The following is a 55176-nucleotide window of genomic DNA, read 5'->3' as shown; positions in this document are numbered from 1 at the left end:
CGACGCACTGGACGACTCGACCGACTTCGGCAAGGATGACGGCCAATCCATCTGGGGACGCGCGTGATCAAGGTCATCCTCTGCGACGACCACGGCCTGATCCGCCGCGGCATCCGTGACACGTTGGCGGATGCCCAGGACATCGAGGTCATTGGCGAGGCCGGCGACTACACCGAGCTGCGCGGCCTGCTGCACACCCTGGGCAAGGACAACCCCTGCGACGTGCTGGTGCTGGACATCAACATGCCCGGCCGCTCCGGCCTGGACGTGCTGCATGTGCTCAAGGACGAGGGCAACCCGGTACGCACGCTGATCGTGTCCATGTATCCCGAGGACCAGTACGCCATCCGCGCGCTCAAGGCCGGCGCCTATGGCTATGTCAACAAGGGCGGCGACCCCGCCACGCTGGTGCAGGCCGTGCGCACCGTGGCCCAGGGCCGAAAATATGTAACGCCCGAGATCGCGCAGATGCTGGTCGAAAGCCTGACCGCGCCCGTCACCGAGCAGGCCCACCACAAGCTCTCCGACCGCGAGCTGCAGACCCTGGTCATGATCGCCTCGGGCAAGCGGCTGTCCGACATCGCCGAGGAGCTGATGCTCAGCCCCAAGACCGTCAGCGTCTACCGTGCCCGCATGCTGGAGAAACTGGGCCTGAGCAACAACTCCGAATTGACGGTCTATGCCATCCGCAACGGACTCGTCGCCAGCTGAATGACGCCGGCACGCCAGGCCTGACGGCCGCCGTTCATCGCCCCTGGCTGTCGATTCGCCACCGCCAGCCGCCGTCCATCGATTGATGACATGCTGTGGCAGCAGCCACTGCACAATCCGCCCCGGTTCCAAATGGGTGGTCGAAAGACCGGTGCTGCTGCGGGCCTGAGGGTCCGCCCAAGCCAACTGTTCAAGGGGGCGTGTCATCGATACCGGATTGCTGAAAGAGTTGCGCATCGACGGTGCGCATCGCGAGGACCATGGCGACGGCGGGCCGCCCAAGTGGGTCTGGGCCCTGGTGGTGGCCGTCGTGCTGCTGGCCGCGGGCGGCGCCTGGGCCTGGTGGTGGCTGTCGGGGAACAAGCCGATCCCGGTGCAGACGGTCACGGTTCGCGCCAACGGTCAGGGCGCCAGCGCCGATGCGGTCCTGCAGGCGACGGGTTATGTGACGGCGCGCCGCATGGCGACCGTCTCGGCCCAGATGACCGGCACGCTGACTGAGGTGCTCATCGACGAGGGCTTCAAGGTCAAGAAGGGGCAGGTCCTGGCCCGGCTCGATGACACCGGCTTGAAGGCCGGCCTCGCCGCGGCCGAGGCGCAGATCCGCACGGCCGAAGCCAATCTCGGCCAGGTGCGCGCCCAGCTCGCCCAGGCCCAGGCCGACGAGCGCCGCCAGGCCGAGCTGAACGCCAGCGGCATGACGACGCGCCAGTCGCGCGAGCAGGCGGCCACGGCGGTGAAGACCGTGTCCGCGCAGATGGAAGCGTCTCAGCGCCAGATCGAGGCCGCCCAGGCCCAGGCGCGGCAGGCGCGCGTCAACTTCGACTACGCCACCGTGCGGGCGCCGTTTGACGGCGTCGTCACGGCCCGCGCGGCGCAGGTGGGCGAGATCATCTCGCCGCTGTCCGCCGGCGGGGGTTTTACCCGTACCGGCGTGGGCACCATCGTCGACATGGACTCGCTGGAGGTGAACGTCGACGTCAACGAGGCCTACATCGCCCAGGTCAAGCCCGACATGCCCTGCGAAGCCGTTCTCGACGCCTACCCGGACTGGAAGATCCCGGCCCATGTCGTTGCCGTCATCCCGAGCGCCGATCGTGGCAAGGCCACGGTCAAGGTGCGTGTGGCACTGGAAAAGAAGGACGAACGTCTGGTGCCCGACATGGGCGTGCGCGTGAGTTTCCTGGCGGCCAAGCCCAAGACCGAAGCCAAACCGGTACCCGGCGTGCTGCTGCCGCCGGAGGCCCTGGTGCAGCGCGACGGCGGCGACGCCGTGTTCGTCGCCCATGACGATCGCGCGGAGCAGCGCGCCGTGAAGCTCGGCGCCGACGCGGGCAAGTTCAAGCTGGTCACCAGCGGATTGAAGGCGGGCGAGACGGTCGTGCTGTCGCCGCCCACCGAACTGAAGCAGGGTTCCAACATCGTGAAGAAGGACTGAAGAGATGAGCGCACTGATCGAGATCCGTGACCTGTCCAAGGTCTACACCCGTGGCAAGCAGAAGGTGGAAGTGCTCCACCACATCGAGCTGGATGTGCAGCAGGGCGACTTCCTTGCTTTGATGGGCCCCTCGGGCTCCGGCAAGACCACGCTGCTCAACCTCATTGGCGGCCTGGACGCTCCCAGCGGCGGCGCCATCAGCGTTGGCGGTGAACGTATCGACAAGCTGTCCGGCGCGGCGCTGGCCAAGTGGCGCGCCTCGCGCGTCGGCTTCGTGTTCCAGTTCTACAACCTGATGCCCACGCTGTCGGCGCAGAAGAATGTCGAGCTGCCGCTGCTGCTGACCAAGCTGTCGGCCGGCGAGCGCAAGAAGCGCGCGGCGATTGCGCTGCAGCTCGTTGGCCTGGCGGACCGCGCCTCGCACAAGCCGACCGAGCTGTCGGGCGGCCAGCAGCAGCGCGTGTCCATCGCGCGGGCCATCGTGTCGGACCCAACGCTGCTGGTCTGCGACGAACCCACCGGCGACCTGGACCGGCAATCCGCCGAGGATGTGCTGACGCTGCTGCAGGCCCTCAACCGCGATCATGGCAAGACCATCGTCATGGTCACCCACGACCCGCGCGCCGCGGCCCGAGCGAGCCACACGCTGCATCTGGACAAGGGCACGCTGGTAACCGAAGCCACCGCTTGAAGGAGCAGATGATGCCCCCACGCTCACTTTGTTCGCTGCCCCCCGAGGGGGCGTCCAGCCTCTTTGAGACGGCTCTGCGGAGGCTGGCATGAAATACCTTCATCTCATCTGGGCGGCGCTGTTCCGGCGCAAGGGCCGGACCTTCCTGACCCTGGTGTCCATCATCACGGCCTTCCTGCTGTTCGGCTTGCTGGACGCGGTGCGTGTCGGCTTCGACCAGGCCGGCAAGAGTGCCAACGGCGCCCAACGGTTGCAGACGGGCTCCAAGCTCAGCTTCATCCAGTTGCTGCCGATGTCGCTGGGCGCACGCATCTCGCAGATCGACGGCGTCAAGGATGTGGCCTTCGCCAACTGGTTCGGCGGCGCCTACCAAAAGCCCGAGAACGCGGTCTTCAGTTTCGCCGTCGCACCCAACTACCTCGACATCTACCCCGAGATGGAAGTCTCGGCCGAGCACCGCAAGGCCTTTGCCGAGACCAAGAATGGCGCCCTCGTCGGCGAAGGCCTGGCGCGCAAATTTGGCTGGAAGGTCGGCGACCAGGTGCCCATGCAGTCCACCATCTTCCCGGACCGCAACGGCAGCCAGAACTGGCCCTTCCAGATCGTCGGCATCATCCACGTGGCGGACAGGAAGGCGGCCGGCTGGTGGGACCAGATGTTCCTGCTGAACTGGAAATACTTCGACGACACCACGCCCTGGAACCAGGGCCAGGTGGGCTGGTATGTGACACGCGTCAAGGATGTGAACCAGGCTGACCGCGTGCTCAAGGCCATCGACGAGATCTCGGCCAACTCCGACCACGAGACGCGCACCCAGACCGAGGCAGCCGCCATGTCCAGCTGGATGAAGCAGGTGGCCGACATCAACCTCATCGTCACCTCCATCATGGGTGCGGTGTTCTTCACGCTGCTGCTGCTGGCCGGCAACACCATGATGCAGGCCGTGCGTGAACGCACCGGCGAGATCGCGGTGCTGAAGACCCTGGGCTTCTCGGGTGAGAGCGTGCTTTCGATGGTGTTGGCTGAGTCGGTGCTGCTGCTGCTGATCGGCGGCACGGCCGGCCTGGGGCTGGCCAGCGTCATCGGCCCCATCGTCAGTCAGGGTAGCGGCGGCGCACTCAACCTGCCGGCGGCAGGGGTGGACAGCTGGATGATCGGCGTGGGCCTGGCCCTGCTGTTCGGCTTGGCCGTCGGCGCGTTGCCGGCGTTGCGCGCCATGCGTATCAACATCACCGATGCACTGGCCGGGAGGGCATGAGCATGAAATTCCTGAAGAACTTCGGCCTCATCCTCCTCACCGTCCTGATGCTGGCCGCGTGGATCCTCATGCCTTGGTATGGCGCCCTCGCGCTGGCCGCGCTGCTGGCGCTGTGGATGCTGCTCTTTCGCAGCGGCGCGCAGGCGCTCTCGGTCACTTCGGTGGGTATCAGCACACTGACGCAGCGGCTGGGCTCCTCGGCCGTCATCGTCGTCGGCATTGCCGGCGTGGTGGGTGTGCTCGTGTCGCTGCTGGCCATGGCCGAGGGCTATGCGCAGACCCTGCGCAACTCGGGCAGCCTGGACACCGCCATCGTCATGCGCGGCGCATCCGCCAACGAGGTGTCGTCGTCGCTGACGCGGGAGGACGTCGTGCAGATCGGGCAGGCGCCGGGCGTGTCCCGCAATGCCAAGGGCGAGCCCATTCTGTCGGCCGAAACCGTGGTGGCGGCCAACCTGCCGGTCAAGGGCGGCAAGGCCGGCGACCAGGGCAGCGCCCAGGTGCGCGGCATCAGCGAAGCCGCCTTCACCGTGCGGCCCAATGTCAAGATCGTCGAGGGCAAGGTTTTCCAGCCGGGCCTGCGGGAACTGGTCGTCGGCAAGGGCGCGGTGCGGCAGTTCGACGGGCTCACGGTGGGCGCCACGTTGAAGCTCGGCAACCAGCCCTGGACCGTCGTCGGCGTCTTCGCCTCAGGCGACGCGATGGAGTCCGAACTGTGGGGCGACGCGACGATGGTCAACGACGCCTACCGGCGTGGCAACGGGGCCAACTCAGCCACGGTGAAACTGGACAGCCCGGCAGCGATCAAGGCCTTCAGCGAATCGCTGGAGAACAACCCGCAGCTCAAGGTCAAGGCGACCACGACGGTGGAGTTCTTCGCCAAGCAGAGCGAGCAGATGACCAAGATCCTGCGCATCATCGGCATCGTGGTCGGCTCCATCATGGCCGTGGGGGCGGTGTTCGGCGCGCTGAACACCATGTTCGCCGCCGTTGCCGCGCGGGCCCGCGAGATCGCCACGCTGCGCGCCATCGGCTTTCGCGGCCTCCCGGTCGTTGTCGCCGTGATGCTGGAGACAACGCTGCTGGCCTTGATCGGCGGCCTCATCGGCGGCGGCATCGCCTGGCTGATCTTCAACGGCTACGAGGCCTCCACGATGGCGGCCGGCTCGGTCGGCAAGCTCAGCTTCAACCTGGCCGTGTCGCCGGGCCTGCTGTGGGAGGGTATCAAGTGGGCCTTGGCCATCGGCTTCGTGGGTGGCCTGTTCCCTGCGGTGCGGGCGGCTTCGCTGCCTGTGACGACGGCGTTGCGCGAGGCCTAACTGAATGCTGACAGCAGACGCTCCAGCGCCACCATGAACGGCGTCTGCATCAGCGGCAGGGTGGCCACCATGCCGATCAGGCCGATGCTGACGGTCAGCGGGAAGCCGACCGAGAAGACACCGATCTGAGGCGCGACGCGCGAGATGACGCCGAGCACGAGGTTGACGAACATCAGCATCGTGATCAGCGGCAGCGCGATCCACAGCCCGATGCTGAAGATCTCGGCCCCCCATTGCTGGGGCGTGGCCACGCGCAGGAAGGCGAAGGGTTCGCCGCCGACCGGGAAGGCGTGGAAGCTCTGGATCAGCGCGTTGATCAGCAGCAGATGGCCGTTGATGGCGATGAACAGGAAGGCCACCATGCTGCCGAAGAAGCGCGCGCTGGCCGTGCCCTGGGCGCCGGTGCTGGGGTCGAAGAAGCCGGCGAAGTTCAGGCCCATCTGCAGGCCGATGATTTCGCCGGCGAACTCCAGTGCCGCGAACACGATGCGCACCGCAAAGCCCATGGACAGGCCGATCAGCAGCTGCTGGGCGACCAGCAGCGTCAGCGCGGGCAGCGAGTCCAGCGGCGTGACCGGCATCGCCGGCAGTGAGGGCTGGGAGGCGACCGAGATGAAGAGGGCCAGGCCCACGCGCAGGCGCAGCGGCACATTGCGCTGGCTGAAGGTGGGCATGCCGGCGAACAGGGCCAGCGTGCGGATGAAGGGCCACAGGAGTGGGTTCAGCCAGGCGAGGAGTTGGGCTTCGGTGACGGAGAACATTTGGTATTTGTTGCTCCGGTTATTGCCTGTCGCCTGAGGACGTGCTGCGTTCGGTGCTTTGGGTTGGCGCCACGTTGCCGGGAGTCCGTCCCCGCCGCCGGGCGGGACTCCCGGCAACGTGGCGACAAGCCAAAGCAGCGAACAGCCCCGCGCTCATCGCAGCAACCCGCTACCCCACCACATTCGGAATGGTCATCAACGTCCTTTGGATGTACTCGACCAACGTCGTCATCATCCAAGGCCCCGCGACCGCCAGCGTCAGCACTGTGGCGATGACCTTGGGCACGAAGGACAGCGTCGCCTCGTTGATCTGCGTGGCCGCCTGGATCACGCTGACGACGACGCCGACGAGCAGCACGACGATGAGCACCGGTGCGGCCACCAGCATCATCATGTACAGGCCCTGCTGGCCAAAGGTGAAGACTTGTTGTGCGTCCATCTGTTTCCTTTGCGGGACTGACCTGGAGGCGTACTCGCCGACAGCTCTGTCCCCAACTGACTAAGTCACAAAGCTCGCGGCAAGAGAACCGAGAAGCAAATTCCATCCATCCGCAAGAACGAACAGCATCAGCTTGAAGGGCAGGGCGACGAGCACCGGCGACAGCATCATCATGCCCAGGCTCATCAGCACGCTCGCCACGATCATGTCGATGACGAGGAAGGGGATGAAGATCAGGAAGGCGATCTGGAAGGCGCTCTTCAGCTCGCTGGTCACGAAGGCCGGCACCAGCACCTTGAACGGCACGTCCTCGGCCTTGACGCTGGCATCCAGCTTGGCCAGGCGCGAGAACAGGGCCACGTCGGCCTGGCGCGTCTGCTTGAGCATGAAGCCGCGCATCGGCACCTCGGCGCGCTTCAAGGCCTCGTCGAACTGGATGGTGCCGGCGCTGTAGGGCTGCCAGGCCTCGGCGTAGACCTTGTCCAGCGTCGGGCTCATGACGAAGAAAGTCAGGAAGAGCGACAGGCCGACGATGACCTGGTTGGGCGGCGCGGCCTGCGTGCCCAGCGCCTGGCGCATCAGGCTCAGCACGATGGCGATGCGCGTGAAGGCCGTCATCATCAGGATGACTGCGGGCAGGAAGCCCAGGGCGGTGAAGAACAGCAGCGTCTGGATCGGCACCGAGTAGCTGCCGCCCGCACCCTGCCCAATCAGCAGCGGCACGGTGGCCGGCGGCGTCTGGGCTTGGGCAAAGGCGGCACCGGCTGCGAGCAGCAACGTGGCGCCAAGCAGGGGCTTAAGACGCATCTTGGCGCTCCTTGCTCAGCAGCTTGGCAAAGCTGGCTGGCGGGACGGGCTCGGCCTGCGGCGGCATCACATGCAGCGTCGTGATGTTCTGGGCCGTGGCCCCAAGCACCAGCCAGCGGCGGTCATCGCCCTGGCCGACCTCGACGACGAGGATGCGCTGGTTCGGCGCCGTGGGCAGTTGCGCCACGACACGCAGCACGCCGACAGCCGCCGCGCCACCCAGCGGCGTGCGCTTGAGCAGCCACAGCGCGACCGGGATCAGCGCGACGATGCCGAGGAACCAGAGAAAGGGGAGCAGGCCGGAAGCATTCATGCCTCGGCATTCTGCGGACGGACTTGAGCTGCCGAACCCCCTAAATGGCCCGGCAAACCCTTGGTTGTCCGAAGACCATGCCTCGGGCGTGGTCTCAAGCGGCCTTGGACAGGCGGCGCATGCGCTCGGAAGGCGTGACGATGTCTGTCAGCCGGATGCCGAACTTGTCGTTCACGACCACCACCTCGCCCTGGGCGATCAGGTAGCCGTTGACCAGCACGTCCATCGGCTCGCCGGCCAGCGCGTCCAGCTCCACGACCGAGCCCTGAGCCAGTTGCAGGATGTTCTTGATCGGGATGCGGGTGCGGCCCAGTTCAACGGTCAGCTGGACGGGGATGTCCAGGATCATGTTGATGTCATTGCCCGGACCCGCGCCGCTGGTCGGCGTGAAGTTGGCGAAGCTGGGCGTGGAAACCTGCTCCGGCACCTCGGTAACGACCTCGGTCGCGGTGGAGGGGGCGGGCGCGGCCTCGGCCAGCGCCGCGGCCCACTCGGCCGCCATCGCGTCTTGTTCTTCTTGGCTGGGTGAATCAGGGCTCATGTTTGGCTCCCAACCAGCTCTCTTGAGGGCCGGTCAGCATCTTGTCGATCTTGAGGGCATAACGCCCGTTGGACGTGCCGTAGTGGCAGTCGAAGACGGGCACGCCGTCCACCTTGGTCTGGATCATGGGGTCCAGGTCCAGTTCGATGAAATCGCCCGGCTTGAAGGCCAGCAATTGCTCGACGGTGGCCGGCGCCGTGCCCAGCTCCGCCACCAGTTCAACTTCGGCCGATTGGATCTGGGTCTTGAGCAGATTGATCCAGCGCCGGTCCGGCTCGGAGGAGTCGCCGACCGTCGTCGAATACAGCACGTCGCGGATGGGTTCCAGCGTCGAGTAGGGGATGCAGAAATAAATGGTGCCGCTGGTCTCGCCGATTTCCAGCGTGAACGAGGTCGACACGACGATCTCGCTGGGCGTGGCGATGGTGGCGAACTGGGGCTGCATCTCCGAGCGCTGGTATTCCAGCTCGAGCGGATAGATGCCCTTCCAGGCCTTGTGGTACTCGGCGAGGATGACCTCGACGATGCGGGTGATGACGCGCTGCTCGGTGGGCGAGAAGTCGCGGCCCTCGATGCGGGCGTGGAACTTGCCGATGCCGCCGAACAGGGAATCGATGACGGCGAACACCAGCGTCGGGTCGCAGACGATCAGCCCGCTGCCGCGCAGCGGCTTCACCGACACGATGTTGAAGTTGGTCGGGACGACGATCTCGCGCAGGAAGGCGCTGTACTTCTGCACCTTGATGCCGCCGATGGCGACTTCCGGGCTCTTGCGGATGAAGTTGAACAGGCCGACACGGATGTTGCGCGCGAACCGTTCGTTGATGATTTCCATCGTGGGCATGCGCCCACGAACGATGCGTTCCTGGCTGGCGAGGTTGTACTCGCGTATGCCGCCGACCTGCTCCTCTTCCTGCTCGAGCTTTTGGCTCTCGCCGGTGATGCCCTGGAGCAGTGCATCGACTTCGTCTTGGGAAAGGATCTGCTGATTCATTGCTGACCCAGGCTTACTGGACGATGAAGTTGGAGAACAGGACTTGCGTCACCGGGCTTTCGACGTGGGCCTTTTTCTTCTTTTTCTTCTTGGGCGCGTCGGCGGCTTCGTGCTCGTCGTCCTCATCGAGCTCGATCCCCATGGGGCGCACCGACTCGCGCATGATGTCCTTGGCGAGCTTGTCCTTGCCCTCGCGGGTCAAAAGCTCGGCGGCGGTCTTGTGCGCCAGCACCATCAGCACATTGCTGCGGATGGCGGGCATGTAGGCCTTGATCTGGTCGGCGAACTTCGGGTCTTCGACCTGCAGCGTGATGCCGATCTGGGCGAAGCGGTCCACGTCCTTGTCCGCCAGGTTGACCGTGAAGGGGTCCAGCGGCACGAAGGTGGGCGGGTGGTCGCTCTTGGCGTGGGCCTTGGGCTTGGCCGGGCTCTCGGTGGTGGCTTCGGCGCCGTCTTCACCGTCCTCGGCAACGGGCTTCTTCTTGAGCAGCATGACGGCCGCGCCGCCGCCCACCAGCACCAGCACCAGCACGGCGGCGAGGATGATGATGAGCTTCTTGCTGCCGCCCCCCTTGGGCGCGGCAGTTTCCGCAGCAGCCGGCGCAGTCGCCATGAGCACTCCTTGAGACGTCCATCGCCCAGGCCAGCCACTGCAGGCCGTGGGCACATGCGCTGGATTATTGACCCCGGGCCCGCCGGGCAAGCGCCGATTAGCTGGAGCGAGGTGTGCCTATTTCCGCTTCAGCTTCAGGCAAATGTGTCGAGCAGGCCGACGGCGCGCCGGGTGGGGGCCGCCGCGGTGCCGGCGGCGATGCGCCCGCCGCCGGTCGTTGTGCGCGAACTGCGGTCGTCACCGCTGTTGCCGGCGTCGGCATCGCTGCCCCTGGGATCCTTCTGATCCTGCTGGGTTTGCTGGAAGACGCCCCCTCCCGACAAGGTCAGTCCCTGGCTCTGCAGCGCGGCTGCCAGGTCGGGCAGGCTCTGCTCCAGCGCCTGGCGGGTTTCGGCCTGGGCGGCATGGAAGGAGACCTGCGCCTGGGAGCCGTCGATGACGATCTGCACCGCCACCGGGCCCATGTCGGCCGGGTTGAGCTGCAACTCGGCCTGCTGCACACCGTCCACCGCCAGCAGGCTGACGCGCGCGCCAAGCTCGGGCGCGAAGGCATTGCTGTGAACGGCGGCCTGCACCTGGCCACTGGCGCTGACCGGTGCGGTGTCGGCCGCGGCTGCCAGGGCCGGCATGGCCTGGGCGAGCACCGCGGCGAAGCTGGTGGGGAGGGCATCAGGCGAGGTGGCCGCGTGAGCCGTGCTGGCATCGCCGGAGGAGGCGGCTTGCAGGGCGTCACTGTGGATGGCCGCGCGTGCCGCCACCTTGTCGGCGGCAATGGCTTGTTCCACGCCCTTGGCGCGAGGCGCGACGTCCTGTGAGGTGGCGTCCGCCGGGCGGCGCTCGAAAGCTCCAGCCGAAGCGGCATCAGCGCCGGTACCGGCGCGGGCGGTTGATGGGCTGTCGTCGTCGGCCAGCCGGTTGATGCGCCCGCGGGCGACATGCTTGCCGCCAGGCGTGTCGTCTGCCGTGGCCTCGGCGCCCGGCTGAGCGGCCACGATGGCCTGGGCGGGCAAGGCCGGCGGCGTCAGGCCGATGAGCTGGGTGAACTCGGCCAGGCCGGAGGTTTCAAGGTCTTGCGCGCCGTCGCCGTCGGTCGTGGCGACGGTGCTGTCATCGCCTGCCTCGCCGCTGACGGCTCCCTGCTCGGGTTTGGCCGAAGCTGCAGCATCGGGCGTGCGGCCCTGCGCCGGTTTGGCGGGTGCAGGCACAGCAGGGCGGCGGGTTGCGGCTGTGGCGGCAGCTGGCGCGGGCTCGTGGGTCGGGGACTCAGGCTCGCGCGGCACCGGATCGGCGTGGGCCGGCGGCGTCGGCAACCCAGGCTGGTCGTTCAGGAATTGCGCAAAGCTCGGCCCGCCGGCCGAACCGCTGCCGGGCAGGGCGGGGTGGGCGGGCTGAGAAGCTTGAACGGAGGGCAGGGCGGCCGGCTTGGGAGCGATGGTCTGCGAGGAGGCGAGCATGGTGGCGGCCTCCTCAGGCGTGCGCCATGCGCCGCAGGTGGGCGCGGGCGGCAAATTCGTCGGTGGCGCGCTGTTCGCTGCGCTGCACCGCTTTGGCGGCTTCGGCCTGGCGGCGGGCGATCAGCTGGCGCAAGGCGGCGACGCGCATCTCGGCCTGGCCGAGGGCCTCGCGGGCGCGCACCTGGCGCTGGTCGGCGTGGCTGGCGACGTGGCCCTGCGTGTCCACGGCCTGGTCGATGCGGCGGCCAAAGCTCTGGTAGCAGCCGACGATGTCCATGGTCGTGGCCTGGGCGAAGGATTGCGTCCAACGCTGCTGGTAGTCCTGACGGTAGCCGGACAGCTCGCCATGCTGGGCACGGGCGGCCTGGGCCTGGGTGCTGGCGGCATGCAAGGCCTGAGCGGCGGCGTCGCGCTCGTTCTCGGCGCGTTCCAGCAGCAGGCTCAGTGTGTCTTTGGCGGGTGCACTCATCTCAAACTCCAGCACAGCGCCCGGCGACCCCGACAGGGGGCCCGGCGCTCAGTCGATATCGGCGGCCCGACCCGAAAGGTTAGGCGCCTTGGACCACGGCCTGCAATTGGCTGACGCTGGCGTGAAGAAGTGCCGGGCTGTGCATGTCCTGCTGCAGCAGCCGCGTCATGTCGGCATGCAGGCGTACGGCCAGGTCCAGCTCGGGGTCGCTGCCCGGGGCATAGGCGCCAAGCTGGATCAGGTCGCGGGCCTTGTTGTATTTCGCCAGAAGCTGGCGGAATCGACGCGCGGAATCGACCTGGTTTTGGGGTGCAACACTGGTCATCACCCGGGAAATGGAGCGCTCGATGTCGATGGCCGGGTAGTGGCCGGCCTCGGCCAGGTCGCGCGACAGCACGATGTGGCCGTCCAGGATGCCCCGCGCCGCGTCGGCGATGGGGTCCTGCGGGTCGTCGCCCTCGGTCAGCACCGTGTAGAAGGCGGTGATGGAACCCTCGCCCGGCAACCCATTGCCGCTGCGCTCCACCAGCTGCGGCAGCTTGGCGAAGCAGCTCGGCGGATAGCCCTTGGTGGCCGGCGGCTCGCCGATGGCCAGGGCAATCTCGCGCTGGGCCATCGCATAGCGGGTCAGCGAATCCATCAGCAGCAGCACATGGCGGCCCTGATCGCGGAAATGTTCCGCAATCGCCGTGGCGTAGTGCGCGCCCTGCATGCGCATCAGCGGCGGCGAATCGGCGGGTGCGGCGACGACGACGCTGCGCTGGCGGCCTTCAATGCCGAGGATGTCCTCGATGAATTCCTTGACTTCGCGGCCGCGCTCGCCGATCAGGCCGACGACGATGACATCGGCCTGGGTGTAGCGGGCCATCATGCCCAGCAGCACCGACTTGCCGACGCCAGTGCCGGCGAACAGCCCGAGGCGCTGGCCCCGGCCGACGGTCAGCAGTGCGTTGATGGCGCGAACGCCGGTGTCCAGCGGGATGCGCACCGGGTCGCGGTCCATCGCGTTGATGGGGCGCCGCACCATGGGTTCGTTGTGGATGTCGGCCAGCTCGCCGCCGCGGTCCAGCGGGTGGCCATGCGGGTCGACGACGCGGCCGAGCAGGCCGTCGCCCATCGGCAGGTGCAGGCCGCGGTCCTCGCCGCGGCGCCAGGGGTGCAAGGGCTGGCCGAGTTGGGGAGCGAGCGGCGGCAGGTGGCGCGGCACGACGGTGGCGCCGCTGGACAGGCCCTGGACCTCGTCGGTGGGCATCAGATAGGCGCGGTCCCCCGAGAAGCCGACGACTTCGGCATTCACTGGCGCCGAGCCGCGGCGCGGGCTGTTGCCGCTGCTGGGCATCTGGATGCGGCAGACCGAGCCCATCGGCACCTTGATGCCGGTGGCTTCCAGCACCAGGCCGGCCACGCGAACCAGCTTGCCGTGGGATTCCAGCGGCGCGGTGTTGGCCGCCAGCGTCTCAAGGTCGGCGAGATAGCGCTGCCAGCGATCGGTGCGCGCCGAAGTCATTCGTCCTCCGTGCGCCGGTCTTCCCAGATCGATTGCTGGCCGATGGCCGAGACGGCCTGTTGCCAGCGCGTGGCAATCGTCGCGTCGACGCTGGCAATGTCGGCATCCACCTTGACGCCGCCGCGCGGCACCTCGGGATCGGGGATGAGCTGCGCCTCGCGGGCCTGCAACTCGTTGCCGGCGCCTTCCTGCACCAGGGGGTGGTCATCGGGGTGGACACGCACGCGCACGTGGCGCGCCGACAACTGCAGGGCCTCGACGGCGTCGTGGGCCACACGGGCGATCAGCTCGGGGCGTTGCTCAAGCTCGCTGCGCACGACCTGGCGGGCCAGCTCGACGGCGATACGGGCGATGGACTGGGCCATCTCGTCTTCCAGCGAGCGCATCTCGGTATCAAAGCCCGTCACTAGCGTGCCGAGCTGCTTGCTCATCTGCTGGGCAAAGCTCTGCTTGAAGGCGTCCAGCGCGGCCATGCCATCGCGGTAGCCGTCCTGATAGCCGCTCTGGCGCGCGGCGTGTAGCAGTTCCTGCGCGCTGGGTTCGGGCGGGGGCGGCGGCTCTACCGGTGCGGCGGCGGTGGGTGTGGCCGGCGGGTTGCCGGGGCGCATCGGCGCGAAGGGCGAGGGTGCGGCGTTGCCCAGGTTGTCGAGGTTCCAGGCCTTGGCGCCCTGGAGTTCCTCGCCAGGAATGAAGCGGGCATAGCTGCCACGCCGATCAGTCTCACGGCGATCGGGCGGCGGGACTTGCCGCGGGGGTTGGCGACCGGTGGCCATGTCAGTTGCTCCAATGTGCGTCGTTGCGCACCAGGGATTCTGCGGGCCGGGCGCCGGGCCGCTCCCTAGCCGGCCCGCGCTGGCGATGTGCTTGCCGGTCGAACTGGCAAGCATCGCCGTCCCCTCGGGGGCTGAGGCCGGACACATTGCGCCCAGTGGGCGCGATGTGCCTGCCGAAGAGCTGCGGCACATGCCGCAGCGCGGTCTGCAAGACCGGCCAAGGTAAGCCTTGGACGAGGGGCTTCATGTTCTAGACGAATTGGTCGTCGCCGCCGCCGACCAGCACGATCTGGCCCTCGTCGACGAGGCGGCGCACGATCTTGAGCATTTCCTTCTGCTCGGCCTCGACCTCGGACAGCCGCACCGGCCCGCGGGTCTCGAGGTCCTCGCGCAGCGTCTCGGCGGCGCGGGTGGACATGTTGCGGAAGATCTTTTCTCGCAGCTCAGCGCCGGCGCCCTTGAGTGCGACGATGAGTGCCTCGCTCTGCACTTCCTTGAGCACGGCCTGGATGCCCTTGTCCTCGATCTTGTTCAGATCGTCGAAGGTGAACATGTTGTCCATGATCTTCTGCGCCAGGTCGGAGTCGGCCTCGCGGATGTAGTCCAGCACCGAGGCCTCGACGCTGGAGCCCATCATGTTGATGATCTCAGCGGCCGTCTTGGCGCCGCCCAGCGAGCTCTTCTTCATGCGCTCGCCGCCGGCCAGGATCTGGCTCATCACTTCGTTGAGGTCCTTCAGCGCCGTTGGCTGGATGCCGTCCAGCGTGGCGATGCGGATCAGCACCTCATTGCGGCCGCGTTCGGTGAACATCTTCAGCACCGAGCTGGTCTGGTCGAAATCCAGGTGGGCCAGGATGGCCGCGATGATCTGCGGGTGTTCGTTGCGCAGCAGCTCGGCGACGCTGGCGGCGTCCATCCACTTCAGGCTCTCGATGGAGGAGACGTCGCTGCCCTGCAGGATGCGGTCCAGCAGCAGGTTGGCCTTGTCCTCGCCGAGGGCCTTGCGCAGCACGGCGCGCACGTATTCGTCGGTGTCGGTGACCAGGGTGCTCTGGGTCTCGGCGACGGCATCGAACTTGTCGAGCACGGTCTCGACCTGGGCCCGCTTGATGACCTTGAGCTTGGCGATCTGCTCCCCCAGCGCCTGCACCTCTTTGGGCGACAGATGCTTGAAGACCTCGCTGGCTTCTTCTTCGCCCAGCGACATCAACAGGATTGCAGCGTTCTCTATGCCCTTGTCATCCATGATCAAACCTCATTGCGAGGCGTAGTGCCTTCCGGGCCGCGCGCCGGGCCGCTCCCAAGCCGGCCCGCCATGGCGGTGTGCTTGCGGCTCAACGCCGCAAGCATCGCCGTCCCCTCGGGGGACCGGCCAAGGTACGCCTTGGACGAGGGGTTCATTTTCACGCAGCCGTCTCGCCGGCCATCCAGTCGCGCATGATGTTGGCGACCGCTACCGGATTGTCGCGGGCCAGGGCGCGGGCACGCTCGAGTTTTTCGTTATGAATCGGCGCTTCAAGGCGCGGCATGCCGGCGCCCCCAGGCAGCAGCTCTTCGTCATCGACGACTTCATCCACCGTCTCGGCCTTGTCCTCGGGCGGCTGCGGCGCCGCGGCCTTGATGGCGGGGCGGATCATGCCGAAGACGGCGATCAGCGCGATGGCGACGAAGGCCAGCGGCACGATGGCGCTGCGAGCAACGTCCAGCAGCCAGGGTTGCTTCCAGATCGGCACATCGGCCGGTTCGGTCTTGTCGACGACGAAGGGCGCGCTGATGACCTTGACCGAGTCGCCGCGCTCGGTGTTGAAGCCCATGGCTTCCTTGACGAGGTCGGTCAGGCGCGTGATCTCTTCAGCCGGCACGGGCTGCTGTGTCGTCTTGCCCTTGGCATCGGTCACCGAGCGGTGGTTGACGACGATGGCCGCGTTCAGGCGCTTGACGTTGCCGACCGCGCCGCGCGTGACGCGTACGGTCTTGTCGACCTCGTAGTTGGTGACCTGTTCGCGACGGCTGTTGCCGCCAGCTCCCGCTCCTTGAGCGGCCTGCAGCGGGGCGCTGGCGCCGTTGACCGGGGCGGTGGCCGGCACAGGCGGTTGGTTGGTGGCAGCACCGGGTACGCCGGTGGGCGTGGCGTTGCTGGCGTTGTTGCTCTCGTTGCTCTGGCTGGAGCGCACCGCAGCCTGGGCTCCTGCGCCCTGGTTGGGGCGGTACTCCTCGGCGGTGGCCTCGGTCTGTGAGAAGTCCACGTCGGCGGTGACGGAGGAGCGCAGGTTGTCGCGCCCGACAACGGGCTCCAGCAATTCGAAGATGCGCTTGTTGAAGCCGGCTTCGACCTGCTGCTTGTAGAGCAGCTGCTGGCTGTCGAGTCCGGTGGCGGTGTCCGCGCCGGTCTGGGAGATCAGGGCGCCGGTCTGGTCCAGTACGCTGACGGCCTTGGGATTGAGCTCGGGCACGGCACTGGAGACGAGGTGCACGATGCCGGCGATCTGGTTGCGATCCAGCGTGCGGCCGCCGCGCAGGGTCAGCACGACGGAGGCGCTGGGCTTTTGCTGCTCGCGGAAGAAGCCGTTCTGCTGCGGGATGGCCAGGTGCACGCGGGCATCGGCCACGTCCGACATGGCGGTGATGGTGCGTGTCAGCTCGCCTTCCAGACCGCGTTGGAAGTTCAGGCGTTCGTTGAACTGGGTCTGGCCGATGCTGGACTTGTCCATCAGCTCGAAGCCGACGGCGTTGCCGGTGCCGCCCTTGGGCAGGCCCATCGCCGCCAGCTTCATGCGCAGCTCGTAAACCTGGCCGGCGGGCACGAGGATGGTGCCGCCTGCCTCATGCTTGTAGGGCACCTGCAGGGCCGACAGCTGGCCGATGACGGCGCCACCGTCCTTGTCGGCCAGTCCGCTGAACAGCGGGCGGTAGTCGCCCTGGCTGGACCAGAGCGTGATGGCCAGCACGGCGCCGGCCAGCGCGGCCAGGCCGGCGCCCATGGTCAGCTTGCTGCGCAGCGGCAGGCCGTTCAAGCGCTGCACGAAGTTGGGCTGGGCGTTGATCGGGGTGATCATCACCGGGGCAGCAGCAGCAGAGGCGCTCAGGGCGTTGTCCATCGGATGGGCGAGTACAGCGGGGGCCGGGGAATCCGGCGATGGCGCAAATTATTCGTGCCGGGCCCTTAAAGAAAGCGCCGAAGTGGCCGACTGAGCCCGCGCATCTCCGCCCTTAGTGCGCGTGACTTGCTGCCAAAGTCCTGCCCCATGGACATGAAGTTGCGCCCCTTCGACTTTGCACAGGCCGCCGCCCGAGCGGGCCTGGCGGTCAATGGCACGCCGCTTGCGCCCAAGCCGGCCGCCACGTCAGGCGCCAGCTTCGGCGACGCGATGACGCAGGCGCTGAAGAATGTCAGCGCCTCGCAGAACGAGGCCGCCCGCCTGCAGCGCGAGGTGCAACTGGACAACCCGACCGTCAGCCTTGAAGAGACCATGGTCTCGATGCAGAAGGCGCAGATCGGCTTCCAGGCCACGCTGCAGGTCAGGAACCGCCTGGTCTCGGCCTACTCCGAGATCATGAACATGCAGATCTAGCGGCTTTCGGGCCGAGCGCTGGGCCGCTCCCGAGCCGGCCCGGCTTGGCGATGTGCTTGTGGCTCAATGCCGCAAGCATCGCCGTCCCTTCGGGGCTGAGGCCGGACACATGGCGCCCAGTGGGCGGCATGTGCCTGCCGAAGCGTTGCGGCCTTAGCCGCAGCGCGGTCCCGACCAGACTTGCCCGCGTCCAGCGCGGCAAGGCTGGGCGAGGGGCACCACTCAGCAAGCGCCTTTTCGTGCGTCTGCTCCGCAGATCGCTGGCCGGCCCAACGGGTTCAAGTCCAGATACAGCTGCTGGTTGCGGTCGTTGGAGATGCCGATGCGCGTCCATTCCAGCGCCCGGCCCATGCCGGCCTGGAAGGTGACGCTCTGGCCAGACTGCAGCAGCGTGCCTTTGTGCTCGCGGGAGTTGATGGCGCCGAGCTCGCAGCGCGGCACGCCTGTGGCGCAGTCGCAGGGCGCGGTGCGGCTGGTGCCCCAGCACCATTGCGCGCCACTGCTGAAGCTGACATAGATGTTGCGGCCCTCGTCCACGCTCAGGCCGCGGGCGCGGCGCAGGTCCTGCTCCAGCATCTCGGCCACGTGGCGCAGGCGCTGGCGGGCCAGATAACTCGCGTAGCTGGGCACGGCCGCCGACAGGATGATGCCCAGCACGGCCAGCACGAAAACCACCTCGAGAAGCGTGAAACCTTGCCCCTCGGCGCGCGAGTACGCGCACCGGTCCCCCGAGGGAACGCGGGCTGGCTTGGGAGCGGCCCTGCGCTCAGCCCGTCCGCCGGCCGCGTTCATGGATCCAGCTTCAGCAGGCGACGGCGCTTTTGCGTCTGGTCCACATAGACCTGCAGCGAGCGGCCGGCGTTGGCATCGAGGTCGACGAAGGAGCATCCCAGCTGCTGCATGCCGCTCGTATCGCCGGCGATGGGGCTGACATGGTGGGGCAGCAGGGTGACGCGCAGGGCGCTGATGCGATCCAGCTCGAGCACCAGGCCGTCGCTGACCTCGCCCACGGGCAGGGGGCTGAAATCGGGCGGCAGGGCCAGCGCGAGGCCGCCGATGCTGAGGTCCAGCACGCGCAGTGCGCGGCCGGGTTGCTCGGCGCCAGGCAGCACGATGCGCGGATAGGCACTGCCGGCCGGTTGCACGCGGAAGGACTGACGGCGCTGGAAGCGGTACAGGCGGGCGGGCAGCGCGCTGCGCAGCACCGTGCCCTGTTCGCCGCTGACGAGGACGGGGCCCTCGAGTTCGAATTGCAGCTTGATGGCGCCGAGGTAGGCGACGGCGGTGATCTCGCCCTCGGCCACCAGGGCCTGGCTGATGCCGTCGGGATCGGTGCCGATCTCCAGGCCGATGAGGTCGGCGTCGGCGTCCAGCGCGACGATGCGGCTGGACAGGCTCTGGCCCTGGGGGCCGCTCAGCAGCACGCCGGAATTCTCGCGCTGCAGTTGCTGCAGATACGCCGCGATCTCGGCAGTGGAGGCGACGCGCAGTTCCTCGGAGGTGGGTTCAAGAGCGCTCATGCCAGGATGGTAGCTGCGCGGGTTGGTTTTGCGGGCCGAGCGCCGGGCCGCCCCTAGCCGGCCCGCCTTGGGCGATGTGCTTGCGGCTCGACGCCGCAAGCATCGCCGTCCCCTCGGGGGACCGGCTGGACTCGCCCGCGTTCAGCAGGGCGAGACCGGACGAGGGGCTCAATGCACCATCCTGCTCTTGCCCTTCATCACATGATCCAGGTCTTCCAGCCAGGGTTCGGCCAGATGGCGGATCTCGGCGTCATTGAGCAGGATGCGCTGCATGATGCGGGTCTTCAGCGCCGATTCACTCGGGGCCAGCTGGGATTGGTTGGCGGCGGACTTGAGCTGCGAGATCAGCAGCACGCAGGCACCTTCGAGCTTGACGACTTCATCCCAGTTGCCGGTGCGGGCAGCTGACAGCATGTCGGCGCTGGCTTGTTCGATGGCCTCGTAATAGTTGAGCAGTTCGGAATTCATGGGGGCGTACCGGAAAGCGTGAGCAGGGCGGGGCGGAATGGGCGGATCAGGCGGCCCTGGGCGGGCGCACTGCGGGGTTGTCGGCGATGGCTTGCCAGGCGTCACGTACTGGCGCCAGCAGACGCTTGCACTCCTCGATGGCAGCGACGTCGCTGTGCAGGTTGGCTTGGGTCAGCCGCATGCACAGATACGCGTAAAGGTCGCGCAGGTCGTGGGCCAGCGGGGTGGATTCGAGGTTGAGGGCAGCCTTGAGACCTTCGTCCAGGATGCGCACACAGCGGCACAGTGAGTTGTTCTTGACCGGCGTGTTGCCTGCCTGGATCGCGGCCAGGGCCATGTTCATGCCTTCCATGACGCCGTCGAACAGCAGGGCGACGAGGCGGTGCGGGCTGGCGCTGAGGACATCGGTCTCGACGCCGACCTTGCCGTAGGCGGAGCCGGCGCGGTGAGCTCGGGAAGCAAACGGGGAGGAGGATCCGTACATGGGGGCTCTCTGGGCTGGATACCTTCAAATTTCGGCGCCCGGCCGGGGAACTTGAGGCGACCAACCCCCGCTGGCGGCATGAAAAAGGCGCCCTAAGGCGCCTTGTTTGCAATTCTTCACGGGCTCAGCTCGACGAGGTGCTGCCGAACTGCTTGTTGACATAGGACGACAGCGCGCTGAGCTGGCTCATCTTGGTGTCCAGCGCGCTGTACTGCGCGCGCAGGCGCTTTTCGGTCAATGTCAGCGAGTCCTGCATGTGGTCGATCGTGGCGTCGTTGCTGGCGATGCGCTTTTGCAGGCTGCTCTGGCCGTTGGTGATGGCGCCGTCCGTGCCCAGGATCTGGGTGGCAAAGGTGTTCCATTGCAGAGCGAAGCCCCGGTTGCGCGGCGTGGCGGCGTCCGGCGCGGCGAACAGCTTCTTCAAGTCCGTGAGATTGGTCAGCGCCTTGTCGAGCTTCGTCGAGTTGACCGTCAGCGTGCCGTTCTGGCCGGGTTCCAGGCCGATGTCGGCCAGGCGGCCGAAGGCGCCGGCGAGTGTCGTGCTGCCGCCGGTGATGCCGCGCAGCATCTGTTGCACGGAAACTGCCTTGCTGTCGCCCTGAAGCACACCGGCGGTCTTGGTGCCGGCGTCGTACTTGGTCTGGTCGCGCATCAGGTTGAGCAGCTTGTTGTAGGAGTCTGCGAAATCCGTGATCGCCTTCTTGATGCTGGTCGTGTCGTTGCTGGTGCCGATGCTGATGGCGCTGGCCGTCGTCTTGAGCAGGGTCACGCTCATGCCGTCGGTGATGCCGGTCAGCGTGTTGCTTTCGGAGGTCAGGTCCAGCCCGTCCCAGTTGAACTGGGCATTGCTGGCGGCCTGGGTCTGGGCCATGCCTGCGCCGCTGCCGGGATCGTAGGTCAGGTCGGCCAGGGCGGCATCGGGGCTCGTGATCTGGAAGGCCTGGTTCTCGCCGGTGCTCAGCGACCGGATGACCAGGCGCGTGCCGGCCGCGTCGTTCACCAGGCTGGCGTTGACACCGACATTGGCGGCGTTGATCTTGTCGCGGATGCTGGACAGCGTGTCGGTCGCACTGACGGTGATGGCGGCGGGCGTGCCGCTGCCGGCGGTGAAGACCGGCGGGTCACCGGCCCAACGGCCCAGGGCGATGGTCAGGGTGCCGTCACCCAGGGTTTCGCTGCCACCAGTGAAGATGCGGCTGGCCACAGACTGGGCCGAGGCCAGCTGGCTGACCTTGAGCAGATGGTTCTGGCTGCCCGCGCTGCTGGCGCTGACGGTGGCGACCGAGCTGTCCGACACGCTGACCGTGGAAGCGTTCCACAGGCTGGCGTCGGACAGCTTCTGAGCGGCCGTCTGCATGCTGGATACGGCCGACTGCAGCTGGCCGTAAGCGGAGATCTTGGTCTGAAGCCTGGCAGAAGCCTGCTTGATGTTGTTGATCGGCTGCTGCTCGATCGACATCAGCTTGCTGACCAGGCTCTCGACATCAAGACCACTGCCGATACCGAGCGATGAGATGGTGGCCATAGCCCTTTCCTGTTAAGACCCGTTCCGTAACGCCTTCGGCATGCCGGTGGCGAACTTTAGGAAAACTTTCGCGGGGCCGGCGCTGAAATGACAACGCCGGGACTTCCGACACGCGGATCCCGGCGTTTTTGGGTGCGGCGGGCGACTCAGCCCTTGAGCAGTTGCAGCACCTGCTGCGGCAGCTGGTTGGCCTGAGCGACCATGGCGTTGCCAGCCTGTTGCAGGATCTGTGCCCGCGACATGTTGGACGTTTCCTGGGCGTAGTCGGCATCCATGATGCGCGAGCGGGCTGCGGTCTGGTTCTCGACGGCGACCTGCAGGTTGGCGATCACCGAGTCGAAGCGGTTCTGCGTCGCACCGTAGGTGGAGCGGGCCAGATTGACCTGGGCGAGGGCGAAGTCCAGGAACTGGACGGCCACCGACGGGTCACCTTCGTCGCCGTTGGCGCCCGTCAGGGCGGGCGGCGCGCCAGCGGCGGAGAAATCCACCGCCGCGGTCGGCGGTACGCCCCCTGTACCGCTGCCGGAGGCGCCAAGAATGTTGATCTTGGTGCTGTTGATGGCAGCTTCCAGGGCGCCGTCGTTGCCGTTGGGCGTGCCGCTGGTTCCCAGGGTCGTCGTCAGGATGTCGCTTTGGGTGATGACGATCTGGTCATCCACCGTGGCGTTGGCGCCGACCTGGAACGTGAACGAGGTCGCCGCGCCGGTCAGGATCTGCGAACCGTTGAAGTTGGTATTGCGGATCAGCCGCCCCACTTCGGTCTGCAACTGCGTGAACTCGTTGTTCAGCGCCGCGCGGTCCTGCACGTTGTTGGTGCCGTTGGCGGCCTGCACGGCCAGTTCACGCATGCGTTGCAGCATGTCGCCAACCTTGCCGAGCGAGCCTTCAGCCGTCTGCGCCAGCGAGATGCCGTCATTGGCATTGCGCATGGCGACCGACATGCCACGGACCTGGGTGTTCATCCGTTCGGCGATCGCCAGACCGGCGGCGTCGTCCTTGGCGGAATTCACACGCATGCCAGAAGACAGGCGCTGCATCGACACCGCCAGCAGCCCTTGGGAACTGTTCAGGTTCCGCTGCGCGTTCATCGATGCGATGTTGGTATTGATCGTCTGGGGCATTTAAGCACTCCTGCAACAGCCCGGTTGATTCCGGTGTCCGCGCCGCAGAAGTCAGCGACGCGATGGAGTGAATTGTGTTGGTGCCCTGCGCAGGTCAAACCTGCGAACAACGGTCAAAACCACGGCTATTAAGGAAGCGTTGTTCAACGCTTCTCAAGCCCGTGCCGGCGGTGCCCCACCGCCGGCGGCCTTGCTTCTATCAGCCGCCGCGCAGCAGCGTCAGCACCTGCTGGGGCAGTTGGTTGGCCTGCGAGATCATCGCCGTGCCGGCCTGCTGCAGGATCTGCGCACGGCTCAGATTGGCGGTTTCGCTGGCGTAGTCAGCGTCCATGATGCGGCTGCGCGCGGCCGACTGGCTTTCCACCGACACCTGCAGGCTGGAGATGACGGCGTCGAAGCGGTTCTGGGCGGCACCGAAGGTGGAGCGGGCCGTGTTCACCTGGGACAGCGCCTGGTCGATCTTGGCGACCGAGTCCAGCGCACCTTTGGTGCCTGTGCCGGTGTAGAGATCGAAGGTGGCGCCGGTACCGGCCGCGCCGACCAGCAGGATGTCGGTGTTGGTCGTGTTGGTGACCTCGGCCAGGGCGCCCTGGTTGGTGCTGGCAGCGGTGGCGGCATTCAGGATGTCGGCACCGGTGATCGTGATGGTGTCGTTGGCCGTCGCGTTGGCGCCCACCTGGAAGGTGGTGGCTGCGGAGCCCGTCAGGATGGAGTTGCCGTTGAAGTTGGTGTTGCTTGACAGGCGCGTGATTTCGGACTGCAGCAGCGAGAATTCATTGTTCAGCGCAGTGCGGTCGTCGATGTTGTTCGTGCCGTTGGCTGATTGAACGGCCAGTTCACGCATGCGCTGCAGCATGTCGCCGATCTTGCCCAGCGCGCCTTCAGCGGTCTGCGCAAAGGAGATGCCATCGTTGGCGTTGCGGATGGCCACGCTCATGCCGCGCACCTGGGTGTTCATGCGTTCGGCGATGGCCAGGCCAGCGGCGTCGTCCTTGGCCGAGTTGACACGCAGGCCCGACGAGAGGCGCTGCATGCTGACCATCAGCGAGCCCTGCGAGGCGGACGTGTTGCGCTGAGCGTTCAGCGAGGCGAGGTTGGTGTTGATGATTGCGGACATGGCGCGTTCCTTTCAGTGCCAATAGGTTGAATCCGAGCCCTGGGCAGCCGGCGCATGGGGCCTTGTGGCCTGTTGCTTGGGCTGACGAGCTGGGACCCGTTGAAACCGTTATCGGACCGGTCGGGGGAACGCTTGAGAGTGATCCTTTGTAAAACGGGCCGCTCAATCTCGCGAATTGCGGGGTGATTGGCGGCCTTTTAAGGTGCTTGAGCTGGCGGGCTTTGCCCTCGGGGGTCGACGACGACGGCTGTCGCGTCGGAGCTCAGGGCCAGCGTCGAGGCTGGCCCAGGATCATCGAAGAAGCGACAGCACTTGCTGCGGTTGCTGGTTGGCTTGGGCAATCATGGCCGTACCCGCCTGCTGCAGGATCTGCGCGCGGCTCAGGTTGGCGGTTTCCATGGCGTAGTCGGCATCCATGATGCGGCTGCGGGCGGCGGACTGGTTTTCGACCGCGGTGCCCAGGCTTTCGATCACGGCGTCGAAGCGGTTTTGGGCGGCGCCGAAGGTCGAACGGGCCACGTTGACCTGGGCGATGGCCTGGTCGATCTTGGCGATCGAATCCAGGGCGCCCTTGGTGCCGGTGCCGGTGTAGGCATCGAAGGTCGCGCCGGTGCCGGCCGCGCCCACGTTCGAGATGTCGGTGTTGGTCGTGTTGGCCACTTCAGCCAGGGCGCCGTCGTTCTTGCCGACTGCCGTGGTGGTGCCCAGCATGTTCTGGCCGCTGATGGTGATGGTGTCGTTGGCCGTCGCGTTGGCACCGACCTGGAAGTTGAACGACGTCGTGTTGGTCAGCACCGCCTGGCCGTTGAAGGTCGTGTTGGTGCTCAGGCGGGTGATTTCGCTCTGCAACTGCGTGAACTCGTTGTTCAGCGCGGTGCGGTCGTCGGTGTTGTTGGTACCGTTGGCGGACTGCACGGCCAGTTCACGCATGCGCTGCAGCATGTCGTTGACTTTGCCCAGGGCGCCTTCAGCCGTCTGCGACAGCGAAATACCGTCGTTGGCGTTACGGATGGCGACATTCATTCCCTTGACCTGGGAATTCATGCGTTCCGCGATGGCCAGGCCGGCGGCGTCGTCACGTGCGGAGTTCACCCGCAGGCCGGACGACAGACGTTGCATGGAGGTGGCCAGCGAGCTTTGTGCGGAGCTGGCATTGCGCTGCGCGTTGAGCGACAGCAGGTTGGTATTGATAACTGCGGGCATGATGCGCTTCCTTTTAGCTAGAGATGACCCGGCAAAGCGCCGGCGAAGACCCGAGTGCCCGGGTGAGGCACCCGTGCTGCCCACGCAGACTCGCCTTACTAACTAATAGGCAAGCCCTTGTGGCTACGCCCGACGCCAGTCAACCGTTGAAGCTCGTCCGCCGCCTGAGCTTTGGACATCGCCTCGGCTTTCCAGCCGGACCACGGAACCGTTGCCGGCGCCGTTGCAATGGCTATCGGACGGGCCGACACGTTTCTTGAGTCGCTTTTGTCAAGGGGCGTGATCTTTTGAACAGAGGCATCTGCAAAGCCTTGTTCATCGGATCAGCCGGATGAAGATTTTTTGGCCTGCTCGGGCCTGCCTTTTCGTTGGATCGGTCGTCTGAGGCCTGCCTAAAGTCCGCTCCATCCCGGCCGAACCCGCACGCCGGACTGGAGCCTGCGATGCCCGCCTTGTCCGCCTCGACCCGTCAAAAAGCTGTTCACCTTCCCGCCGCCGCCACGCCGCCGGAAGAACCCCTGATGCTGCTGGCCCGCGCCCGCAATGCTGCCTTTGCCGAGGCTGCCCGAGGCAATCTGGGCCAGGGCCTGGGCATCCTGCAGGACGCCCTGGCCGACGAACCCATGAGCCACGAGCTGCTGGCCGACATGGGCGCGCTGCTGCTCGTGGCCGGCCGCCACGACCAGGCCGCGGCCAGTGCCGAGCGCGCGCTGAAGATCCAGCCCGATCACGGTCCCAGCCTGTACACCCTGGGCTTTGCGTTGTCCGGCCGCGGTGAGAAGAAGCGGGCGATCGAGGTGCTGACTGCGCTGCAGTCGGGCCCCGGCGCTGACAGCCTGCGCGCCGAGTCGCCAGAACTGATGCCGGTCGCCATGATGGAATTGCACCGCTTGCACCGCTTGCAGCGCGGCTGACGCGACAAATTTCACACCTTCAAGGCCCCGGCCAGCGCGAGCTGCCGGGGCCTTGGTTTTTGGGCGCCGGCAAGCCCGACGCGGCTGTAGGAATTTGGCTGACAAGGGCTTCCAGAAAAGGTGACGTGGCGCACCGACGCAGCCTGATATCGCGAAAGAAGAGGGGTCAACACAATCCGTTTCACTGATCCGCAACACCCCATCACCTCTGACGGAAGCCGCCATGAACACCGACCAAATGCTCGCCGAGATCCGTGAAGCCAACCTGTCCTACCTGATGCTGGCCCAGAGCCTGATCCGCGCCGACCGCGAACAGGCCCTGTACCGCCTGGGCATCAGCGAGGACACGGCCACGCTGATTGGCACGCTGAGCCCGGCGCAGATCATGAAGATCGCTTCCGGCAACACGCTGCTGTGCGCCTTCCGCATGAGTGACGACCTGGTGTGGGGCCTGCTGACCAACCACAGCAAGCCCGGTGCGAACGAGAGCGTCAGCCGCCTGCACGCCTCCATCCTGATCGCCGGCCGCCACGAGCACGCCTGATCTAGAACCGCCCTTACTGATTCCGGAGCCACACCATGCGCGTCAAAAGCATCCTCACCGAAGCCAAGCAGATCGACCGTGCCGTTCAGCTGATCCACCTCGGTGCCCGCCTGCAGGTGCTGGAGTCGGAAACCGATCTGTCCTACGAGCGTCTGCTGCGCCTCTATAAGGAAGTGAGCGGCAAGTCGCCGTCCAAGGGCCAGTTGCCCTTCTCGACCGACTGGTTCATGACTTGGCAGCCCAACATCCACGCCAGCCTCTTCCTGAACATCCACGAGTACCTGAACAAGGCCGCGGAGATGGACGAGATCGACACCGTCATCAAGGCCTACCAGCTCTACCAGGAGCAGACGACGGCCCAGGGCCTGGAAGCCATGCTGTCGGTCACGCGTGCCTGGCGCCTGGTCAAGTTCGTCGACAACGGCATGCTGACCCTGACCAAGTGCGCCAAGTGCAATGGCCAGTTCGTCACCCACCCGCACGAGATCGCCCGCCATTTCGTCTGCGGCCTGTGCAACCCGCCCGCACGCGCTGGCAAGGGCCGCGCGCAGGGTTCCATCCAGATGCACTAACTCACACTCCGCTACCCTCTCGGGTATGTGGATTGCTCGCTGGCCGCTGCCCGCTCTGCTGAGCTGGCTGGCGGCCTGGTTCATTTATGCGGCCGCGCTTTTTGCCGGCCTGTCACCCGGCCCGGCCTTGGCGCTGGGTGCAGCCGTCGCCGCAGCCTTGGGTTGGCTGAATGGCGAGCGCTGGCGCCGCCTCATCGTCGCCCTGGGCTTCCCGGCCTCCGTGCTGGCCCTGGGCTGGCAGGGCGGCGCGTCTGGCCTGCTGTGGCTGGCGCCGCTGGTGCTGCTGTGGTGGCTCTACCCGCGCCGCAGCTGGTCCGAGGCGCCCCTGTTCCCGACCCCCCGCGGCGCGCTGGCCCGTTTGCCGGCACTGGCGCCCCTGTCGCCGGGTGCGCGCGTGCTGGACGCCGGCTGCGGTGTCGGCGATGGCCTGCGTGAATTGCTGCACGTCTACCCACAAGCCCGCGTCGAGGGCGTCGAATGGAGCCGGCCCCTGGCCTTGCTGGCGCGCTGGCGCGTGCGCGGCGCCATGGTGCGCCAGGGCGACCTGTGGGCCGACGACTGGGCGCCGTTCGCCCTGGTCTATGTCTTCCAGCGGCCCGAGTCCATGCCTCGTGTCTGGGCGAAGGCCTGCGCCGAGCAGGCGCCGGGATCCTGGCTGGTCAGCCTGGACTTTGCCGTGCCCGATGTGGTGCCCGTGGCCAGCTGGCAGCTGCCGGGTGGGCAACCCGTATGGTTGTATGCAACTGTAGGGAAAGCCGTCTCAAAGGGGCCCAATTGAAAGTACTGCCGCAACTGACGCGCGGCATACTTGCTCAAGCCCCCCGGCTCCGGGCCGATATGGCCTGAACACCCCAAACTCAACCGCGCATGTTCGTCATCATCGGCTGGGCCATTTCCATGGTCTGCATCTTCGGCGTGTTCATCGCTCACGGCGGGAACATCGGCGTCATCCTGCACGCCTTGCCCTTCGAGATGATCACCATCTTCGGCGCGGCCATCGGCGCCTTCCTGGCCAACAACCAGATGAAGGTCGTCAAGGCGACGGCCGCCGGCTTGGGGCTTTGCTTCAAGGGCAGCAAATACAGCAAGGCCCGCTACATGGAGCTGCTGGCGCTGATGTACGACATCCTGCAGAAGGCGCGCAAGGAAGGCCTGATGTCCATTGAAAAGGACGTCGAGGACCCGCACAACAGCCCGCTGTTCCAGAAGTACGCGACGGTGGGCAACGACCACCATGTCACCGAATTCATCACCGACTACCTGCGCATGATGGTGTCAGGCAACCTGAACGCCCATGAGATCGAGTCGCTGATGGACAGCGAGATCGAGACCCACCACCAGGAGGAGCACGCCGCCGTGGCCGCGCTGCAGCGCCTGGCGGGCGGCCTGCCGGCCTTTGGCATCGTGGCCGCCGTGCTGGGCGTCGTGAACACCATGGGCTCGGTCGGCCAGCCGCCGGCGGTGCTGGGCGGCATGATCGGCTCGGCGCTGGTCGGCACATTCCTCGGCATCCTGCTGGCCTACGGCTTCGCCGAGCCGCTGGCCGGCCTGCTGGAACAAAAGGTCGAGGACGGCGGCAAGGAATTCCAGTGCATCAAGACGACGCTGCTGGCCAGCATGCAGGGCTATGCGCCCCAGGTGGCCATCGAATTCGGCCGCAAGGTGCTGTTCTCGGGTGACCGGCCGTCGTTCACGGAACTCGAAGGCCACGTCAAGAAGAAATGACCCCCCCCCGAAGCGCCTTCGGCGCTCCCCCCCAGGGGGGCGCACCCAGTGGCCTGGCAAAGCCAGTTCCACGGCTGCCGCTTGAGGGCGGCGGCGCTTCGCGCGCCGGAAACACGGAGACCGTCTGATGGCTGGCGACGCAAAGAAGTTACAGCCCATCATCATCAAAAAGGTGAAGAAGGGCGGCCATGCGGTGCATGGCGGTGCGTGGAAGATCGCGTATGCCGACTTCGTCACGGCCATGATGGCGTTCTTCCTGCTGATGTGGCTGCTCGGCTCCACGACCGAGGGCGACAAGAAGGGCATTGCCGACTTCTTCCAGTCGCCCCTGAAGGTGGCGATGCTGGGCGGCTCGGGCTCGGGGGACTCCTCCAGCGTCATCCGCGGCGGCGGCAAGGACCTCACGCGCGAGACCGGCCAGGTCAAGGAAGGCGAGAGCGCCGCCAAGCGCGCCAGCTACACCTTGCGTGCGCTGAAGGAAGAACAGCGCAAGGCCGAGAAGGCGCGGCTGGAGCAGCTCAAGACCAAGGTCGAGGAAGTGCTGGCCGAGAACCCCAAGCTCGCCGCTTTAGGCGGTCAGATCCGCCTGGACATGACCAAGGAAGGCCTGCGCATCCAGATCGTCGACGAGGGCAACCGGCCGATGTTCGACAGTGGCAGTGCCGTCGTGAAGCCCTATATGCGTGAACTGCTGCGCGAGCTCGGCAGCGTGCTGACCGAGGTGCCCAACCGCCTGACGGTGGAGGGGCATACCGACGCCCAGGCCTTCCCCGGCGGCGACAAGGGCTACAGCAACTGGGAGTTGTCGGCCGACCGCGCCAATGCCTCGCGCCGTGAGCTCGTCGCGGGCGGGCTGTCGGAGGCGCGCATGCTGCGCGTGCAAGGCCTGGCCGCCAGCAAGCTGCTCGACGCCAAGGACCCCAACGGCGCGCTGAACCGGCGCATCAGCATCATCGTCATGAACCGCGACGCCGAAGACGCCGTGCTGAAGAACGTGCCCGACGAGCCCGAAGCCGACGCAGCGCCTGCGCAGACCGAGTCCACGCAAGTGCCGCAGAACGGAAAAATGCCGCAAACTCAATCGTCGGCGCCGGCTCGCTAGAAACTAGACTGCGTGCTGACCCTGAAATACCGCCTGCACCCGAGAGAGGATCGCCATGAGCACTGATATGAAATTCCTGGTCGTCGACGACTTCTCCACCATGCGCCGCATCGTGCGCGGCCTGCTCAAGGAGATTGGCTACAACAACTGCGAAGAGGCCGAGGACGGCGTCGAGGCGTTGAACATGCTCAAGGGCGCCAAGTTCGATTTCGTCGTCAGCGACATCAACATGCCCAACATGACGGGCTTCGAGTTGCTGAAGGCCATCAAGGAAGACCCCAACCTCAAGCACCTGCCCGTGCTGATGGTTACCGCCGAGGCGCGCAAGGAAGACATCGTGCTGGCCGCCCAGTCGGGTGCTGCGGGCTACATCGTCAAGCCCTTTACGAAGGCGACGCTGGAAGAAAAAGTCCTCAAGATCATGCAGAAGCTGGCCGCCGCGGCCTGACAACACCAAAAGGGGACTGTCATGTCGATGGATCAACTGGAGCAGTTGGGCAAGGCCCAGGAGCCGCTGCTCGTCTCGCCCGAAGTCTTTCAGCAACTTGGCACCATCACGCGCACGCTGCACGACACCATGCAGCGCCTGGGCGTCATGCCCAAGCTGCAGGTGGCCACCGACGGCCTGCCCGATGCGCGCAGCCGCCTGAGCTACATCGCGGAGAAGACCGCCGCCGCCGCCGAAAAGGTGCTGAACTCCGTCGACCAGGCCAAGGGCGAGCACGCCGGCATCAGCCGGGCGACCAAGGAATTGGCTGCTGCCATCGTTGCCGATCCGGTGCGCGCCGTTGCCAGTGGCGCCGTGATGAACTTCGTCAAGGATGTCGAGAACCGCACCGCGAGCATTGACGGCCATCTGACGGACATCATGCTGGCCCAGGACTTCCATGACCTGACCGGCCAGGTGGTGGCCAAGGTCGTGAAGCTGGCCAACGACCTGGAAGACAGCCTCGTCAAGCTGCTGGTGCAGGTCGTGCCGCCCGAGCAGCGCGAGAAGGTCGACCCGACCATCCTGCAGGGCCCGGTCGTCAACGCCGAGGGTCGTACCGACGTCGTCACGAACCAGGGCGAGGTCGACGATCTGCTGGCCAGTCTCGGCTTCTGAAGCGCTTCGCGCTCCCCGCATCAAGCCCGCCGTTCGGCGGGCTTTTTCTTGTCCCGAAATGGGTGATGCCGCTCGCTGGGTGGGCGGCAGGCTTCTGCTACAAACGCCGCCGCGCCCGCAGACGGGCGGGCATCAACAACATCAGGGAAGTCAAATGATCCGAATCAAACAGGGGGCTGTCGCCCTGGCGGCCGCCATGCTGGCCGTCGCATCACCGCTGGCCCAGGCTCAATCCAGTGCGCCGGACTCGCGCATCGGTTGGTACGGCGACGTTGCCGTCGGTGGCACCCACTATGAGTCCGAACCCGGCTTCATCCTCTGCCGCTGCCGCAAAGGCAGTGCCACCTCCCTCAAGGTCGGCGCCGGCTACCGCTTCGGCGTCTCCGCCGTCGAGGCTTGGTACGTGGACTTCGGCAAGGCAAATTTCGGCGCCGACTTCTACGGCCCGGCCACCTCGGCACATTTCCGTGCTGCCGTACTGGGCGGCGCCTGGGCCGTGCGGTGGGGGCAGCATGTCGAGGCCACCTGGCGCGCCGGCGCCGCCTTCGTCAATGCTTCTGCCGGCGGCAGCACCAAGCATGACGTGCGGCCCACGCTGGGCTTTTCCATCGGCTGGCGCACCACCGAAACCGCGACGCTGGAATTGAGCTGGGACTATCTTCGCGCCAGCGATGCCAGTGGCGCCCGTACCGACGCCGTGCCCATCACGCTGGGGTTCCGCCAGCGCTTCTGAACGCGCCAGGGCCGCCCGGCTTTTCTCTTTGGCGCCTCAGTCGGCCTGCGCTTCGGGCGGCAGCTCGCGGATGGCCTGATTGAGCTTGTCCAGCGTCTGTGGTTTGACTTGCAGGGAGCAGGCCAGGTAGCGAAGTTCCCCGCGCGGCATGTCGGCGAACTCGATGCGCACCAGGGGCAGGGGGGCGAATTCGGGGTCCTTGCGCAGCCAGTTCAGGTCTTCCTCGTCGATCAGCATGTAGTCGGCGCGGCGGACTCCCACCATGCGCGCCAGCTGCAGTGGCGCCAGCTGGGCGCGCAAGGGCGGCTTGGCTGCCGTGGCGAGGAACTGGTCCAGCTGCGGGCCGTAAGACACACCATCCAGAACGCCGGGTTGCAGCGAAGCATCGGCAAAAAGCTGGGCGACGCGCGGGATGGCGCGGATCTGTGCCGCGACGCTGGCATGGGCCAGCACGACATGCGGCCGGTCGCGGTGGATGGGCAGGGAGAAGCGGGCAAAGGCCTCGCGCTCGGGGTTCTTGTACAGGCCCGGTGAACACAGCGCCGCCAGGTTGGCCTGCAGATTCTGAAGCGTGCGGCGGATCGGCACCTCGGCATAACGGGCCTCGATGCCGGCGCGCTTGAGCAGCTTGGCGGTGCGCTCCATCAGGAAGCCGGCCGGCTTGCCGTCCACCGTGTAGCTGTAGGGCGGCTTGTCGCGGTACTCGATGGCCAACGGTTCCGCCTGGGCCAGGGCTGCGCCGGCGCAGGACGCGGCCAACAGCGTGAGCAGGCGGGCAGAGCGGGGCACGGTCCGAGATTAGCGTGAGCCGCGCCGGCCTCGCCACCCTGGCGGCGGCAATCCTGCACACCTGGTCCGGCGCGCTGCGGCCCGGCTGGGATTAGCCGGGCATCCACCCTGCTTTTCTCGCTCAAGTTTCAGCGGCTGCCTCGAACAATTCGGTTCAGCTGCAGCACCACCATGGCCGACCACGACGCACAGGATCGCAACTTACCCGCCTCGCCCAAGAAGATCGAAAGATCCCGGGCCGAGGGCCAGTTGCCGCGCTCGCGCGACCTGCCGCATTTCGCCATGATGGTCGCTGGCGGCGCCGTGCTGTCGGTGGGCGCGCCGCAGATTGTCGAGAAGCTGCGCCAGATGCTGATCACCGGCCTGCATTTCGACGCCCGCCTGCTGGCGCAAAAGGGTTTCATGGGCGAGCGGCTGGCTGAGATGACGCTGGCCTTCGCCGCCGTCATGGGGCCGATCGCCGCGGTGCTGGTGATCGTCGGCATCGCCAGCAACCTGGCCAGCGGCGGCTGGAACTGGACGATGAAGCCGCTCGCGCCCAAGTTCAGCCATCTCAACCCCCTCGCCGGCCTGGGCCGCTTGTTCACCGGCCAGGGGTTCGGCTCGGCCCTGAAGGCCGTGCTGCTGGCCCTGGTGCTGGGCATCGTCGGCGCGATGGTGCTGAAGGACCGCCTGGCGGCCTATGTCGGCATCATGTCCGTGCCGTTGCCGTCCGCCCTGGCCTACGCGGGCCAGCAGCTGATGGGGGGCCTCGGCCTGCTGGCCGTCGCGCTGGCGGTGTTTGCCGCCATCGACGTGCCGCTGCAACGCCAGCTCTGGCTGCGCCGCATGCGCATGAGCCGCGAAGAGGTCAAGCAGGAAATGAAGGAGGTTGAAGGCAACCTCGAGATCAAGGCCAAGATGCGCGCCATCATGCGCGAAATGGCCAAGCGCCGCATGCTGGCCGCCGTGCCGCAGGCCGACCTGGTGGTCATGAACCCGACCCACTACGCCGTCGCGCTGAAGTACGAGGAAGGCAAGATGGCCGCGCCCAAGGTCATCGCCAAGGGCGCCGACCTGCTGGCCATGAAGATCCGCGACCTGGCCAAGGAGAGCAAGGTGCCGGTGCTGCAGCAGCCGGTGCTGGCCCGCGCCCTCTACGCCCATGCCAAGGTCGACCACGAGATTCCCGCCGCGCTGTTCGGTGCCGTGGCCCAGGTGCTGGCGTACGTTTACCAGCTGCGCGCCGCCCTGGCCTCGCGCAACATGGCCCGCCCGGATGTGCCGCATCCGCATGTGCCGCCGGAGCTCGACCCGCACAACAAGCCGGGCTGGGCACCCGAGCCCGAGGAAGACTTCACGGAGTGAGCGCTGCGGGGAGAACAGCCCGGCTTTCCCGCCGTTTCTCCGGCTCAAGTTTTCCGGGCCGCCGCGAAGAATGCAGGTGAGACCAGACCTGCCGCATGAATAAGCTCACCGCCAAACTCCAAGCCCTGCTCGGCCCACGCGCGGGCATCATCGCCGCGCTCGGCGCGCCCATCGCGGTGCTGCTCGTGCTGTCCATGATGGTGCTGCCGCTGCCGCCCTTCGCGCTGGACCTGCTGTTCACCTTCAACATCGCGATGGCCGTGATGGTCATGATGGTCGCCGCCCACATGGTGCGGCCGCTGGACTTCGCGGCCTTCCCGACCGTGCTGCTGCTGACCACGCTGATGCGGCTGTCGCTGAACGTCGCCTCCACGCGCGTGGTGCTGCTGGAGGGCCACACTGGCACGGGCGCCGCCGGCAAGGTCATCGAATCGTTCGGCCACTTCCTGATCGGCGGCAATTTCGCGGTCGGCCTGATCGTCTTCGCCATCCTGGTGGTCATCAATTTCATCGTCGTGACCAAGGGCGCTGAGCGCATCGCCGAAGTCGGTGCGCGCTTCACGCTGGACGCAATGCCCGGCAAGCAGATGGCCGTGGACGCCGACCTGAACGCCGGCCTCATCAACGAAGCGGAGGCCAAGCGCCGCCGCGTGGAACTCTCCGACGAGGCCGACTTCTTCGGCTCCATGGACGGTGCCAGCAAGTTCGTGCGTGGCGACGCGGTCGCCGGCATGCTGATCTTGGCCATCAACATCGTCGGCGGCTTCATCATTGGCGTGGCCCAGCATGGCCTGTCCGCCGGCCAGGCCGCCGACAGCTACATCCTGCTGGCCGTCGGTGACGCGCTGGTGGCCCAGGTGCCGGCCCTGCTGATCTCGGTCGCGGCTGCCATGGTGGTGTCGCGCGTTGGCACGGACAAGGACATCGGCAGCCAGATCGGCAAGCAGGTGTTCGGCTCGGCCAAGTCGCTGGCCATCACGGCCGGCGTCATCGCCGCGCTGGGGCTGATCCCGGGCATGCCCCACGTCGTCTTCCTGCTGATCGCCGCCGGCCTGGGCTACCTGGCCTACTGGCTGCGCAGCAAGGAGCAGGCGCTGGAAGCCGCCAAGGCCGTCAAGCCCATCATGCCCAGCAGCGAAGGCGCCGGCGAAGCGAGCTGGGAAGACCTGGTGCCGGTCGACACCCTGGGCCTGGAGGTCGGCTACCGCCTCATCACCCTGGTCGACAAGAGCAAGGAAGGCGACCTCCTGAGCCGCATCAAGGGCGTGCGCCGCAAGTTCGCGCAGGAAGTCGGCTTCCTGCCGCCGCCGGTGCACATCCGTGACAACCTGGAGCTGCGCCCCAGCCAGTACCGCATCTCGCTGCGCGGCGCCGTTGTCGGCGAGGCCGAGGCCTTCCCCGGCATGTGGCTGGCCATCAACCCCGGCCATGCGACGCAAAAGCTCATCGGCACGCCGACGACCGACCCCGCCTTCGGCCTGCCGGCCGTGTGGATCGAGGAGCGGCAAAAGGAGATGGCCCAAATGAGCGGGTTTACGGTCGTTGATTGCTCGACCGTGGTGGCCACCCATCTTTCACACTTGATGCAAGTGCACGCGGCCAAGTTGTTGGGCCGCGTGGAGACACAAGCCCTGGTGGAACACCTCACCAAGCAGGCGCCGCAATTGATCGAAGACGTGATTCCCAAGATGGTCAGCATCGCCACACTGCAACGCGTTCTCCAGCTGCTGCTGGAGGAGGGCGTGCACGTCCGCGACATGCGCTCCATCGTCGAATGCCTGGCCGAGCATGCCGCCGCCGTCACCGACCCCGTCGAGCTGGCACGCCGCATCCGCACCCATATCGCGCCGGCCATCGTGCAGCAGATCTACGGCTCCACCAAGGAGCTGGACGTCATCGCGCTCGAGCCCGAGCTGGAGCGCCTCGTCACCCAGGCCCTCAATTCGCCGCACGGCGCAGCACTCGACCCGGGCGTGGCCGACACGCTGGCGCGCAGCGCCGCCGAGAACGCCCAGAAGCAGGAAGACCGCGGCGTGCCCGCCACGTTGCTGGTCCCCGACCTGATCCGCGCGCCCATGGCGCGCCTGCTCAGGCGCGCCGCGCCCCGCCTCAAGGTGCTCGGCCACAGCGAGATTCCTGAGACCCACACCATCCGCATCGGCTCCATCATCGGAGGCACAGCATGAACGTCCGCAAATTCACCGCTCGCACATCCCGCGAGGCGCTCGCGCTCGTCAAGCAGGCGTTCGGCGCCGACGCCGTCGTGCTGTCCAACAAGACCGTGCCAGAAGGCGTCGAGGTGCTGGCGATGGCGCCGGAAGGCATGGGGCAGATCGAGCAGATGGCCCACAGTGCGCCGCGCAGCCAGCCCCGCCCGCAGGTGCCGCCGCCCACCGTGCAACCGCAGGCGCCTGCCGCCCGTGCCAATTTCGCCGACCGCTCCCGCATGGAGCCCAGCTTCGGCAGCCCCGAGGTGAGTGGCGACGTCGAGCAACTCGCCATGAGCACGCTGAGCTTCCAGGACTATGTGCGCGAGCGCGTGCTGCGCCGCCGCCAGGCCGAGATGACGGGCCAGCCCGATCCCATCGCAACGGCACCGCGGATCGCCCCGCCGCCGACCCAGCCGGCGGCTACCTCCCTGGACGCCGCCCGCCAGCAGCGCGAGCGCCGCGCCGCCGAGGCCATTGCCGCGCTGGCACCCAAGCGCGCCGCTGCACCGGTTCAATCTCAGCCTCAGCCTAAACCTCGCCCGGCGCCGCCCGTGCTGCGCGACGAGATCCGCATCCCGTCAGCCAGTTCGCAACGCGCGGTGCCGCAGCTCAGCGACATCGGTGCCGTGGAGCCCATGCCGCTGCCCGGCCAGCCCAATGCCAGCCAGCGCAACCAGATGGACATGGCTTCCGAGCTGCGCCAGATGCGTGGCCTGATCGAAGAACGTTTTTCGTCGCTGGCCTTCATGGAAAAGCTGCAGCGCCAGCCCGTGCAGGCGCGTCTGACGCAAAAGCTGCTGGAACTGGGCTTCAGCCCGGCCCTGGTTCGCAAGCTGGCCGAGAGCTGCCCGTCCGAGTTCAAGCCCGGCTCGCCCGCCGACCCGGCCGACGAGACCGCCTGGGCCGCCCATGTGCTGTCACGCAACCTGCATACCGATGAGGCCGCCCCGGCCATCGAGGACCGCGGCGGCGTGTTCGCGCTGATCGGCTCCACCGGCGTCGGCAAGACGACGACGACCGCCAAGCTGGCTGCCCACTTCGCCACCAAGTTCGGTGCCAGCCAGCTCGGCCTCATCACACTGGACGCCTACCGCATTGGCGCCCACGAGCAGCTGCGCGCCTACGGCCGCATCCTCGGCGTGCCCGTGCACACCGCCCACGACCGCGCCTCGCTCGATGACCTGCTCGACCTGCTGTCCAGCAAGAAGCTGGTGCTCATCGACACCGCCGGCATGGCCCAGCGCGACAGCCGCACCCAGGAGCTGCTGGAGATGCTGGCCCACCCCAGCATCAAGAAGCTGCTCGTCATCAACGCAGCCCAGCAGGGTGAAACCATTGAAGACGTCGTCAACGCCTGGAAGGGCGCGGCCTGCGAAGGCGTCGTGCTCAGCAAGATCGACGAAGCCGTCAAGCTCGCCCCGGCCCTGGACACCCTGATCCGCCACAAGCTCAAGGTGCTGGGCGTGGCCAATGGCCAGCGCGTGCCGGAAGACTGGCACCGCCTGCCCAGCGTCGGCCTGGTGCAGCGCGCGCTCAAGGGCGCCGCCTCGGGCGCCTGGCGCATGGACAACACCGACGTCAATCTCATCTTTGCCGGTGCGCCGCTGACCGAAGGCATGAGGGCAGTCCACTGATGTCCATCATGCAAGACCAAGCCCACGGCCTGCGGCGGCTGTTCGCCGCCTCCAAGACCCGCTTCGTGCCGGTTGTCAGCAATCCGCGCGTCATGGGGGCCGGCGTGCTGCTGGAAGGCCTGTGCGCGGCCTTTGCCGAGCTGAACCTGAACACCCTGGTCGTCGACGCCGGTGAACACTCGGCCAAGCCCTCGGAGCTGGCCAGCGTCGATCTGTCCAACTGCATCGAGCGCCTGTCGCCCAAGGTGTCCTACCTTGCCGCGCGCGGGCTGCCGCTGCGCCACATCAATGCCCATGGTTCGGCGGCTTCCTTTCTGGAGGCCGTGGCTGACGCCGCACCCGACGCCGACGTCATCCTGCTGCACGCCCCGGCGGCCGAACTCGCCCGCATCGTGGCCCTGCGAGAGGTGCGCCCGCTGTTGCTGGCTGATACCGAGCCCGCCAGCGTCACGGAAGCCTACGCGGGCATGAAATGGCTCACACAACGAGCGGGGCTGATGGTCTACAGTCTGCTGATGGCCTGCCACCCTCAACTGCGCGTGGCCACCCGCATCGCGCAACAGCTTCATTCCTGCGCCGACGGCTTCCTCGGCGCGGTGCTGCGCGATTGGGCCTGCCTGGACCCAAGAGCCTCCCAGCACGCACCACTCACGCCTGAACTGCGCCATCTCGCCCGCGAGCTGCTGCTTGCAGCTCCCCCGGGAGCGGCCGTTGACGCCGCCTCCGACGCGACTCCGCTGCGCCCGGCGCGCAAGGCGTCTTCCCCGTTCATCGCTGCGCATTGATCTCGCCGGAGACCAAACATGATGCCCCCACGCTCACTGCGTTCGCTGCCCCCCGCGGGGGCGCTTCAGCCCCTTCGGGCGGCCGTGCGGAGCTGACCATGTACACACCCAAAGGCCGCCTCGACAACAGCACGCTGATCAAGCAGTACAGCCCGCTGGTCCGACGCCTGGCGCACCAGATGATTGCCAAGCTGCCGGCCAATGTGGAGGTGGATGACCTGATCCAGGTCGGGCTGATCGGCCTGACCGATGCGCTGTCGCGCTTCGACGCCGAGCAGGGCGTGCAGTTCGAGACCTTCGCCACCCAGCGCATCCGCGGCGCCATGCTCGACGAGTTGCGCGGCGGCGACTGGATGAGCCGCGGCACGCGCCGCCAGCAGCGTGAGATCGAAGTCGCGGTGCACAAGGTCGAGCAACGCCTGGGCCGCGCGCCGCGCGAGGACGAGATCGCCGCCGAGATGGGCCTGCCGCTGGCCGAATACCAGGAGCTGCTTGGCAAGGTGCGAGGCACCCAGCTGGTCTATCTGGAAGATATGTCGGGCGCCGACGGTGACAACGACTACCTCGACCGCCATGTGGCCGACGAGGGTGCCAACCCCGTCGCCCAGCTGCAGGACCACCGCATGCGCGAGGCGCTGGTGGCCGCCATCAAGAACCTGCCCGAACGCGAGCAGTTCGTCATGAGCATGTACTACGAGCACGACATGAATCTCAAGGAGATTGCGGCCGTGCTCAAGGTCACGGAGTCCCGCGTGTGCCAGTTGCACAGTCAGTCGATTGCAAGGTTGCGCGTTAAGCTGCGTGACTGGTAATTTACGGGGCCACTTCTTGCCGAGCCCCGGCCAATAAGCGGGGACAAATGCATGTTCAAGTGGCCCAAGGGCGGAGGTTCTTCCCCCGCCATCACTCGGGATGAGCCCGTCCGGCGAGATGACAGTGCGGCGTTGAATGTCGTCAAGCGGCTGGCCCGCTCGATTTCCACGGTCGGCAAGGATGCCGCGGAAGTGCGTGGTGCCCTGGAAGATACCCAGCGCATCGTCCAGGCCCAGAGCCAGGCCATGCAGGCCCTGGCTCAGCAGCTCAACCAGATTGGTCAGGCGCAGACCGCCATCACCACCGCCACCGCCCAGAGCGCTGCCGCAGTGCAGCGGGCCCGCGGCGCGCTCGGCGTCGTCGGTGGCGAGGTCGTTGGCATGGCGTCCACGCTGGCCCAGGTGTCGGGCGCCGCGGCCGAGATCACCAAGATTTCCCTGCAAACCCGCCTGGTCGCCTTCAACGCCGCCGTCGAAGCCAAGCACGCGGGCGATGCCGGGCGAGGTTTCGCTGTCGTTGCCGAGGCCGTCAAGGCGCTGGCCGGCCAGGTCGAGGCCTCGTCCAAGGCCATCGTCAGCGCCATCGCCAGCCTGCAGGAGCGCATCGATCGCTTCAGCGCCGAGCTGACCGAGAACCCGGCCAAGCCCAGCCAGATCCACGCCGCCTTCCACGAGGTCGAGCAGGACGTGCAGCGCATCTCCGCGTCGGCCGGCGAGAGCAGCCAGCAGATGAGCCTGCTCAACGAACGCGCCCATGAGCTGGAGCGCGAGGTGTCCCAGGCCTCGCACGGCCTCAAGGTGGCCTTCGACGGCAGCGACCGCTTCCTGCGCATGTCCGAGGAGCTCGTCGAGCAGATCGCCGAGAGCGGCGTCGAGGTCGACGACATGCCTTTCATCCGCACCGCCCAGCAGGCCGCCGCGGAGATCGGTACCCTGCTCGAAGAGGCGCTACGCGGTGGCCAGATCAGTCAGGCCGATCTGTTCGACGACAAATATCGCCCGATCGAAGGCACGGCGCCGCAGCAGCACACGACGCGCTTTTGCCAGTTGACGGATCGCCTCTTCCCCACCGTGCAGGAGAAGATGCTGGCCTTCAGCGACAAGGTGGTGTTCTGCATCGCGGCCGACCGCAACGGCTATATCGCGACGCACAACCGCAAGTACTGCCAGCCGCAGCGCCCGGGCGACACGGTCTGGAACACGGCCAACAGCCGCTACCGCCGCATCTTCAACGACCGCACCGGCCTGGCCTCGGCACGCAACACGCGGCCCTTCCTGCTGCAGACCTATCGGCGCGACATGGGCGGTGGCCGCTTCGTCATCCTGAAGGAGGCCGCGGCGCCCATCATCGTCGCCGGCAAGCACTGGGGCGGACTCCGCCTGGCTTTCAATTTCTGATCGGGAGCTACTGCACGGTGACGAAGAAGCTCGTGGCATCCTGCCCGGGCGCCACGGTCGCCCCATTGCTGCTGATCGAGCTGAACGCACCGCTGAGGCCACCGGTGGCCTGGATCAGCACGAGCTTCTGCCCCCGGGCGTAGCTGCCGCTGAAGTTCAGCACCAGGCTGCCACCGAGCATGGCAGGCCCGGCAACGCTGACATGGTCGTGGGTGACGCCAGGTGCGATGCCGGCGATAGAGAGCGTGAGCTGGCCGGTCGCGCCCTGCCGGAAGCTGCCCCCCAGCGCCAATTCATGTTGGCCGCTGGCCAGCCCCAGGGCCGCGTTGTTGACGACGTCGCCCGTGCCCATCGCATTGGCGCTGCCGGCCCAGGTGGTGCCCCCATTGAGCAGCGTGGCACCTCTGTAGCTGTTGTTCTGCAGCGTGAGCGCAGCAGCGCCGTTGTGAGCGAGGCTGCCGCTGCCGCTGATGTTGGACAGCGTGATCGCGGTCGTGGTGTTCTGGACGATGAGCTGGCCGTCGTTGACGATGGCATTGCTCGCCACGCCATTGGGCGACTCGGCCGTCAGCAGGCTGGCGTCACCGCTGTAGGTGGCCTGCAGGAAGGTCGATTTGCCCTTGCTCGCATTGACGGTGATGTAGTTCAGCGGCACGGGTGTTCCTGTGCCCAGGCGCAGGATGGCGTTGGCGCCGATGGTCGTGGTGCCGTTGTAGTTCTGCGGTTGGGCGAAGGTCACGTCGTTGCCCGGCGTCGGCATGACCTTGACGTTGCCCGTACCGACCGCGCCATCCCGGTGCGGGCCGCCCCCGCCGCCGGTGATGCCCACGTGCAGAGTCACCGGTCCGTTGTAGTTGAAGGCCAGCGTGCCGCTGCGCAGGTTGATGTAGGCGTTCTTCTTGCCAAGCGTCGGGTAGGGGTCGGCCGGCGACGGCGCCGACGGCAGAAAGAAGTTGGCGTGTGTGCCGTCGCCCCATTGGACGACGCCGGCGCCGCGCTCGATGTTGATGCCGCGGTAGCTGCCGTCGTTGCCGTTGACGTCGTTCGCGCCGCCGCGGTAGATGACCTTGGCGAAGTTCAAGCTGAGGTCGCTCAGGCCCGGGTTGACCAGGTTGGGATGGTTGTGCGGGCTGTTGTCGGTGTGGCTGTAGACGCCCGACATGACGATGGTCGACGGGCCGATGGCGTGGAAGTTGATGTCGTTCCCGTAGGCCGCTTCATAGATGTTCTGCGTCACCGTAACGACGCTGCCTGGCGGGCTCCAGACCAGCCATGAGCCTTCGTTGAGGACCGCCTTGGCATTGGCCAGCGATGCAGCGACATGGTTGCTGCCGAAATCCTGCCCGACGGTAAGAGCGAGCACACCCGAGTAGGTATTGACGCCACCCGATGAGTTGCCGCCCCAGACGTCCGGGGCCTGGACGATGCTGCCGCTGCCACTGATCTGGCCCAGCAGCACGAACTGCGCACTGCTGAGGATGATCGTGCCGTTGTTCAGGATGTTGTTGAGGTTGATCTCCCGGTTGATCAGGCTCGCCTCATTCTTGCTGTCGGACGTCGCGATGATGTTGGGCGAGCTGTCGGCACTGGTGTTGGTGCCGATCTGGAGCGTGGCGCCGGGATCGATGGTCAGCACCGGCGGGTTCAAGCCGGTGCGAGTCAGCGCATAGCCTGCGCCGGGATAGATTGTCTTTTTGACGACCTGGACTTGCTGGGCCGTCGGTAGCGTGAACGTGCTGGTGCGCGTGATGGTCAGCGTGCCCGTGCCGGCGGCGGGCATGAGGCGCAGCGTGCCCTGTCCGCTGATGATGCCGGAATAAGTCGTCGTGCCCGCGGGCAGCTTGATGACGGCGGTACCGTCCAGTGTGATGTCACGATTGGCGAGGACGTCCGCCGTGATGTCCCTGGCAGCCTGGACCGCCAGGGCGGAGGCGTCCGGTGTCGCGCTCGTGCTGGTGGCGTCTCCACCGCCGCCACAGGCCGTCGTGAGGACGGCGCAGCCGGCCAATAAAATTCCGCGCCGGCTGGCGCCAGTAAAGGTCGAACGCAAGGAGGCTCCTGCTGGATGATCTGCGAGCGCCGGTTGCCGCGCCCGCGCGCATCATGCCGGCGAGCCCGCTCCCGGCCGGAGTGCCAATTGCAACTTTCCGTTCACCCCAGGGGAACCGCGTCAAAGTTGGCGTGCAGCCTGCTTTGGGACGCGCCCGTGCAAATCACTCCGCGATACACGCCCGGTTCTTGCCGGTGTGCTTGGCCTCGTACAGGGCCACGTCGGCGCGGTCCAGCGCGGCTTCCAGCGTCTCGCCGGGGCGGTAGAGCGTGACGCCGGCCGAGAAGGTCACGAAGACGTCCTTGCCCTCGTGGTTGAACAGCGCACTGGACAACGAGCGCTGCAGCCGCACGAGCACCTGCTGGGCCTCGTCCAGCGGCGTGTTGGGCAGCATCAGCACGAACTCTTCGCCACCATAGCGCGCCACCATGTCGCCAGGGCGCAGCGAGGCCTGGGTGCGCTCGGCCAGCGACTTCAGCGCGATGTCGCCGGCATGATGGCCGAGGCTGTCGTTGAGCTTCTTGAAGTTGTCGATGTCCAGCAAAGCCAGGGCCACGCGAGTTGACTCCCGCTCGGCCTTGGCCTGCTCGATGCCGAAGGCCTGGATGAGGCCGCGGCGGTTGGCCACTTGCGTGAGCTGGTCGGTGTGGACTTCGTTGGACAGGCGGCGCAGCTCGCCCTCCAGCTCGTCGACACGCTGGTTCAGCGCGGCCGCGCGGTCGTGCTCGAGGGTCAGGCGCGCTTGAGTCTGGGACACCAGGCTCTGCACGCTGCGGCTCTCCTCGACCATCTCGCGCACGGTGCCGGTCAGGCTTTCCAGCGAATCGGCCTGCTCGATGGCCTCGGCATAGCGGCCGACGCTGGTCTGGAAGCGGTCGGTGTGTTGGCCCAGCTCGCCGAGTTCGGCCAGCATGCGCTGGATGAGGCCCTTCAATGAGTCTCGCGCCTTGGAGCGTTCCTCGCGCAGCGCGCGCTGGCGCTCGCGTGTGCCCGACAGCAGTTCGGACACGGTGCGCACGCCGCGGCCCGACAGGCCTTGGGCGAGTGCGTTGCTCATCGCCTCGGCCTGGCCTCGGGCCCAGGAATCGTCCTCGGCCAGATCGACGAGACTGCCGCTCAGCTCGCGGCACAGGCCGCCGAGTTCATCAAAGAGATGGCGGCGGTGGTCCAGCAGATGCCGGGCGCGCAGGCACAGCGCGGCCATCTGCGTGGCGCGGTCGGGGCTGGCGCCATGGGACTTCAATTCGGCCTGGGCGGCGTCGAGCTCGCGCATCAAGGCGTCGGCAGGCGTCGCCTCGGTCTGCGGCGAGCGCAGCGCATGGCGCACCGTGCCGTTCAGTTCGCTGCTGACGTCGGCCCAGTGGGGGCTGGTGTCAACAACCGGCGGCGGCGTGTCGCGCAGGCCGGTGCGGCTGAGTTCACCAAAGCCGGTGCTCTCGCGAAAACGGGACGTTTCGCCAAAGCCCGTCTCGGCAAATGTGCTCTCGGAGAAGAACTGGCTGGGCGTGCCGCCGTCCTCCTCCGTCTCCACGCCGCTGCCATCGCCGTCCTTGTCCCAGCTCGCGACGAGCTGGCCCAGGCGCTTGACGAGCTTGCCGCTGTCGTTGCGGCCCAGCTCCAGCACACGGTTGACGCCGTCCTTCTTGCGCGCCAGCGTCCAGTGCTTGCCGCCGCGCTCCAGGCCGCGCACCAGGCGCTCGATGGCCAGGGCCAGGGCCTCGGCCTGGGCCGCGGGGCCGGCCACGTCGAGCAGCTTGTCGACCTGGCGTTGCAGTTCGTCGAGCTTTTGTTCACGCAAGGCGGTCTGCAGCTCCTGGCGCGTGCTGCCCGAGGGCAGGGCCAGGCTGATCAGCTTGGACATCAGCTGCTGGAGGCGCTCGGAGACGGCGCTGGTGGCGCCACTGGCGGCCTGCGCCGGCTCGCCACCGCTTTCGATGGCGTAGGCGCGGGCGTAGTTCTCGGGTGTGGGTTCCAGCCTGGCCTGGGCGAGGCGCTGCAGCGCGGCCTTGGCCAGTTGGGCCGGCGGTAACTGAGAGCGCATGTCAGCTTTCCATCCGGCAAATGCCGCATATGCGGCACATGAAACATCCGGGCCGAGCGCCGGGCCGCTCCCTAGCCGGCCCGCGTTGGCGATGTGCTTGCCGGTCGAGCCGGCAAGCATCGCCGTCCCCCTGGGGGACCGGCCAAGGTACACCTTGGACGAGGGGCGTCATTTCTTTAACGCTGCCCGCGAGATGTGGCGTCGGTACTGCCGTCGGCCTGCGTGATCCAGGGCGCCTTGCGCGGCAGCACGGTCTGGGCGATCCAGCGCTCCAGCTCATCGGGCGGCAGCGCCTTGCTGAACAGGAAGCCTTGCATCAGCGAGCAGCCCAGGCGGTGCAGCACTTCCATCTGGCGCAGCGTCTCGACACCCTCGGCAATGACGCGCAAGCCCAGGGCCCGCGCCAACGCAATGATGGCCGTGACGACGGCCGAGCTTTGCGGCGTGATGCCGAGGTCGCGCACGAAGGTGCGGTCGATCTTCACTTCCGAGATCGGCAGCGTCGTCAGGTAGGCGAGGGACGAATAGCCGGTGCCGAAGTCGTCGATGGAGATCTCCACACCCACTTCGTTCAGGCGATGCAGAGACGGGATGACGTTCTGCAGGTCCTTCATCAGGTTGTTCTCGGTGATCTCGAGCTGGATCGACCGGTGCGGCACGCCATAGGCGCTGACGCATTGGTGGATGTGCTCGACGAGATCGGTACGCTCGAACAGCCGGCTGGGCAGGTTGACGGCGATGGAATCGCTGAAGCCGAACTGCAGTGACCACAGCTTGGCCTGGCGGGCCGCTTCCTTCAGGGCCCATTCGGACAGCGGCACGATGAGGCCAGTCTCTTCGGCCAGCGGGATGAAATCGGCCGGCGGCACCAGCACATTGCCACGCTGCCAGCGCATCAGCGCCTCGGCGCCCACCATGCGGGCGGCGCGCACGTCGATCTTGGGCTGGTAGTGCAGCACGATCTCATTGCGCTCCAGCGCCTTGTGCAGGGCGCTTTCCAGCTCCAGCTTCTGCTTGCCGTGGCCGGCCAGCTGCGGCGAATAGACGGCCGAGGCATTGCGGCCCTGGCTCTTGACCGCGTACATCGCCACGTCGGAATTGCGCAGCAGGTCGGCCATGGTCTGGCCGTCGCGCGGGTACAGCGCAATGCCGACGCTGGCCGTGACGAAGCACTCCTGGCCGCCGACGAAGATGGGCTCGCGCAGGGCGTCCAGCACGCGCTGGGCGACCCGTTCGGCATCGCGTTCGTCGGCCACCTCGGGCAGCAGGGCGACAAACTCGTCACCGCCCAGGCGGCCCACGGCTTCCAGGCCGCGATGGCTGCGGTTGCCCAGGCCGTCGAGCACGCCTTCCAGGATCTGGTCGGAATGGCGCACGCAACTGCGCAGGCGACGGCCGACCTCGACGAGGAGCTCGTCGCCGGCGGCGTGGCCCAGGGTGTCGTTGATGACCTTGAAGCGGTCCAGGTCGATCAGCAGCAGGCCAACCTCGTGGCCGCCGCGGCGCGCGCTCTCGATGGCGCGCTCGACACGGTAGATCAGCTGGCGACGATTCGGCAGGCCGGTCAGCGCATCGAAGTGCGCCAACTGGCGGATGCGGTCCTCGGCCTGGCGGCGGTCGGTCACGTCCTGCAGGATGCCGGTGTAGCCGTTGACGCCGCCCTGCTCATTGAACTCGGGCTCGGCCTCGATATGGACGACGCGCTGGCGGCCGTCGGGCAGGGTCAGTGGCAGGTCGGTGACCAGCACCGAGGTGTGGGCGATGACGTCGCGCAGCAGGCGCAGGAAGACATGGCGGTCGTCCGCCGGCACCATGCGCATGACGCCGATGAAGTCCAGCCGGTCCTGTGGGCCGCGGCCGAAGACGCGCAGGCCCTCGGCGGAGATGGCGAAGCTGGCGGCTGTGTCGCGCCACCATTCGAAGCTGCCCATGCGGGCCAGATCCTGGGCGCGCGCCAGCTTGGCCTTGCTGCGCTCCAGCTCAAGCCGGGTGCGCGAGCTGCGCAGCAGATAGCGCAGCCGGCCGTCGAGCAGGCTCCATTGCGGCGACTTGACGAAGAAGTCGGTCGCGCCGGCCTGGTAGGCGCGGTTGATGGAGGCTTCATCGTCCAGGCCGGTCAGCATCAGCACGGGCAGGGATTCGAAGCCGGGTGTGGCGCGCAGCAGCGAGCAGGTTTCGAAGCCGTCGAGCTCGGGCATCAGCGCGTCCAGCACGACGACGTCGGGCGTGCGCGTGGACAGCAGGCCCAGGGCCTCGCTGCCACTGGGCGCTTCGGTGACTTCAAAGCCGCGCTCGCGCAGCGCGGCGGCGGTCAACAGCAGATTGACCTCGTCATCGTCCACCAGCAGCACGCGCGGGCGCGGCGGGAGGTCGTCGAGGGCTTGACCGGTAGGCAGCATGCTTCTCTTAGAGCAGCGCGGCCAACGCCGCGCGTACCTGTTGGATGTCTTGGAGCATAGCGTCCAACTGCTCGGAAAGGCCGTCCACGCGGCCATCGCGCACCATGGTTTCGATGTCGGCGCAGCGCGCAGACAGTGCCATGGCGCCCAGGCTCGCCGACGAGGATTTCAGCGTGTGGCTGACATGGCGCACGACGGCGAGGTCAGGTGTAGCGCCTTCACGAGCGCGGGCGAGGTCGGGCAGCAAACGGTCCAGTGAGTTGGAGAACGCCGCCACGACGCGTTCCAGCAGCTTGTTGCCGCCGCTCGGGTCGAGTTCCCGCAGGCGACGAATCGCCTCGGGATCGAGCAGGGCTGCGGGCTGTGAGGCGGTCATGGACTGTTCTGCGGGTCAGGGGACTCGGCACGCCTAAATGTATCTCGGGTGGGAGGGGGGCCAAACGCGAAGGAATGCACACTTTCGGCCGGCTGCGCTGTGGTTATTGACATCGGGCGACGCCGGGCATGCCCAGGCCCTGTTGCTGGGGAAGCGCTGCCTACAATGAAGCGCATGAACAGCCTCAGCGACGACAGCGCGCTCATCTCGCGCCGCCAGGAGCGACGACTGCCGATGCGGCTGCTGATGCTGACCCTGGCCACGGTCTCCATCTTGATGCTGGTACTGGGCGGCCTGGTGGTGCTGGCGTTGATGCGGGTCTGGGGCGGCGAGGTTGGCCTCGTGCACGCGGCCCTGGTGCTGACGGCATTCTTCACCGGCGTCCTGCTGCTGGTTGCGGCTGCGTTGGGCTGGCATGCCGGCGTGCGGCTGACGCGCCAGCGCCTGGCCGAGCCCCTGCGCGAAGTGCGCCAGCAGCTGCTGATGCAGGCCCAGCTGCAGCGTGACTGGCAATGGGCCACCGATGCCGAGCACCGCCTGGTGCGCTGGCAGGCGCCGCAGGGCGCGCCGTCATCGAGCTGGGTGGGTGCGGGCGCCAGCACCCAGCAGCTGTGGGAGCGCTTCGAGGTTGCCGAGCCGGCCGCCCAATTGCGCGAGCGCCTCGGTGCCCACCAGCCCTTTGTCGACTTGCAGCTCGCCGCTGCCGATGGCAGCACCGCCTGGCGGCTGCGCGGCCTGCCCTGTATCGACTCGCACGGCCATTTCGCTGGTTACCTGGGCACGGCCCGCCCCGACGAGCCCGCCGAGGCGACGCCAGCGCCCCAGCCGGCGCAGGCCGCCGACCTGGCCGCCGAGCATGAGTCTTTCAGCTACACGGTCTCCCACGATCTGCGCGCGCCGCTGCGCGTCGTCGAGGGCTTTGCGCGCATCCTCAAGGAAGACTATGGCGCGCGGCTGGATCGCGTCGGCAATGACCACCTCGACCGCGTCATGAGCGCTGCCGCTCGCATGAACAGCATGATCGACGCGCTGCTGTCGCTCTCCCAGCTGTCGACGCGGCCACTGGCGTGCCAGCCTGTCAACCTGTCGCAACAGGCCGGCTATGTGATGGAAGAGATCAAGCGCGGGGCGCCGCAGCGCGAGCTGGTGCTGGACATCGAACCGGGCCTGACGGTGCAGGGCGACCCGACGCTGCTGCGCATGGTGCTGGAGAACCTGCTGGGCAACGCCTGGAAGTACAGCGGCAAGGTCGAGTGCACGCAGATCGGCTTTGGCAGCGTGCAGCAGGGCGGGCGGCGCGTCTTCGTCGTGTCGGACAACGGCGCCGGCTTCGACATGCGCTTTGCCGAGCGCCTGTTCGGCGTCTTCCAGCGCCTGCACAGCGCCAGCGACTTCCAGGGCACCGGTGTCGGCCTGGCCCTGGTGCGGCGCATCGTTCGCCGCCATGGTGGTGACATCTGGGCCGAATCCGCCGTGGGCGAGGGCTCGCGTTTCTATTTCACTTTGGGCTGACGCCCATTGCTTTGCGGGCCGAGCGCCGGGCCGCTCCCTAGCCGGCCCGCCTTAGGCGATGTGCTTGCCGGTCGATCCGGCAAGCATCGCCGTCCCCCTGGGGGACCGGCCAAGGTATTCCTTGGACGAGGGGCTCACTTCTGGCCCGGGCGCGCCAGCAGCTCCAGCGCATCCACGACACGCCGTGCCTGCTCGGGCAGGCTGTGGCCATCGGCGGAGGCCAGGCTCATCAGGCGGGCGAGCGCCTCGTCGCGTGGCAGGGAATAGCGGTGCATCAACACGCCGACTGCCAGGGCCGTCACGTCCATGGACGGCAATTCCGAGGGGGCCTCGAAAGCCTGGGCCATGGCGGCCGGTGCCGCCGGGGCTGAGGTGGCGACGGGGGGCGTCGAACGCGTGGTTGAACGTGCAAAAGCGGCCTCGACGGCGGGCACGATTTGCGAGATGTCCAGCGGCTTGACGAGGTAGGCAACGGCGCCCAGCTCCTTGACCTTGGCCACTGTCGCCTCGTCGGTGAAGGCGGACAGGAACATGAAGGGTGTCTGCAGGAATTCGCGCAGATAGGCGGCCACATCGAAGCCAGTCAGGCCTTCCATGCGGATGTCCAGCAGGGCCAGTTCGGGTCGGTGCTCGCGGGCGAGCAGGATGGCATCGTCGCCGTTGTCGGCGTCGATGACCTCGAAGCCGGCCTGCGTGAGCCCATAGCTCAGCGTCGCCAGTACCAGACGGTCGTCATCGACGACCAGGATCTTGCCCTTGCTCACCGTGCCCCTCTATCCAGAACTTGGTTTTATGGCCGGATTGTGAACCACGCTCGGTGGAATCAGTTCCAGCCGGCAGACGACATCGTCGCCTTGCTGTTCCAGGCTCAGGATGGCGCTGCGCCGCGGCAGCAGGGCGCGCACCAGGCCCAGGCCCGACACGCCGCTCTTGACGTTCTGCAGCGCAAAGCCTTCGGGCAGGCGGCCGGGGTTGGCGATCTCGACGGTGATGCCGGCCATGTCGCAGATGAGCTGGCAGCGCACCTGGGCGCCGTTGCTGTGCCGCAGCGCATTGCCGAGCAGCTCGTTGAGGCTGAGCGCGATCGGGATGGCCTCGGCCTCGGGCAGGCACCAGTCCTCCATCAGCGCGCCGCCCTCGGCGGCCGTGGTGATGACGCGGCCCTGCATGCGCTGCACCGAGCCGACGATGGCGTCGAACACCCGCTTGAGCACCAGCGGCCCGGAGGCGCCGACCTGCAGGCCATAGACCTGGGCGATGGCCTGCACCTGGCCGACGGCCTCCTTCAGCACCCCGGCCACCTCGGGGCGGCGCACGGCGATCTGCTGCAGCAGGCCGGCCACGCCCTGCAGGTTGTTCTTGATGCGGTGGTGCACCTCGCGCACCAACAGCTCACGCTGCGAGATGGCGGCCTGCAGCCTGGCCTGCTCAGCGGCGCGCTGCTCGGTGACGTCGCTGGCCACGAGCAGCAGCAGTTCGGGCGTGTCGTCGCCGCCGACACCGGCCAGGTGCAGCAGCCGCGCGTCCCAGATGCGCGTCGAGTTGCCGGCCGGCACGTGGTATTCCCGCTGCACGACGGTCTGGGATTCCAGGGCCTCGCGCATGTCGGCGACCACCTGCGCCCCCTGCTCGTCGCCGAAGAGCTGCGCCGGCGTGCCGCCCAGCATCGCGGCCTCGGGCCTGCCGGCGAGCGTGGCGGCGGCGTGGTTGAGCTTGACGATGCGCAGGCTCTGCGCCTCATGCAGCGTGATGGCCAGTGGCGCACCTTCGATGATGCGGGCCAGCGATGCCTGGGCCAGCCGGCTCTGGGCCTCGGCCTGGCGGCGGCGGTCGATGTCCAGCAGGGCATAGGTCAGCTGCTGAGTGACTTTGCCGGGGCCATCCTCTCGCTGCGTCTGCACCGCATTGCCGATGACCCAGAACTCGCGCCCGTCGCGGCCGCGCAGCCGGCACTCGAACACATCGGCGCCGGGCTCCGTGTGAAAGGCGTGCTCGTCATCCTCCGGCGCCAGCACGCCCATGGGCTGGCCCTGCACGTCCTCGAGTTCGCAGCCGAACATGCGGCGCGCCGAGCGGTTCATCCACTCGATGCCGTCGGGGCCGACGGTGACGATGCCGACCAGCACGGAGTCCAGCACAGCGCGTTCGCTCTCGGCACGCAGCAGCAGCGCGTTCTCGGCCTGGGCTTGGGCCGTCACGTCGAGCGTGACGACCGAGGTGGAACGCCGCCCGCCGGCCAGCAGGCCCGGCGCGACGCGGGTCAGCAGCCAGCGCCGGCCGAGCTCGGGATGGCGCACGGCATAGCGCACCTCGACGGCGTCACCCTTTTTCAGCGCGCGCTGCAGGCGCTCGAACTCGGGCAGGGAGGCGGGCTCGACGATCTCGCGGCTGATGCCCTGCAGCGAGCCGGCCGTGCCTGTCGTGCCACCTGGCTGTTTGCTGCCGGTCTTGAAGGGTGAGCCTTTGCGGTGGGCCTTGAGCCAGCCGGCTTCGGGCTGGAAGGTGGCCAGGCCCACCGCGGCCGTGTCCATCAGCGCGTCGAGCTGCTGGTGGGCAAGGTCGCGCTCATGCAGCGTGCTGTGGTCCTCCAGCACCGCCAGCAGCTGGGCGCGGCCGGCATGGCGCCACAGGCGCAGCCGCGCCTGCAGCCAGCGGTGCTGGCCCTGCGGGTCGATGTACTCGGCCTCGGTGATCAGCGGCCCGTCCTGCGGGCGCTGCGCCGTCAGTGCCGGCAGCGGCATGCCGCGGTGCCAACCCAGCAGGGCCTGCAGCAGATCGGGCAGGTCGTTCAGGTGGCGGGGGGCGCCGGCGTAGAGGCCCGCAAAAGCGGCGTTGTGGCGCAGCAGCGTGCCGCTGGCGGCATCGGCCAGCAGGGCCGGCAGGGGCAGCAGGGCCAGCCATTCGGCCAGCGGTGGCTCGCCAGGGTCGGCTGCGCTGAGGCGCGCATGCAGCACCCAGTTGGGTCGTTCGCGCAGCAGGTGCAGCGTGGCGCGCTGGCCGTCGGCGAGCTTGAGCGGTGGCGCAAGTGGCGGCGCGCGACCGGCGTCGATGGCATGGGCAGCCTCGCGCAGCCAGCTTTCCAGCCGCGCTCCGGCGGCATGGCGAAGCAGCCGCCAGCCCTCGGCGGCGTCGGCGCCCAGCCATTCGCGCGCCGCTGGATTGGCGCGCAGTGCGGACAGATCCGCCCGTAACGTCAGCACCGGGTCGCCGACGAGGTCGAGCAGGGCAGTGGAGGCGGGCGGGCCGAACATGGCTCAGCCTGGCGAGCCGATGATCCGCAATGGCGCCTTGCTCATTCGAGCTGGGTGGCCTTGTGCAAGGCCCGCAGCACGCAGGCGTTGATCTCGCCGGCGCCGAGCATCAGCGCGTCAGCGCGTTCGCGGTAGTCGAACACGCTCTCGGATTCGATGGCGCGCACCAGCTCCAGATAGGGGTGGAAGGGGCCGCTGTCGTCCACCAGGGCCTGGCGCACACGCTCGGGCACGGGAATGCTTTGCAGCAACTTCTCGAACGGCGCCTTGAGCATGTGGTCCAGCAGCGAGAACAGGCCACAGATGAACATCTCGTCGCGTTGCTCGCGGTCTTCGATGCTGGCGGCAAATTCCTCCATCAGCAGGCCGCGGCGCACGGCGCCGAACATGATGGGGCGCATGCTGTGGTCCTTGCTGGCCGTCGTCAGCAGCAGGGCCAGCCAGCGTTTCAGGCGCGCATAGCCGAGCAGCATGATGGCGTGACGGAAGCTCGACACCTCGACCGGCAGGCCGAAGGCGGCCGAGTTCATGTAGCGCAGCAGCTTGAAGGCCAGGCTGGGGTCGCGCTTCAAGGTCTGCTCCAGGCGCTCGACGTCCTCGCCTTCGTCGACGCGCGAAATGAGCTCCATGATGACCTGCAGGTCGGCCGCGATCTCAGTCTTGGCGGCGCCGGCGGTCGCTTCGTAAGGGCCGTCCATGGGCCAGCCGATGACGATTTCGGCGCCGGCCTTGAAGCTGGCGTCGATGGCGTCGGCGCCACGCACGCCGGCATGCACGACGGCAACGCCGGCCGGCGCGGCCTGGCCGGGCTCCAGCACCACCTGCCTGAAGGCGGCGCCGACGGCGGCCGGCAGCGGTGCATTGGGCAGGCCCTTGAGCAGGCCCCTGTGGCCAGCCGCCTTCAACGCGGCGATGGCGTCGCCGTGCGCGGCATCAGCGGCGATGAAGGCCGGCACCTCGATCTGGGTCGGCTCGGCCGGCGGCTGGGCCAGCAGGGCGGCCAGCAGGGCTTCGCCCTGGGCGCTGATGACGGCGCCGCCCTGGGGCCAGGTCGCGGCCAGCGCGGCCAGCAGCTCGGCGTGATCGGTCCTGGCATCGGCGCGCAGCGGCACCAGCGTCAACCGTGTGCCGGCGATGTTGCGCTGGCGGTCGATGACGGGGGCATAGCCCAGGGCAACACCGGGCAGGATTGCGCGATCGAGAGCGGCGGGAGAGTTGTCGGACATGGCGCGGCGCTGGGCTGGCGGTGAATGCGGCAGTCTGCCACGAGCGCCGCCGCCCTACCGGGACGATTCGTGACCGAATTCATTCGAGGCGATGACACACCAGAGATGGGAGCCGACGGCGCGGTGCCGTCCTGAAGCCACGTGCAGCGGGGCGAGGCTAGCCCTGGATGTACTGGAACAGTGTCATGCGCTGGACCATGGCATAGGTCTTGAGCGCCGTTTCGTAGCCGGTCTGCTGGTTCTGGAAGTCGGAAATGCCTTGCACCATGTCCAGATCCTCGGCTGCGCTCTTTTCCTCGGCGCTGTACTGCTTCAAGGCGGCCAGGCGGCTTTCGGTGCCGTCGAGGTTGTTCAGACGTTCGCCCACCTGGCTGCGCATGCTCTGCATATTGCCCATGACGGCGTCGATGTCGCGGATGCTGGTGGTGTTGGCCTGGGTCACCTGCGTGGGGGTGCGCTGCGTGGTGTTGAGGTCGGCGATGGCCTTGTCGATGACGTCGAAGACCTTGAGGCCGTTCTTGGAGCCGGCGATGGCGAAGGCGTCGCCGTCGACCGGCGTGCCTGAAACGGTGAAGGCCATGCCGTCGCCCGTGATGGCCTGGCCCGGCTTGAAGCTGCCGCTGGAGACGACGCTGCCGAGGTCGGTGTCGGTCAGCGTGTAGGTCTGCGAGGGCGTGGCGCCGGCGATGTCGACACGGTAGTTATGGCCGGTCAGCAGCTTGGGGTCGATGGTGCGGCCGCTGTCGATCCATCCCGAAGCCACGTTGCCGGTGATGCCGTTGACCAGCGGGCCGCCGGTGGCCGGGTCGATCAGCTGCACGACGGACTTGCCGGTCGTGGGGTCGGTGGTCAGCGTGCGCGGCGCCGTCTCGAAGGAGCCATTGCCACTGCCCGCCTGCTCCCAGGAGGCGCGGCCATCGATGGTCAGCTGGAAGTTGTCGAGGTTGCCGGTCTGGATGTTGCCGGGCACGCCGATGTAGCTGACGCCGCCGGCTTGATCCAGGAAGGGTGGGGTGGAGGCGCCCTGGCCGGAGAAGATGTAGCCGCCGGAGCCGTCGGGACGGTTGGCGATGGCCAGCAACTGGTCGCGGATGCCCTTGAGCTTGGTGGCCAGCCCCTGGCGTTCGGCGTCGGAATAGCTGGCATTGCCAGCCGAAACCATGGTTTCACGGGCCTGCTGCAGCAGCTCGTTGGCGTCGCCCAGGGCCGATTCGCCCAGGGTCATGCTGTTGCGGCTGGCCTCCAGTGCACGCTGGTTGGCCTCGACGCGGCCGATGGAGGCCAGAGCCCGCTCGGCGCGCGCAGCGCCGGTGGGGTCGTCGCTGGCCAGGGCGATGCGCTTGCCCGAGGTCAGCTGCTCCTGCTGGGTCTGCATCGCGTTCTGCCGGCGCTGCAGATTGGCGATGGACGCGTCGAAGAGGTTGGCGGTAGCGAGTCTCATGGATTACCTCTGCGCAATTCGCATCAGTTCGTCGAACAGGGTCTGGGCTGTCTGCAGCACCTTGGCGGCGGCCTGGTAGCCCTGCTGGAACTGCATCAGCCGCGAGGCTTCC

54 protein-coding genes (2 of these 54 running past the window's edge) are annotated in these 55176 nt (G+C 67.4%); 23 read left to right on the top strand and 31 right to left on the bottom strand.

The features are described 5' to 3' along the window. The 6 genes from ACXJLH_RS14230 to ACXJLH_RS14205 all read left to right on the top strand — a co-directional run. Positions 1-67: the end of a response regulator gene (locus ACXJLH_RS14230; RefSeq protein ID WP_457444758.1), read on the top strand. It extends 1091 nt beyond the left edge of the window; the window shows 67 of its 1158 coding nt (coding positions 1092-1158); its start codon lies off the left edge, out of view; it ends in the stop codon at positions 65-67. Then, the gene (locus ACXJLH_RS14225; RefSeq protein WP_056199324.1) at positions 64-711 is read left to right on the top strand and encodes a response regulator; all 648 of its coding nucleotides are present in this window, start codon (positions 64-66) and stop codon (positions 709-711) included. The genes ACXJLH_RS14230 and ACXJLH_RS14225 overlap by 4 nt, the downstream gene beginning before the upstream one ends. Positions 712-928: 217 nt before the next feature. Continuing rightward, complete coding sequence (locus ACXJLH_RS14220) at positions 929-2149, top strand: efflux RND transporter periplasmic adaptor subunit (protein WP_457444756.1); 1221 nt, start codon at positions 929-931, stop codon at positions 2147-2149. A gap of 4 nt (positions 2150-2153) precedes the next feature. After that, a complete protein-coding gene (locus tag ACXJLH_RS14215) occupies positions 2154-2840 on the top strand; it encodes an ABC transporter ATP-binding protein (RefSeq protein WP_056199321.1) in 687 nt (228 codons plus the stop codon). 88 nt (positions 2841-2928) lie between these two features. Then, positions 2929-4098: an ABC transporter permease gene (locus ACXJLH_RS14210; protein ID WP_056199318.1), complete on the top strand. Its 1170-nt coding sequence runs from the start codon at positions 2929-2931 to the stop codon at positions 4096-4098. Positions 4099-4100: 2 nt separating this feature from the next. Then, a complete protein-coding gene (locus tag ACXJLH_RS14205; RefSeq protein ID WP_457444754.1) occupies positions 4101-5417 on the top strand; it encodes an ABC transporter permease in 1317 nt (438 codons plus the stop codon). On the opposite strand, the gene fliR is transcribed toward ACXJLH_RS14205, so the two are convergent. From fliR to fliF, 13 genes are all read right to left on the bottom strand, one after another. Beyond that, a complete protein-coding gene (gene fliR / locus ACXJLH_RS14200) occupies positions 5414-6178 on the bottom strand; it encodes a flagellar biosynthetic protein FliR (RefSeq protein WP_056199310.1) in 765 nt (254 codons plus the stop codon). The two genes, ACXJLH_RS14205 and fliR, sit on opposite strands and share 4 nt — an antisense overlap. A gap of 169 nt (positions 6179-6347) precedes the next feature. Next, positions 6348-6617, bottom strand: coding sequence for a flagellar biosynthesis protein FliQ (gene fliQ / locus ACXJLH_RS14195; protein WP_056199307.1), 270 nt, complete (start codon positions 6615-6617; stop codon positions 6348-6350). Positions 6618-6677: 60 nt separating this feature from the next. Continuing rightward, positions 6678-7424 carry a flagellar type III secretion system pore protein FliP gene (gene fliP / locus ACXJLH_RS14190; RefSeq protein ID WP_056199304.1) on the bottom strand — a complete coding sequence of 249 codons (747 nt, stop codon included), beginning with the start codon at positions 7422-7424 and terminating at the stop codon, positions 6678-6680. Beyond that, the gene (locus ACXJLH_RS14185) at positions 7414-7737 is read right to left on the bottom strand and encodes a FliO/MopB family protein (RefSeq protein WP_457392232.1); all 324 of its coding nucleotides are present in this window, start codon (positions 7735-7737) and stop codon (positions 7414-7416) included. Before ACXJLH_RS14185 ends, fliP begins: the two co-directional genes overlap by 11 nt. A 94-nt stretch (positions 7738-7831) precedes the next feature. Next, positions 7832-8278 carry a flagellar motor switch protein FliN gene (gene fliN / locus ACXJLH_RS14180; RefSeq protein ID WP_056199299.1) on the bottom strand — a complete coding sequence of 149 codons (447 nt, stop codon included), beginning with the start codon at positions 8276-8278 and terminating at the stop codon, positions 7832-7834. Then, positions 8268-9272 (bottom strand): flagellar motor switch protein FliM, encoded by a 1005-nt coding sequence (gene fliM / locus ACXJLH_RS14175; RefSeq protein WP_057295840.1) that lies wholly within the window; start codon positions 9270-9272, stop codon positions 8268-8270. Before fliM ends, fliN begins: the two co-directional genes overlap by 11 nt. Positions 9273-9285: 13 nt before the next feature. Then, positions 9286-9885, bottom strand: a complete 600-nt coding sequence (locus tag ACXJLH_RS14170; protein WP_056199292.1) for a flagellar basal body-associated FliL family protein — start codon at positions 9883-9885, stop codon at positions 9286-9288. A gap of 134 nt (positions 9886-10019) precedes the next feature. After that, positions 10020-11339, bottom strand: a complete 1320-nt coding sequence (locus ACXJLH_RS14165; protein ID WP_457444752.1) for a flagellar hook-length control protein FliK — start codon at positions 11337-11339, stop codon at positions 10020-10022. Between the two features lie 13 nt (positions 11340-11352). Next, on the bottom strand, positions 11353-11808 hold the full coding sequence (gene fliJ / locus ACXJLH_RS14160; RefSeq protein WP_056199287.1) for a flagellar export protein FliJ: 456 nt from the start codon (positions 11806-11808) through the stop codon (positions 11353-11355). A gap of 79 nt (positions 11809-11887) precedes the next feature. Continuing rightward, a complete protein-coding gene (fliI, locus tag ACXJLH_RS14155) occupies positions 11888-13315 on the bottom strand; it encodes a flagellar protein export ATPase FliI (RefSeq protein ID WP_056199284.1) in 1428 nt (475 codons plus the stop codon). Further along, the gene (locus ACXJLH_RS14150) at positions 13312-14088 is read right to left on the bottom strand and encodes a FliH/SctL family protein (RefSeq protein WP_056199282.1); all 777 of its coding nucleotides are present in this window, start codon (positions 14086-14088) and stop codon (positions 13312-13314) included. The genes fliI and ACXJLH_RS14150 overlap by 4 nt, the downstream gene beginning before the upstream one ends. Before the next feature lie 250 nt (positions 14089-14338). Further along, positions 14339-15334, bottom strand: coding sequence for a flagellar motor switch protein FliG (fliG, locus tag ACXJLH_RS14145; RefSeq protein WP_056199280.1), 996 nt, complete (start codon positions 15332-15334; stop codon positions 14339-14341). A gap of 157 nt (positions 15335-15491) precedes the next feature. Next, the gene (gene fliF, locus ACXJLH_RS14140; protein ID WP_457444750.1) at positions 15492-17144 is read right to left on the bottom strand and encodes a flagellar basal-body MS-ring/collar protein FliF; all 1653 of its coding nucleotides are present in this window, start codon (positions 17142-17144) and stop codon (positions 15492-15494) included. A gap of 189 nt (positions 17145-17333) precedes the next feature. Here fliF and fliE point away from each other — a divergent pair, with 189 nt between their 5' ends. Continuing rightward, positions 17334-17660, top strand: a complete 327-nt coding sequence (gene fliE, locus ACXJLH_RS14135) for a flagellar hook-basal body complex protein FliE (protein ID WP_056199272.1) — start codon at positions 17334-17336, stop codon at positions 17658-17660. A 222-nt stretch (positions 17661-17882) separates the two neighbouring features. On the opposite strand, the gene ACXJLH_RS14130 is transcribed toward fliE, so the two are convergent. From ACXJLH_RS14130 to ACXJLH_RS14095, 8 genes are all read right to left on the bottom strand, one after another. Further along, positions 17883-18452 carry a pilus assembly FimT family protein gene (locus tag ACXJLH_RS14130; RefSeq protein WP_268795266.1) on the bottom strand — a complete coding sequence of 190 codons (570 nt, stop codon included), beginning with the start codon at positions 18450-18452 and terminating at the stop codon, positions 17883-17885. After that, positions 18449-19180 carry a flagellar brake protein gene (locus ACXJLH_RS14125; RefSeq protein ID WP_056199265.1) on the bottom strand — a complete coding sequence of 244 codons (732 nt, stop codon included), beginning with the start codon at positions 19178-19180 and terminating at the stop codon, positions 18449-18451. Before ACXJLH_RS14125 ends, ACXJLH_RS14130 begins: the two co-directional genes overlap by 4 nt. 168 nt (positions 19181-19348) lie before the next feature. Then, positions 19349-19648 (bottom strand): flagellar protein FliT, encoded by a 300-nt coding sequence (locus ACXJLH_RS14120; protein ID WP_056199261.1) that lies wholly within the window; start codon positions 19646-19648, stop codon positions 19349-19351. A gap of 46 nt (positions 19649-19694) precedes the next feature. Next, positions 19695-20132 carry a flagellar export chaperone FliS gene (gene fliS / locus ACXJLH_RS14115; RefSeq protein ID WP_056199259.1) on the bottom strand — a complete coding sequence of 146 codons (438 nt, stop codon included), beginning with the start codon at positions 20130-20132 and terminating at the stop codon, positions 19695-19697. A gap of 124 nt (positions 20133-20256) precedes the next feature. Beyond that, positions 20257-21657: a flagellar filament capping protein FliD gene (gene fliD / locus ACXJLH_RS14110; RefSeq protein WP_457392250.1), complete on the bottom strand. Its 1401-nt coding sequence runs from the start codon at positions 21655-21657 to the stop codon at positions 20257-20259. Between the two features lie 146 nt (positions 21658-21803). Then, positions 21804-22778 carry a flagellin N-terminal helical domain-containing protein gene (locus ACXJLH_RS14105; protein ID WP_056199253.1) on the bottom strand — a complete coding sequence of 325 codons (975 nt, stop codon included), beginning with the start codon at positions 22776-22778 and terminating at the stop codon, positions 21804-21806. 199 nt (positions 22779-22977) lie between these two features. Next, complete coding sequence (locus tag ACXJLH_RS14100; protein WP_056199250.1) at positions 22978-23895, bottom strand: flagellin N-terminal helical domain-containing protein; 918 nt, start codon at positions 23893-23895, stop codon at positions 22978-22980. A 291-nt stretch (positions 23896-24186) separates the two neighbouring features. Continuing rightward, a complete protein-coding gene (locus ACXJLH_RS14095) occupies positions 24187-25098 on the bottom strand; it encodes a flagellin N-terminal helical domain-containing protein (RefSeq protein ID WP_056199247.1) in 912 nt (303 codons plus the stop codon). Positions 25099-25541: 443 nt separating this feature from the next. On the opposite strand from ACXJLH_RS14095, the gene ACXJLH_RS14090 reads away from it, so the two are divergent. From ACXJLH_RS14090 to ACXJLH_RS14050, 9 genes are all read left to right on the top strand, one after another. Further along, entirely contained in the window at positions 25542-26012 is a 471-nt protein-coding gene (locus tag ACXJLH_RS14090) for a tetratricopeptide repeat protein (RefSeq protein ID WP_457444748.1), read from the top strand. A gap of 223 nt (positions 26013-26235) precedes the next feature. Further along, complete coding sequence (flhD, locus tag ACXJLH_RS14085) at positions 26236-26556, top strand: flagellar transcriptional regulator FlhD (RefSeq protein WP_056199242.1); 321 nt, start codon at positions 26236-26238, stop codon at positions 26554-26556. Positions 26557-26591: 35 nt separating this feature from the next. Continuing rightward, positions 26592-27128, top strand: a complete 537-nt coding sequence (gene flhC, locus ACXJLH_RS14080) for a flagellar transcriptional regulator FlhC (RefSeq protein WP_056199239.1) — start codon at positions 26592-26594, stop codon at positions 27126-27128. Positions 27129-27153: 25 nt separating this feature from the next. After that, positions 27154-27906 carry a class I SAM-dependent methyltransferase gene (locus ACXJLH_RS14075; RefSeq protein ID WP_457444746.1) on the top strand — a complete coding sequence of 251 codons (753 nt, stop codon included), beginning with the start codon at positions 27154-27156 and terminating at the stop codon, positions 27904-27906. Positions 27907-27995: 89 nt separating this feature from the next. Next, positions 27996-28853, top strand: coding sequence for a flagellar motor stator protein MotA (gene motA, locus ACXJLH_RS14070; RefSeq protein WP_457444744.1), 858 nt, complete (start codon positions 27996-27998; stop codon positions 28851-28853). A 127-nt stretch (positions 28854-28980) separates the two neighbouring features. Further along, the gene (gene motB / locus ACXJLH_RS14065) at positions 28981-29955 is read left to right on the top strand and encodes a flagellar motor protein MotB (RefSeq protein WP_056199229.1); all 975 of its coding nucleotides are present in this window, start codon (positions 28981-28983) and stop codon (positions 29953-29955) included. 55 nt (positions 29956-30010) lie between these two features. Further along, a complete protein-coding gene (gene cheY, locus ACXJLH_RS14060) occupies positions 30011-30403 on the top strand; it encodes a chemotaxis response regulator CheY (protein WP_056199225.1) in 393 nt (130 codons plus the stop codon). A 27-nt stretch (positions 30404-30430) separates the two neighbouring features. Next, on the top strand, positions 30431-31060 hold the full coding sequence (locus ACXJLH_RS14055; protein ID WP_157255979.1) for a protein phosphatase CheZ: 630 nt from the start codon (positions 30431-30433) through the stop codon (positions 31058-31060). A 154-nt stretch (positions 31061-31214) separates the two neighbouring features. Beyond that, a complete protein-coding gene (locus ACXJLH_RS14050; protein ID WP_056199218.1) occupies positions 31215-31793 on the top strand; it encodes a hypothetical protein in 579 nt (192 codons plus the stop codon). A gap of 36 nt (positions 31794-31829) precedes the next feature. Here the strand turns inward: ACXJLH_RS14050 and ACXJLH_RS14045 are convergent, their stop codons facing one another. Then, positions 31830-32582 (bottom strand): substrate-binding periplasmic protein, encoded by a 753-nt coding sequence (locus ACXJLH_RS14045; RefSeq protein ID WP_056199216.1) that lies wholly within the window; start codon positions 32580-32582, stop codon positions 31830-31832. Between the two features lie 171 nt (positions 32583-32753). Here ACXJLH_RS14045 and flhB point away from each other — a divergent pair, with 171 nt between their 5' ends. From flhB to ACXJLH_RS14015, 6 genes are all read left to right on the top strand, one after another. Continuing rightward, positions 32754-33929, top strand: coding sequence for a flagellar biosynthesis protein FlhB (gene flhB / locus ACXJLH_RS14040; RefSeq protein ID WP_056199212.1), 1176 nt, complete (start codon positions 32754-32756; stop codon positions 33927-33929). A gap of 95 nt (positions 33930-34024) precedes the next feature. Continuing rightward, entirely contained in the window at positions 34025-36115 is a 2091-nt protein-coding gene (flhA, locus tag ACXJLH_RS14035; RefSeq protein WP_056199209.1) for a flagellar biosynthesis protein FlhA, read from the top strand. Then, positions 36112-37773 (top strand): flagellar biosynthesis protein FlhF, encoded by a 1662-nt coding sequence (flhF, locus tag ACXJLH_RS14030; protein WP_457444741.1) that lies wholly within the window; start codon positions 36112-36114, stop codon positions 37771-37773. Before flhA ends, flhF begins: the two co-directional genes overlap by 4 nt. Before the next feature lie 8 nt (positions 37774-37781). Continuing rightward, positions 37782-38558: a flagellar biosynthesis protein gene (locus ACXJLH_RS14025; protein WP_200955297.1), complete on the top strand. Its 777-nt coding sequence runs from the start codon at positions 37782-37784 to the stop codon at positions 38556-38558. 98 nt (positions 38559-38656) lie between these two features. Then, complete coding sequence (locus tag ACXJLH_RS14020; protein WP_056199199.1) at positions 38657-39370, top strand: RNA polymerase sigma factor FliA; 714 nt, start codon at positions 38657-38659, stop codon at positions 39368-39370. A gap of 132 nt (positions 39371-39502) precedes the next feature. Next, positions 39503-40768, top strand: coding sequence for a methyl-accepting chemotaxis protein (locus ACXJLH_RS14015; RefSeq protein ID WP_457444739.1), 1266 nt, complete (start codon positions 39503-39505; stop codon positions 40766-40768). Positions 40769-40775: 7 nt separating this feature from the next. Here ACXJLH_RS14015 and ACXJLH_RS14010 read toward each other — a convergent pair whose 3' ends face one another. From ACXJLH_RS14010 to ACXJLH_RS13995, 4 genes are all read right to left on the bottom strand, one after another. Next, positions 40776-42818: an autotransporter gene (locus ACXJLH_RS14010; protein WP_457444737.1), complete on the bottom strand. Its 2043-nt coding sequence runs from the start codon at positions 42816-42818 to the stop codon at positions 40776-40778. Between the two features lie 163 nt (positions 42819-42981). Beyond that, a complete protein-coding gene (locus ACXJLH_RS14005) occupies positions 42982-44859 on the bottom strand; it encodes a GGDEF domain-containing protein (RefSeq protein WP_457444735.1) in 1878 nt (625 codons plus the stop codon). 176 nt (positions 44860-45035) lie between these two features. Beyond that, a complete protein-coding gene (locus tag ACXJLH_RS14000; protein ID WP_457444733.1) occupies positions 45036-47258 on the bottom strand; it encodes a putative bifunctional diguanylate cyclase/phosphodiesterase in 2223 nt (740 codons plus the stop codon). Between the two features lie 7 nt (positions 47259-47265). Further along, positions 47266-47634, bottom strand: a complete 369-nt coding sequence (locus ACXJLH_RS13995; RefSeq protein ID WP_056199185.1) for an Hpt domain-containing protein — start codon at positions 47632-47634, stop codon at positions 47266-47268. 174 nt (positions 47635-47808) lie between these two features. Between ACXJLH_RS13995 and ACXJLH_RS13990 the strand changes: the two genes are divergently transcribed. Continuing rightward, complete coding sequence (locus tag ACXJLH_RS13990; RefSeq protein WP_457444731.1) at positions 47809-49146, top strand: sensor histidine kinase; 1338 nt, start codon at positions 47809-47811, stop codon at positions 49144-49146. Positions 49147-49280: 134 nt separating this feature from the next. Here the strand turns inward: ACXJLH_RS13990 and ACXJLH_RS13985 are convergent, their stop codons facing one another. From ACXJLH_RS13985 to flgK, 5 genes are all read right to left on the bottom strand, one after another. After that, positions 49281-49910, bottom strand: a complete 630-nt coding sequence (locus ACXJLH_RS13985; protein ID WP_056199180.1) for a response regulator — start codon at positions 49908-49910, stop codon at positions 49281-49283. Positions 49911-49919: 9 nt separating this feature from the next. Next, on the bottom strand, positions 49920-52397 hold the full coding sequence (locus ACXJLH_RS13980) for a sensor histidine kinase (RefSeq protein ID WP_457444729.1): 2478 nt from the start codon (positions 52395-52397) through the stop codon (positions 49920-49922). Between the two features lie 41 nt (positions 52398-52438). Beyond that, positions 52439-53623, bottom strand: coding sequence for an EAL and HDOD domain-containing protein (locus tag ACXJLH_RS13975; RefSeq protein WP_457392282.1), 1185 nt, complete (start codon positions 53621-53623; stop codon positions 52439-52441). 157 nt (positions 53624-53780) lie between these two features. Beyond that, positions 53781-55064 carry a flagellar hook-associated protein FlgL gene (gene flgL, locus ACXJLH_RS13970; protein ID WP_457354237.1) on the bottom strand — a complete coding sequence of 428 codons (1284 nt, stop codon included), beginning with the start codon at positions 55062-55064 and terminating at the stop codon, positions 53781-53783. A gap of 3 nt (positions 55065-55067) precedes the next feature. Further along, positions 55068-55176: the end of a flagellar hook-associated protein FlgK gene (gene flgK, locus ACXJLH_RS13965; RefSeq protein ID WP_056199168.1), read on the bottom strand. 1874 nt of this gene lie beyond the right edge of the window; only the last 109 of its 1983 coding nucleotides appear in the window; its start codon lies beyond the right edge, outside the window; the stop codon is at positions 55068-55070.

Source organism: Roseateles sp. P5_E4 (genome assembly GCF_054049255.1).
The sequence above is the reverse complement of the archived record's forward strand: the minus strand, read 5'-3'. Positions and strand labels throughout refer to the sequence as shown.

What these genes read in the sequence shown, in the direction of transcription:
- ACXJLH_RS14215 (WP_056199321.1), top strand. Translation starts at nt 2,154, where the DNA reads ATGAGCGCACTGATCGAGATCCGTGACCTGTCCAAGGTCTACACCCGT.
- ACXJLH_RS14210 (WP_056199318.1), top strand. Translation starts at nt 2,929, where the DNA reads ATGAAATACCTTCATCTCATCTGGGCGGCGCTGTTCCGGCGCAAGGGC.
- ACXJLH_RS14205 (WP_457444754.1), top strand. Translation starts at nt 4,101, where the DNA reads ATGAAATTCCTGAAGAACTTCGGCCTCATCCTCCTCACCGTCCTGATG.
- fliR (WP_056199310.1), bottom strand. Translation starts at nt 6,178, where the DNA reads ATGTTCTCCGTCACCGAAGCCCAACTCCTCGCCTGGCTGAACCCACTC.
- fliQ (WP_056199307.1), bottom strand. Translation starts at nt 6,617, where the DNA reads ATGGACGCACAACAAGTCTTCACCTTTGGCCAGCAGGGCCTGTACATG.
- fliP (WP_056199304.1), bottom strand. Translation starts at nt 7,424, where the DNA reads ATGCGTCTTAAGCCCCTGCTTGGCGCCACGTTGCTGCTCGCAGCCGGT.
- ACXJLH_RS14185 (WP_457392232.1), bottom strand. Translation starts at nt 7,737, where the DNA reads ATGAATGCTTCCGGCCTGCTCCCCTTTCTCTGGTTCCTCGGCATCGTC.
- fliN (WP_056199299.1), bottom strand. Translation starts at nt 8,278, where the DNA reads ATGAGCCCTGATTCACCCAGCCAAGAAGAACAAGACGCGATGGCGGCC.
- fliM (WP_057295840.1), bottom strand. Translation starts at nt 9,272, where the DNA reads ATGAATCAGCAGATCCTTTCCCAAGACGAAGTCGATGCACTGCTCCAG.
- ACXJLH_RS14170 (WP_056199292.1), bottom strand. Translation starts at nt 9,885, where the DNA reads ATGGCGACTGCGCCGGCTGCTGCGGAAACTGCCGCGCCCAAGGGGGGC.
- ACXJLH_RS14165 (WP_457444752.1), bottom strand. Translation starts at nt 11,339, where the DNA reads ATGCTCGCCTCCTCGCAGACCATCGCTCCCAAGCCGGCCGCCCTGCCC.
- fliJ (WP_056199287.1), bottom strand. Translation starts at nt 11,808, where the DNA reads ATGAGTGCACCCGCCAAAGACACACTGAGCCTGCTGCTGGAACGCGCC.
- fliI (WP_056199284.1), bottom strand. Translation starts at nt 13,315, where the DNA reads ATGACTTCGGCGCGCACCGATCGCTGGCAGCGCTATCTCGCCGACCTT.
- ACXJLH_RS14150 (WP_056199282.1), bottom strand. Translation starts at nt 14,088, where the DNA reads ATGGCCACCGGTCGCCAACCCCCGCGGCAAGTCCCGCCGCCCGATCGC.
- fliG (WP_056199280.1), bottom strand. Translation starts at nt 15,334, where the DNA reads ATGGATGACAAGGGCATAGAGAACGCTGCAATCCTGTTGATGTCGCTG.
- fliF (WP_457444750.1), bottom strand. Translation starts at nt 17,144, where the DNA reads ATGATCACCCCGATCAACGCCCAGCCCAACTTCGTGCAGCGCTTGAAC.
- fliE (WP_056199272.1), top strand. Translation starts at nt 17,334, where the DNA reads ATGGACATGAAGTTGCGCCCCTTCGACTTTGCACAGGCCGCCGCCCGA.
- ACXJLH_RS14130 (WP_268795266.1), bottom strand. Translation starts at nt 18,452, where the DNA reads ATGAACGCGGCCGGCGGACGGGCTGAGCGCAGGGCCGCTCCCAAGCCA.
- ACXJLH_RS14125 (WP_056199265.1), bottom strand. Translation starts at nt 19,180, where the DNA reads ATGAGCGCTCTTGAACCCACCTCCGAGGAACTGCGCGTCGCCTCCACT.
- ACXJLH_RS14120 (WP_056199261.1), bottom strand. Translation starts at nt 19,648, where the DNA reads ATGAATTCCGAACTGCTCAACTATTACGAGGCCATCGAACAAGCCAGC.
- fliS (WP_056199259.1), bottom strand. Translation starts at nt 20,132, where the DNA reads ATGTACGGATCCTCCTCCCCGTTTGCTTCCCGAGCTCACCGCGCCGGC.
- fliD (WP_457392250.1), bottom strand. Translation starts at nt 21,657, where the DNA reads ATGGCCACCATCTCATCGCTCGGTATCGGCAGTGGTCTTGATGTCGAG.
- ACXJLH_RS14105 (WP_056199253.1), bottom strand. Translation starts at nt 22,778, where the DNA reads ATGCCCCAGACGATCAATACCAACATCGCATCGATGAACGCGCAGCGG.
- ACXJLH_RS14100 (WP_056199250.1), bottom strand. Translation starts at nt 23,895, where the DNA reads ATGTCCGCAATCATCAACACCAACCTCGCCTCGCTGAACGCTCAGCGC.
- ACXJLH_RS14095 (WP_056199247.1), bottom strand. Translation starts at nt 25,098, where the DNA reads ATGCCCGCAGTTATCAATACCAACCTGCTGTCGCTCAACGCGCAGCGC.
- ACXJLH_RS14090 (WP_457444748.1), top strand. Translation starts at nt 25,542, where the DNA reads ATGCCCGCCTTGTCCGCCTCGACCCGTCAAAAAGCTGTTCACCTTCCC.
- flhD (WP_056199242.1), top strand. Translation starts at nt 26,236, where the DNA reads ATGAACACCGACCAAATGCTCGCCGAGATCCGTGAAGCCAACCTGTCC.
- flhC (WP_056199239.1), top strand. Translation starts at nt 26,592, where the DNA reads ATGCGCGTCAAAAGCATCCTCACCGAAGCCAAGCAGATCGACCGTGCC.
- ACXJLH_RS14075 (WP_457444746.1), top strand. Translation starts at nt 27,154, where the DNA reads ATGTGGATTGCTCGCTGGCCGCTGCCCGCTCTGCTGAGCTGGCTGGCG.
- motA (WP_457444744.1), top strand. Translation starts at nt 27,996, where the DNA reads ATGTTCGTCATCATCGGCTGGGCCATTTCCATGGTCTGCATCTTCGGC.
- motB (WP_056199229.1), top strand. Translation starts at nt 28,981, where the DNA reads ATGGCTGGCGACGCAAAGAAGTTACAGCCCATCATCATCAAAAAGGTG.
- cheY (WP_056199225.1), top strand. Translation starts at nt 30,011, where the DNA reads ATGAGCACTGATATGAAATTCCTGGTCGTCGACGACTTCTCCACCATG.
- ACXJLH_RS14055 (WP_157255979.1), top strand. Translation starts at nt 30,431, where the DNA reads ATGGATCAACTGGAGCAGTTGGGCAAGGCCCAGGAGCCGCTGCTCGTC.
- ACXJLH_RS14050 (WP_056199218.1), top strand. Translation starts at nt 31,215, where the DNA reads ATGATCCGAATCAAACAGGGGGCTGTCGCCCTGGCGGCCGCCATGCTG.
- flhB (WP_056199212.1), top strand. Translation starts at nt 32,754, where the DNA reads ATGGCCGACCACGACGCACAGGATCGCAACTTACCCGCCTCGCCCAAG.
- flhA (WP_056199209.1), top strand. Translation starts at nt 34,025, where the DNA reads ATGAATAAGCTCACCGCCAAACTCCAAGCCCTGCTCGGCCCACGCGCG.
- flhF (WP_457444741.1), top strand. Translation starts at nt 36,112, where the DNA reads ATGAACGTCCGCAAATTCACCGCTCGCACATCCCGCGAGGCGCTCGCG.
- ACXJLH_RS14025 (WP_200955297.1), top strand. Translation starts at nt 37,782, where the DNA reads ATGCAAGACCAAGCCCACGGCCTGCGGCGGCTGTTCGCCGCCTCCAAG.
- ACXJLH_RS14020 (WP_056199199.1), top strand. Translation starts at nt 38,657, where the DNA reads ATGTACACACCCAAAGGCCGCCTCGACAACAGCACGCTGATCAAGCAG.
- ACXJLH_RS14005 (WP_457444735.1), bottom strand. Translation starts at nt 44,859, where the DNA reads ATGCGCTCTCAGTTACCGCCGGCCCAACTGGCCAAGGCCGCGCTGCAG.
- ACXJLH_RS14000 (WP_457444733.1), bottom strand. Translation starts at nt 47,258, where the DNA reads ATGCTGCCTACCGGTCAAGCCCTCGACGACCTCCCGCCGCGCCCGCGC.
- ACXJLH_RS13995 (WP_056199185.1), bottom strand. Translation starts at nt 47,634, where the DNA reads ATGACCGCCTCACAGCCCGCAGCCCTGCTCGATCCCGAGGCGATTCGT.
- ACXJLH_RS13990 (WP_457444731.1), top strand. Translation starts at nt 47,809, where the DNA reads ATGAACAGCCTCAGCGACGACAGCGCGCTCATCTCGCGCCGCCAGGAG.
- ACXJLH_RS13980 (WP_457444729.1), bottom strand. Translation starts at nt 52,397, where the DNA reads ATGTTCGGCCCGCCCGCCTCCACTGCCCTGCTCGACCTCGTCGGCGAC.
- ACXJLH_RS13975 (WP_457392282.1), bottom strand. Translation starts at nt 53,623, where the DNA reads ATGTCCGACAACTCTCCCGCCGCTCTCGATCGCGCAATCCTGCCCGGT.
- flgL (WP_457354237.1), bottom strand. Translation starts at nt 55,064, where the DNA reads ATGAGACTCGCTACCGCCAACCTCTTCGACGCGTCCATCGCCAATCTG.